Here is a 57,671-nt window from a genome sequence, read left to right as displayed (position 1 = left end):
GTCAGCGGTGATGAGCCCGCCGATGTTGCACCCACACCCGCGGAACAGGATCCGAAAAAAGCGGCCATAGCTGCAGCCTTGGCCCGAGCCAAGGCCAAGAAGGCGGCGCAAACCGCCCCTGACGAAGCAACGGCTGACACATCGGCCGCTGCGGCGGCACCTGTGACGGAAGCGGCGCCCAGCGCCGAGGCCGATCCCAAAAAGGCGGCCATTGCCGCCGCCATCGCCCGTGCCAAGGCCAAAAAGGCGGCGAACGCGGCGGATGACAGGGTCGCCGAGCCCGAAACTACCGCAGTCGAAGCAGAGCCAGCCATCGGATCCGCCCCGGCTGCCGCCGAAGTCGACCCCAAAAAGGCAGCCATTGCCGCCGCCATCGCCCGTGCCAAGGCCAAAAAGGCGGCGCACGCGGCGGATGACAAGGTCGCCGAGCCCGAGACTACCGCTGTCGAAGCCGAGCCGGTCGTCGGATCCGCCCCGGCAGCCGCCGAGGTCGACCCCAAAAAGGCAGCCATTGCCGCCGCCATTGCCCGTGCCAAAGCCAAAAAGGCAGCGCAAGCAACAGCGGATGGAAACATCGCAGAACCTGACGCCGGTGTCGTCGCTGACGCGGATACCCGGCAGAGCACAGAACCGGTACAAGTCGTTGCCGACGCCGACCCCAAGAAAGCAGCCATTGCCGCCGCCGTGGCCCGCGCCAAGGCCCGGAAACTGGCGGCCGAGGCGGCTGCCCAGGCTTCCCCTTCTCCATCGACTGACAAGAGCCACTGATCCATGTTCAATATCGCGAGTGCGCCGTTTGCCCATAACCGCAAACAGACCCAGACCCTGATGTTGCTGGTGATCCTGGCATGTCTGCCCGGTTTTCTGGCGCAGACCTGGTTCTTCGGCTGGGGCACCCTGATCCAGGTGCTGCTGGCGCTGGTGACGGCGCTGGGTGCAGAGGCCTTGGTACTCAAGTTGCGCCACCGTCCCATCAAACCCGCCCTGATGGATGGCAGCGCGGCGCTGACCGCCGTGCTGATCGGCCTCTCCCTGCCTCCCCTGCTGCCCTGGTGGATGCTGGTACTCGGCACCGCCTTTGCCATCATCATCGCCAAGCACCTCTACGGCGGGCTGGGTCAGAATCTGTTCAACCCGGCCATGGTGGCCTATGTGCTGCTGCTGGTCTCCTTCCCGGTACAGATGACCAGCTGGCTGCCGCCCTCCAGCATAGCCGCCTATGACATCGGCTTTGGCGATGCGGCGTCCGTCATCTTCACCGGCTTCAGCCTGGACGGCTACAGCATGGCGCAGCTCAAGCAGGGGGTGGATGGCCTCACCATGGCCACACCGCTCGATACCCTGAAAACAGGGCTGACCCAGGGGCTCACCGCCGGCGAGGTGATGACCCACGCCGTGTTCGAGGGCTGGGGTGGCATAGGCTGGAGCTGGGTCAACCTCGGTTACCTGCTCGGCGGCCTGTTCCTGCTGCAACAGAAGGTGATCAACTGGCGCATTCCGGGAGCCATCCTGGGCGCCTTGCTGCTGGCAGCCACCCTGGGTTATCTGATGACGCCGGATGCCACCGCCACCCCCATGTTCCACCTGTTCAGCGGCGCCACCATGCTGGGGGCCTTCTTCATCGCCACCGATCCGGTGAGTGCCAGCACCACACCCCGTGGCCGTCTGGTCTATGGCGTGCTGATCGGCGTGCTGGTCTACCTCATCCGCCGCTTTGGCGGCTACCCGGATGCCTTCGCCTTCGCCGTGCTGCTGGCCAACTTGTGTGTACCGCTGATCGACAGCCTGACACGTCCCAAGGTCTATGGAGCACGCCGCAAATGACCCCGGCGCACACCTCACTCTCAGGAAAGATTCAATGTTAAAGAGCATGCGCAAGAACGGTGTCACCCTGGCGCTGTTTGCCCTGGCCTGCACCGCCGTCGTGGTGCTGACCAATGAGCTGACCCGCGACAGGATCGCCCATCAGCAGCAGCTGGAGAAGCTGCGCACCCTCTCGGCCCTGTTGCCGGAAGGGAGCTATGACAATGATCTGGTGGCCAGCTGCAAGCGGGTGCAGAGCAAGACCTATCTGGGCAGCGATCAGGCCATGCCGCTCTACACAGCGACCCTGCAGGGCGAGACCACAGGCTATGCGCTGGAAACCGTGGCCCCCGACGGCTACAGTGGGGCCATCCGCCTCATCGTCGGCACAGATGCCAAGGGCAACGTCAGTGCGGTGCGGGTGCTGGCCCACAATGAGACGCCGGGCCTGGGTGACAAGATAGAGTTGAAGAAATCGAGCTGGATCAACAGTTTTGTCGGCAAGTTCCTCAACCGCGACAACGAGGCCAACTGGGCGGTGAAGAAGGACGGTGGTGAATTCGATGCCTTCACCGGCGCCACCATCACACCCCGTGCCGTGGTCAAGGCGGTGAAGAACCTGCTGCTGTTGCAGCAGGAACACCCTGAATTGCTGCGGGATGCCCCCTCCTGTGACGCCACCCCATAACGCCGGAGCACAAGCCATGGAACAAGTTGATGTGATTGACGGCCAGAGCCTCGCCAACGAAGGCAATGGCCGCCGCGAAGAGCTCAAGGAGCTGATGCTACAGGGGCTGTGGAAGAACAACCCCTCCCTGGTACAGGTGCTGGGGCTCTGCCCCACCCTGGCTGTCTCCTCCACCTTCACCAATGCGCTGGGGCTGGGATTGGCCACCATGGTGGTGCTGGTCAGCTCCAACCTCGCCATCTCCCTGGTGCGCAACCTGGTGCCCAAGGATATCCGCATCCCGGTCTACGTGATGATCATCGCCGCCCTGGTGACCAGCGTGCAGCTGTTGATGAACGCCTACACCTATGGCCTCTATCAGGCGCTCGGCATCTTCATCGCCCTGATCGTCACCAACTGCGTCATCATAGGCCGGGCCGAGGCCTATGCCTCCAAGAACCCGCCTCTGCTGGCGGCCCTCGACGGCTTCATGATGGGGCTGGGCTTCACCCTGGTGCTGCTGGTGCTGGGGGGGCTGCGGGAGATCATCGGCATGGGCACCCTGTTCGACGGCGCCGACCTGCTGCTGGGGGACTGGGCCAAGTCCTTGCGCATCGAGCTGTTCCACGCCGACGCCAGCCTGCTGCTGGCGATCCTGCCTCCCGGCGGCTTCATCGGTCTGGGCCTGATGATCGCCGGCAAGAACGCCATCAACGACCGGCTGGGCCGCAAGCAGGCCGCCGAGAAGGCCCACTGCGCCGTGCCGGCGGCGGGTGCCCGCGCGACCCAGCTCTGAGACAAGAGGGAGCCATGAACAACCAGAAACGCAGGCAGATCCTGGAGCGGCTGCGGGACGACAATCCCCACCCGACCACAGAGCTCAACTTCAAGACACCGTTCGAGCTGCTGATCGCCGTGCTGTTGTCGGCCCAGGCCACAGACGTGAGCGTCAACAAGGCCACCGACAAGCTCTATCCGGTGGCCAACACGCCCCAGGCCATGCTGGATCTGGGGGTAGACGGGGTGAAGCAATACATCAAGACCATAGGCCTGTTCAACACCAAGGCCGAGAACGTCATCAAGACCTGCGCCATCCTGCTGGAGCGCCACGGCGGCGAGGTGCCGGAGAACCGCGAGGCGCTGGAAGCCCTGCCCGGCGTCGGTCGCAAGACCGCCAACGTGGTGCTCAACACCGCCTTCGGCTGGCCCACCATAGCCGTCGATACCCACATCTTTCGGGTGTCGAATCGCACCGGTTTCGCGGTGGGCAAGAACGTGGATCAGGTGGAAGAGAAACTGCTGAAAGTGGTGCCCGCCGAGTTCAAGCTGGACGTGCACCACTGGTTGATCCTGCACGGCCGTTACACCTGTCTGGCTCGCAAACCCCGCTGTGGTTCCTGTATCATCGAGGACCTTTGCGAGTACAAAGAGAAGATCTACCCGGAGAGCTAGGCAACCATTGCCTCCTCCTGCCTGATTACAGAATCGTGAATACCAAGGGGAGAATTAAGCCATGAGAATTCTGCACACCATGCTGCGCGTCGGCGATCTGCAACGCTCCATCGACTTCTACACCCGGGTGCTGGGGATGAAGCTGCTGCGCAAGAGCGAGAACAGCGAATACAAGTACACCCTGGCCTTCGTCGGTTACGGCGACGAGAAGGATGAGGCCGTCATCGAGCTCACCTACAACTGGGGTGTGAGCGAGTATGAGCTGGGATCGGCCTACGGCCACATCGCGCTGGAAGCGGACGACATCTATGGCACCTGCGATGCGCTGCGTGCCGCCGGCGCCAAGATCACCCGCGAGCCGGGCCCGGTCAAGGGTGGCAAGACGGTCATCGCCTTCGTGGAAGATCCGGATGGTTACAAGATTGAACTGATCGCCAAGAAAGATGCAGGCACAGGCCTGGGTGACAGCTTCTAAGACATGGTCAGGACAAGATCCCCATAAAAAAAGAGCGCCAAGGCGCTCTTTTTCATTGAATGATATCCGCCCATCAGATGGTGCCATTGCGGCCCATGTTGATCACCACACGCCGGTTCCTGGCGCGGCCATCTTCGGTTTCGTTGGAGGCGACGTGCTGCTTCTCGCCATGCCCCTCGACCGAGACCTTGCCGGGTTCGATACCCAGATCCACGAACACCTTCTTGATGGCATCGGCCCGTTTCTCGGAGAGTTTCTGGTTCGGCCAGCGACCACCATAACTGTCGCTGTAGGCGTCGATCACCACCACGTCTATGCTCTTGTCGACCTTCACATACTCGCCGATCATCGCCAGCCGCCGTTTGGAGGCGAGCGACAGCTGGTCGCTGTTCTTGTCATAGGTGAGCACGCTGAAGGCGATGTCGTTGAAGCTGTATGGCAGCAGGCCGTTCAGGCAATCCACGAAAGCCTGATACTTGACCCGGAAGTTGACCGAGGAGAGCGACACCCGCACCGGCCGGTTCTGCCGATACCAGTCGCGGTACTGGAAGGTCGGCATGCGCCCCCCCTCCAGCTCGTCCAGCATGGTCCAGGCGGTCTGCCCCTCCACTAGGCCATCGAACTGCTGGTAGAAACGCAGCTGGCTCACTTCCCGTCCGGCGATGCCAGGGCGCCAGACTGGCGGCATGATCCCCAGACTGACCGTCTGGGTCTGGGCCTGCTGGCGCAGCCCCTTGAGTTCAAAATCCAGATTGATCTTGCGGCCGGCCCGGCTGACGAAGGCACCCGTACCCCAGTTGGGAATAGGGTGTTCGAGGCGACACTCCACTTGCGTGTCCGAGGTCAGGCGCCAGACGGATTGATCCAGGCCGGCACCAAACTCGGTGACGCCCGCCTGTAACTGCATACTCACGGATATGCTGACCAACCCTAACATCCAAGCGTTCAACTGCCTGCCCTCCACACGATCTCACGTTAGGTATCGGCAAGGGCAGGACAAGCTTTAGGGCAAACCACTCAGTGGGGTGCAGGACGCTCCATCAGCTTGAAACTGGCGATGCGGCCCGCCAGCTCGCGAGCCAGCAGATCCAGCTCGGCGCTGTTCTGCTGCAAGGTTTCCGAGTGCAGGCGATGGGCCTCGTACACCTCGCGTATGGTCATCACGTTGTGCTGTATGTCGTCGGTGACGTAGCGCTGCTCCTCGGTGGCCGTCGCCACCTGGGCCGTCATGTCGCTCACCTTGCGCACCTCGTTGACTATGTCGGTCAGCTCGCTGCCCGCCCGCTTGGCCTCGGTCACGCTCAGGCCCGCCTGCTCTGTGCCCAGGTGCATGGCGGTGACCGCCTGATTGGCGCCCTGGCGCAAACGGACCAGCATACGCGCTATGTCGTCGGCGGCCTGCTGGGTACGGGAGGCGAGCGCCCTCACCTCTTCGGCCACCACCGCAAAACCGCGGCCTGACTCACCGGCACGGGCCGCTTCGATGGCGGCGTTGAGGGCCAGCAAATTGGTGCGATCCGAGATCTGCTTGATGAGGTTGAGCGCCTCGCCGACCGACTCTGTATCCTGATGCAGGCTGTCCACCAGTTGCTGGGTATCGATCAGGGTGCCCGCCACCTGCTGGATGGCGTCTATGGTCTGATCCACCTCTTTATCACCCTGACGGGCACGGCCTATGGCCTGCTGAGTCGCCAGCGAGGTCTGGGTCGCGTTGCGCGCAATCTCGGCCACGGTGGAAGCCATCTCGGTGGCGGCGGTCGCCACCAGATCCACCTGACCAAAGCCCCTGACCACGCCGGCGTTGACCTCGGCGATCACGTCTGCCGACGCGGCGGCGCTGCGGGCCAGCACCTCGCAGGAGCGGCGCACCGCCAGCAGCAGCCCCTCGAGATGCGCGAGGAAATGGTTCAGATCCCGTGCCAGCGCGCCCAGCTCGTCACCGGATTGCCAGTTGACCCGCACCGTCAGGTCATTCTCCTGCACCAGCCGTTTGAAGGTCTGGTGCAGGGCCATGAAGCCCAGATGCAGATCCCGCACCACCCGCCAACAGACGAAGGTGGTCAGCGCCACGCACAGCAAGACACCTATGGCGGCCCACCAGAAGTCGCTGGCACTTTGGGCCCGCATCTGGCCGACCCGCTCGGACAGCTGCTGGTAGAGGCGATCCTCACTCTCCTTGAGCAGGCCAATCTTGTCTGTGCTCAAGGCAAACCAGGCCTCGGCATCGACCCCGAAGCCCCCGGTGGCCGCCTTGTCCAGCGCCAGTTTTTCCATGGCGGCCACCTTGGCCACCACGGGAGAGGCCAGGCTGTCGGCCAGCAGCTGACGCTGTGACGGGCTCGCCACCGCCTGGAAGCGTTCGAGATAGGTATTCTGGGCCGCCAGCAGGGAGATGAATTGCTGCAACAGCGCGGGGGTGAAGCCGTCACGACCGAACACATTGCTCAGGGTCGCCCGCTCCAGCCCCATGCGCTCCTTGCTCTGCAAGAAGGCGGCATAGGCATTGGTCTGCAGCGCTATGTCGGCATCCTGGCTGTTGAGGCTGACCTGATCCACCACGGCCAGCAGCTGACTGATGAGACGGCTGTAGAAGCTGACCTGCTCCGCCACCTCGACCCCCAGCGCACTGACCCGCTCGCGCATGGCGACAAGCCCGGTCAGTGCCTGTTGCACCTCTCCCAGCGCCAGCAGGGCGGGCTCCTCGTGGAAACGTGCCAGCAGGGTATCGACCAGCTTGCGCTGGGCGGGCAGAGCGTCGCGGAACTTGTTGCCGCCGGAGCCCAAAAAGCCCGCCGACATGCCGCGCTCCTTTTGCAGCTCGTGGGCCAGTTGCGCAGCCTCCCGCACCACCTCGAGCGCGACCTGCGCCTGCGCCATCTCCTGCTCGACCCGATAACGCTCATACACGTATCGGCCGGAGAAAAACAGCAAGGCCAGCAGCGGCAGGCAGACCACCAGCAACATCTTGTGCGCCAATCCCAGCTTATTCATCGTCGCTCCCCATTCCATTGTTGAAGTGGTCAATTATAAGCCCGAGTGTCGATAATAGAATCAGACACCTGTCTCATGGCTGCGGATGAGGGACAAGGGCCGGCTTTTTTGCCATAATGCCGCCTCATTTCACGCCGACCGAGATACCATGACCGACGCTGTTCACACCCTCAAGGGCCGTTTTCGTGGCTTTTACCCCGTCGTCATCGATGTTGAAACCGCCGGGTTCAATGCCAGAACCGACGCCTTGCTGGAAATCGCCGCCTATACCCTCAAGATGGATGAGGATGGCTGGCTTCTGCCCGACCAGATCTTTCATTTTCACGTCGAGCCATTCGAAGGCGCCAACCTGGAGAAGGCGGCGCTGGAGTTCACCGGCATAGATCCCTTCAATCCGCTGCGCGGTGCCGTCAGCGAGAGAGAAGCGCTGACCGAGATCTTCAAGGGCATTCGCAAGGGGATGAAGGAGCACGACTGCGGCCGCGCCATCATAGTGGCCCACAACGCCACCTTCGATCACGGCTTCGTGATGGCCGCCGCTGAGCGCGCCGGCCTCAAGCGCAATCCGTTCCATCCGTTTGCCACCTTCGATACCGCCGCCCTCTCCGGCCTAGCACTGGGACAAACCGTACTGGCCAAGGCGTGTCAGAGCGCCCGCATCCCGTTTGACAATAAAGAGGCGCACTCCGCCCTGTATGACACAGAACGCACTACCGAGCTGTTCTGTCATATCGTCAACCGCTGGAAGAGCCTGGGTGGCTGGCCACCGGCCCATCCGGACGAGGCCACCGCCGACGATGCAAGCGAATAACCGGTTTGAGCAATGAGCAAGAAGGCTGCCCTGGCAGCCTTCTTCTATTGGGTTGGCAGTATCAAGCTGGTTTGACCAGAATGGCGAAAACAGGCCCATACAAGGCCGTTTTTCATCCCCACGCCCACCTTGTCACCCCAGGCCAGCCGAGAATGCTGCCAACTGGCGTTTTCCCTGATTTTTTACTCGACATTTGTCACGTTTTTCGCAAACTAACGGCCTTTCACATGACAGACAGCAACACAATCTATAAGGAAATCAAATGAATCCTGTTGTTATCGCAGTTGCGCTGATGCTGGTGCTCAGCCTGCTGCGGATCAATGTGGTGGTCTCCCTCTCCATCGGCGCCATCGTCGGCGGCCTGATCGGCGGACTCTCACTGCAGGAGACCCTCAGCACCTTTACCGGTGGTCTGGGTGGCGGCGCCGAAATCGCCCTCTCCTATGCCATGCTGGGGGCCTTTGCGGTCGCCATCTCCCGCTCCGGGATCACCGACCTGCTGGCCCGCAAGGTGATCAGCCAGCTCGGCAAGGATGCCAGCAGCTCTCGCATCCTCTGGGTCAAGAGCCTGCTGCTCACCTCGGTACTGGCGGTGTCCATCTCCTCCCAGAACCTGATCCCGGTGCACATCGCCTTCATTCCCATTCTGATCCCGCCGCTGCTGCACGTCATGGCCCAGATGCAGATCGACCGCCGTCAGGTGGCCTGCGTCATCACCTTCGGCCTGACCGCAACCTATATGCTGTTGCCGGTCGGTTTTGGCGGCATCTTCCTCAACAACATCCTGGCCAAGAACCTGATCGACAACGGCGTGCCGGTCGAGCACGGCCAGCTGCCGCTGGCGATGGCTATTCCTGTGCTGGGCATGTTCGTCGGTCTCTTGATCGCTGTCTTCATCAGCTACCGCAAGCCGCGCCAATATGATCTGGAAAAGATCCTGGCCGCCGAGCCGGAAACGGTGGAGCTCAACCTCAACCACATCTGGGTGGCCCTGCTGGCCATAGGCGTGGCACTGGGGCTGCAGTTGATGACCAACAGCATAGTGCTGGGGGCGCTGGCCGGTTTCGTCATCTTCACCTGCGGCGGCGTCATCAAGTTTCGCGAAAGCCAGGACGCCTTCACCCAGGGCGTGCGCATGATGTCCCTCATCGGTTTCATCATGATTTCGGCCGCCGGCTTCGCCGCCGTGATGAAGGCCACCCACGGGGTGGAGAGCCTGGTGCAGTCCGTCTCTGCGGTGATCGGGGATCAGAAGGGCCTCGCCGCCTTCCTGATGCTGCTGGTTGGCCTCCTGATCACCATGGGGATAGGCTCCTCCTTCTCCACAGTGCCCATCATAGCCACCATCTATGTGCCGCTGTGCATCCACCTCGGCTTCTCACCCATGGCCACCATAGCCCTGGTGGGCGCTGCCGGTGCGCTGGGGGATGCGGGTTCCCCCGCCTCCGACTCGACGCTCGGCCCCACCTCCGGCCTCAACGCCGACGGCCAGCACGACCACATCTGGGACAGCGTGGTGCCCACCTTCATCCACTACAACATACCGCTCATCATCTTCGGCTGGATTGCCGCCATGGTGCTCTGAGCCCCCGGACAAGATAGATGCAGACACGAAAAGGCGACCTCAGGGTCGCCTTTTCGTTGTCCGTCATGTGCAACCCGTCCTCCAGCCAGCCTGAACTTGACACGGGAGCCCTGCTGGCAGGCACTCGCTTGGCTCGGGATAAGCACCATATGCTCCGGCCTAGATGTCACAGCTGTCTGCTGGCTTGTCCCAACACTGGTGTTACAGACTGGAGGACAGAGGCAGGCGACAGGGCAAAGGTCAAGGCAGAGGCAGAGGCAGAGGCAGAGGCAGAGGCAGAGGCAGAGGCAGAGGCAGAGGCAGAGGCAGAGGCAGAGGCAGAGGCAGAGGCAGAGGCAGAGGCAGAGGCAGAGGCAGAGGCAGAGGCAGAGGCAGTATGCTGGCGCTCCCTGACTAACACAATCCCGGCCTCTTGAGCGGAGCCAGGCCCCAGACCAGCCAAATGACAGGCAACAAAAAGGCCGCTCGATGAGCGGCCTTTTTATCAAGACTATCGGGACTTAGCTGTCGCGGCGCTTGTTGCCACCGAACTTGCGATCCTTGTTGAAGCCACCTTCACGGCGCTCCCCGCTCTTGTTGAACGGACGGTCACCGCTGGGGCGGCGATCCTTGTTGAAGGGACGATCGCTGCGCGGCGGACGGGGGGCAGTGTTGCTGCCGGCCGGCACTTCGGTGTAGCGGGTGATCATCAGCGGACGCTGACAAACACGGGCTTTCTTGATCACTTCCAGTACATCGGCGGTCATGCCCTTGGGCAGATCGACGGTGGAGAAGTCATCGGCGATGTCGATGTTGCCGATGAAACGGCTCTCGATGTTCGCTTCGTTGGCGATGGCGCCCACGATCTGGCCCGGCTTGACGCCGTGATGGGCACCCACGTCTACGCGGTAACGCTCCATCTCTACATCAGGATTGTCTTTCAGCGGACGCGGTTCGAGAGACGGCATGCGACGGGCAGGACGATCACCACGGTCGGCGAAGTCACGACCACCGTCACGGCGTTCGAAGTCACGGCCACCACGATCGTTGCTCGGGTTGAACTGCGGCTCTGGGATGGACTCATCCAGCAGCAGCGGTTGGTCACCCTGCACCAGCTTGGCCAGTGCGGCAGCCAGCTCCAGCGGATCGGCAGAATCTTCTTCGATCAGCTCGTTCACCAGGTTGTGGTAGATCTCAAGCTCTTCGCCCATCATGGTTTCCCGGATGCGCTCTTTGAACTTGGTCATACGGTGCTGGTTGATGTCCTCGGTGCTCGGCATCTTCATCGGCTCGATGGCCTGACGAGTGGCGTGCTCGATGGCGCGCAGCATGCGGCGCTCACGGGGAGCAACAAACAGGATGGCCTCACCCTTGCGACCAGCACGGCCGGTACGGCCGATACGGTGTACGTAGGATTCGGTATCGTACGGAATGTCGTAGTTCACCACGTGAGTGATGCGCTCAACGTCCAGACCACGGGCGACAACGTCGGTGGCGATCAGGATGTCCAGCTGGCCTTGACGCAGCTTGTCGACGGTACGCTCACGCAGCTTCTGCGGGATGTCACCGTGCAGCGCTTCACAGGCGTGACCACGGGCGGCCAGTTTGCCAGCCAGCTCTTCGGCCGCGTTCTTGGTGCGCACGAAGACCAGTACGGCTTCGTACGGCTCGACTTCCAGCAGACGGGTCATGGCGTCCAGCTTGTGCAGACCGGTTACCTGCCAGTAGCGCTGGCGGATGGTCGGTGCAGTGGACGTCTTGGTGATGATCTTGATCTCTTTCGGCTGCTTCAGGTGCTTCTGGGCAACACGACGGATCTGGTCCGGCATGGTGGCAGAGAAGAGTGCGACCTGACGAGTGCTCGGGCACTGTTCCATGATCCAGTCCACGTCGTCGATGAAGCCCATACGCAGCATTTCATCGGCTTCGTCCAGAACCAGGGCTTTCAGGCCGGAGAGGTCCAGGTTCTTGCGACGGATCAGGTCCATCACACGGCCAGGGGTACCCACGACAACCTGAGCACCACGACGCAGGGCGCGGGTCTGGGTTTCGTAAGAGGAACCACCGTAGATGGGCAGAACATGGAAGTCCGGCATGTGCTTGGCGTAACGTTGGCACGCCTCGGCAACTTGCAGCGCCAGTTCACGGGTCGGTGCCAGCACCAAAACCTGGGTATTGCGGTTACCAGCTTCCAGACGAGACAACAGAGGCAAGGCAAAAGCAGCGGTCTTCCCTGTACCGGTTTGCGCCTGCCCCAGCAGATCGTGTCCCGCCATCAGGTGGGGAATTGCTGCGGCCTGGATCGGTGACGGGCGCTCATAGCCCACGTCCTGCAGCGCTTTCAATACAGGCGCGGCCAGTCCAAGCTCACTAAAAAGGGGCAGTTGTTCGGTATCAGACATAGATTCTTCCAGATTAAGGCAGGCGGCTAAGCACCGCGGAATAGCAAAAAGGCGGCGATTATAGCGCCACTTTGTTCTGCTGTCTTGAAAAATGTGATAAGCCTCTCAAGACGTTGGCAATTATAGAGGGATCTTGCGACTATGGCTTGCTTATTTTGCACTCATGGTGCGTTATTGCAGATCACTCCTCGCTGGAGTCCTTGCCCCGCTTGTGTTTGAGCACCGCCATGGTCAATCGACTGGTGCACAATAAACGCTCACGTTCGTCCCGAATTTCAATCTGCCACACCTGGGTCGTTGCCCCCAGATGCAGTGGCGAGCAACGCCCCGTCACCACCCCTTCCCGCTTGGCCCGCAGGTGGTTGGCATTCACTTCCAGTCCCACGCAGTAGCTGTCCGCGCCCACCGCCATGTTGGCGGCCAGGGATCCCAGCGTCTCTGCCAGCACCACGGACGCACCGCCGTGCAGCATGCCAAGGGGCTGATGGGTGCGGTGATCCACCGGCATGGTGGCCGCCAGCCAGTCAGGGCCAAAAGCGGTGTAAACGATGTCCAGGTGGGCCATCAGAGTGTTGCGGGAACTGGCATTGAGCCCCTCCAGGCTCATGGGCTTGCGCCAGATGGCGCTATTCTCTTGACTCATGGCGAGCAGACTCCTTGTGTGATCAACAGGTTATACATGAGCAGTGTCGGCGAAAAAGGGCTGGAAAAGAAGATGCCCCTATCAGGGGGCATCTTGCCAAGCCAGCTCCTGATGCCGGGACCTCACCAGGGATAGGTCACGCCGGGCCACTCGGCCCAGGGCTGCTCCCGCCCCGGCAGGCAGGGTTCTGGCCAGTGCCATACCTTGCCCAGCCAGAGCCGCAGCTCGGCTTCCAGCTCGGCATCGGTGAGGGGGGCCTCGGCCAGCTTCCAGAAGAACAATTCCACCGCCACCTCCGGCAGCACCGAGGGGTAGAGATAGACCCCGCCCCAAAATTGCGGCTCACGCTCCGGGCTCCAGAGACCATAGGCGAACGAGCGCTTGGCCAGAAACTCGGAACGCTGCCACTCCAGATCCCCCTCGTGCTGGCCCAGACTGAACTGGGCTGAGGGCCAGACGTCATCCGGGCGAAACAACTGGTGCAGTTGCTCGCGCTCACGCTGCATGGCCACAAACTCCACCACAGCCTGACTCTGGGCGACAGGCAACAGCAGGAAGTGCGGGTGCCGAAAGGCTTGCGGCACCCGAAACCGCTTGGGCAGCGTCAGCATCAGAGCAGTTCCAGCAGGGCCTGCAGCGGATGCTTGAGTTTCTCCCCCTCCATCCGCTTGACCTGGCTGCGGCACGAGTAACCTGTGGCCAGACAGCGCTCTTTGGGCAGGCGGGAGAGCGGCTCTGCCCAGCTAAGCCCGTAGATCCCCTTGGAATTTTCCACCTGTTTGGCGTCGTGGCCATAGGTGCCGGCCATGCCGCAGCAGCCCACAGACACAGGCTGCAAGCGGGCCCCAAAACGCTGGAACAAGGTGCCCCAGTCACCGTGGGTCGAGGGCTTGGAGGTCTTCTCGGTGCAGTGGGCAAACAGATACCAGGGCTCGGCCTGTTCACCCTCGCTCACCCTGCTCTCGGGAGCGGGTAAAGATAGCAGCCACTCCTGGGGCAGCAGCACCTGGAAGTCGCCACGGGCCGAACCAAGGGCCTTGGCATACTCGTCCCGATAGCAAAGCACCAGTGAAGGATCGACCCCCACCATGGGAATGCCGAGCGCCGCTATCTTGTTGAGGAACTGGGCACTGTTGGCTGCGGTGCGGGCAAAGGCACGCAGGAACCCCTTCACGTGCTGGGGCTTGCCGTTGGGCTTGAATGGCAGCAGATAGGGTTGCAGCCCAAGCTTGCTGGCAAGCTTCACCAAGTCCCGCACCACGGGGGCGTCGTAATAACTGGTGAAGGGATCCTGCACTATGAGCACCACTTTGGCACGCTGCTCCGGGCTCATGGCCTCGAGGCCCGGCAGGTCGAAATAGCGCGCCTTGTTGTCGTGCAGGGATTCGGCCAGGGTCGGCACCGAGAGCAGGGGCACATCCACCATGCCGATGCTCTTCTCGGTCGCCTTCTGGGCCCACTCTTTTTCCAGGAAGAAGTTGACCAGTTTCGGCGCTCTGGCCAGCAGGGGGGCATAGCTTTCGACGGTGCCGACGAAGTAATCCTTGGGGCCCCGCAGGTAGCGGCTGTGATAAAGCTGCATGAAACGGGCGCGGAAGGTGGGCACATCCACCTTGATGGGGCACTGGCTGGTGCAGGCCTTGCACGCCAGGCACCCTTCCATTGCCTCCATCACCTCGTGGGAAAAATCATACTGGCCGCGAGCGCGGGCCAGGGTGTTGCGAAACTTGTCGACAATCTGCTTGAAGCGCAGACCACCACTTTGCAGCGCCACCTCCTCGGCCAGGGGATCGAAGCCCTGCTGTGCCAGCTGGCGCAGCCATTCGCGCATCAGCCCGGCCCGCCCTTTCGGCGAGTGGCGGCGATCGCGGCTGATCTTGACCGAGGGGCACATGGGGGAGTCGGTCTCGAAGGTGAAACAGAGGCCGTTGCCGTTGCAATCCATGGCCCGGGTATAGCTTTCCCGCACCGCAATCGGGATCTGGCGGTCGAACTTGCCGCGCTTGGGCCCATCCACCGACACCAGTTCGGCCCCGCTGCCATAAGGCATGCAGATCTTGCCCGGGTTGATGCGGTTGGCCGGGTCGAAGGCGCCCTTGACCCGTTGCAGCTCTTCCCACAACTCGCCGAAGAAGGCGGGGCTGTATTCGGAGCGAAAACCCTTGCCGTGCTCGCCCCACATCAGGCCGCCATATTTGGCGGTGAGCGCCACCACCTGATCCGAGATGCGTCGCAGCAGCACCTCCTGCTCGGGATCGCACAAATCCAGCGCCGGGCGCACGTGCAGCACGCCCGCATCGACGTGACCGAACATGCCGTAGTCGAGGCCGTGACCATCGAGCAGGGCGCGAAATTCCATGATGAAATCGGCCAGGGATTCCGGCGGCACGGCAGTATCTTCGGTGAAGGCCACCGGCTTCTTGCGTCCCTCGGCGTTGCCAAGCAGCCCTACCGACTTCTTGCGCATGGCGTAGATGGTCTCGATGCTGGCCAGGTGGTTGCACACCTGATAGCCGATGATGCCCGCCTCGCCACGCGCCAACAGATCGTCGATACGGCGGCACAGCTCGACCACCTTGGCTTGATGCTCGCCCTCGTCTGTGTCGGCAAACTCGACGATGTTGAGCCCCTGCAGATCCTTGCCGGGCACGTCCTCAATGAAGGCCTTGACCGAATGCCAGATGATGTCGGCGCGAGCCAGCCCCAGCACCCGTGAGTCCACCGTCTCCACCGACAGCGCCTGGGCCTCCACCATAAAGGGGGCATTGCGCAGAGCCGACGGGAAGCTGTCGTACTTGACGTTGACCAGGGTGCGATAGCGCGGGATGGGGGTGATGTTGAGCCTGGCTTCTGTGATAAAACCCAGGGATCCTTCCGAGCCGCATAGCACCCGACTGACATCCAGGGTGTCGGTATCGGGCTGATAGAGATGCTTGAGGTCGTAACCGGTCAGAAAGCGGTTGAGCTTGGGGAAGGTCGCCTCTATGTCAGCGCGCCGTTCCTTGCCGATGCGATAGAGGGTGCGATAGATCTCCCCCTCCCGGCTTTCAAGGGCCAGCTTGTCGGCGAGACGCGCGCCATTGACCGGCTCGGTCGCCATGATGTCGCCGTTTTCCAGCACTGCTTTCAGGCCAAGCACGTGATCCGAGGTCTTGCCGTAGACCAGCGACCCCTGACCGGACGCATCTGTGTTGACCATGCCCCCCAGGGTGGCGCGGTTGGAGGTGGAGAGATCCGGCGAGAAGAAGTAACCGTGGGGTTTGAGATAGGCGTTGAGCTGGTCTTTCACCACCCCGGCCTGGGCCCGCACCCAGCCCTCTTCCAGATTAATTTCCATGATCTGGTTCATATGGCGCGAGAGATCGACGATAATGCCGCCGCCCAAGGATTGACCATTGGTGCCGGTACCGCCGCCGCGAGGGAAGAAACTCAAGGTTGCGTACTCGGGCCCCTGGGCCAGCTTGAGCATCACCGCAATATCGTCTGCACTGCGCGGATAGAGAACCGCCTGAGGTACAACCTGATAGACGCTGTTATCCGTCGCCATCGCCAACCGGCTTGCATAAGACTTTTCGATATCACCACGAAATGCGCTGCGCTCTAGCAACTCAAGAAACTGCAGGGTTGCGGGTGACAAACTGTCCTGGTAATCGAGTCTCGGGATCATGAATCCTTGTTCCCATCCTTTGCTTGATGCCGGTACTCCGGCGACAACGACCGTTCGGGCCAGCCTCTTCGCGGGCCCCCGAACCAGTCCGCTCACATGTGAGCGGGCAGTATATCAGCTAGAAAACCGCTTGCGCGCGCAATCTTCACCATTTGAAAGGAGGACTTTTATGGCTCATTACAGCCATGTTATCAGTACGCTGATCCGCACCGAAAAACAGGCGCTGACCCTGTCGCTGTTCGGTTGCATCACCTTTGCCATCTTCGGCATCGGCTATGGCCTGTTCGTCGGCTCCAACGCCATCATGCTCGATGGCATCTTCACCCTGTTCAGCATGGGCATGACGGGGCTCGGGCTCATCACCGCCTATCTCGTTACCCGTCCCTCCGATGATCGCTTCCAGTACGGCTACGCCCACTTCGAGCCCATCACCAACGTCATCAACGGCGCCATCATTCTGCTGCTCTGCCTCGGCGCCTTCTACAGCGGTATCACCTCCCTGCTGGCAGGAGGCCGGGAGATCGATCTCGGCCACGCCCTCGTCTACGCCGCCGTCTGCACCTTCTTCTGCGCCATCATCTATCGCATCGAAGCCCGGGTCGCCGAGCAGATTGACTCCGAGCTGGTGCGGGTCGACTCCAAGGAGTGGCTGGTGGATACCCTGCTCAGCGCCACCCTGCTGATCGGTTTCGTGGTGGCCATCGGGCTCGATGTTCTCGGCTACGGCCACTACAACCGCTACATAGATCCCGTGCTGGTCACCCTGCTGGCCCTCTGCGCCACCCTGATCCCCATCAAGGTGCTGGGTCGCAACCTGCGGGAGGTGCTGAAGATTGCCCCCAAGGGGGATGTGCCCCGGCAAGTTGAGCAGGAGATCGAGGCCCTGCGCCTGCGCCATGGCATCGAGTGCTACAGCCATCTGGCGAAAAGCGGCCGCCGCTTCGATCTGGAATTGAACATTCTGGTGGCGCCGGGGCAGGAGTGGCCCATAGAGCGCCAGGATGCCCTGCGCCAGGAGCTCTGGTCCCGCCTCGGCGATACCCTGGGGGATGCCTGGCTCTCGGTCTGCTTCACCCGCGAGAAGCGCTGGTTGTAAAGACCGGTCGGGGGAGTGCGACCCGGTCGCCTCCCCCTGCGCCCTCACATCTTGAGCGCCCTGCGCTTGTCAAATTAATCGCCATGCGCTTGCCAACGCGCCGATTCCCGCTATCATCAGGGCTCATTTTTAACCCGAGGTTTTATTGCCCATCATGGACAATCCCCGAAGTTGCCCTTCGTTTCTCCCTGTCAAAATGTATCTGTTATTGCTCCACCAGCGCCTCTGAAAACACCCAAGTTTCGTGCTCCCACGGCCATTTTTCGCCGTCACTGACACCCGCTCTGTCTGTTTTTTATTGAGGTCATTACATGGAATTGCTGCTGGATCCCCACATCTGGGTGGGTCTGTTTACCCTGATCATTCTGGAAATCGTGCTGGGGATCGACAACCTGGTCTTCATCGCCATCCTGGTGAAAAAACTGCCCCCCGCCCAGCGGGACAAGGCCCGCATCATAGGCCTGTCGCTGGCCCTGCTGATGCGTCTGGGCCTGCTGGCGGTGATGTCGTGGCTGGTGACCCTGACCGCCCCCATTCTTCAGCTCGGCGAGCTCGTCTTCTCCGGTCGGGATCTCATCCTGATGGGCGGCGGCCTGTTCCTGCTGTTCAAGGCCACCACAGAGCTGCACGAGCGGCTTGAGGCCAACCCCGAGTCCGGCGGCCACAGCGGCGTCTACGCCAGTTTCGGTGTTGTGGTGGCGCAGATCCTGGTGCTGGATGCCGTCTTCTCGCTGGACTCCATCATCACTGCGGTGGGCATGGTGGAACACCTGGGCGTCATGATGGCGGCCGTGACCATCGCCATGCTGGTGATGGTGCTCGCCTCCAAGCCCCTGACCCAGTTCGTCAACGCCCACCCGACCGTGGTGGTGCTCTGCCTGAGCTTCCTGTTGATGATCGGCTTCAGCCTGGTGGCGGAAGGGTTTGGCTTCCATATTCCGAAGGGCTACCTCTACGCGGCCATCGGCTTCTCGGTGCTGATCGAGTTCTTCAACCAGCTCTCCCAGCGCAGTGCCGAGCGCCACGAGGCCAAGCAGCCCCTGCGCGAGCGCACCACGGCCGCCATCTTCAAGCTGATGGGCAGCAAGGCATATCAGGACAGACCGGACGATGATCTGGATGCGCCGGCGCCTGCGCCGCTGAGCTTTGGCGAGGAGGAGCGTTACATGGTGACCGGGGTCTTGTCGCTGGCCGAGCGCTCCATCCGCACCATAATGACGCCGCGCTCCGACATGGCCTGGATCGATGTCAACGACTCGCCCGAGGAGATCCGCGCCCTGCTGCAACAGGAGCCTCACAGCCTGTTCCCGGTCTGTGACGGCGATCTGGACGAGATCATAGGCGTGGTCAAGGCGCGGGATCTGCTGTTTGCCCTCAACGAGGGGCAACCGTTGAGCGAGCTGGCCAAGCAGAACGACCCCATCATAGTGCCGCAGACCATCAACGTGATCCGGCTGCTGGCGGAGCTGCGCCAGGCCAAGGGCAGTCTGATCCTGGTCTCCGACGAGTTTGGCGTCATCCAGGGGCTGGTCACCACCCACGATCTGCTGGAGGCCATCGTCGGCGAACTGCCGGACGAGGACGAAACCCCGGACATGGTGCGCGACGGAGAAGGCTGGCTCATCAACGGCAGCACCAACATCCACCATGTGGAACAGGTGCTGGAACACGAGGGGCTGGTGAGCGAGAGCGACGAATACGTGACCCTGGCGGGCATGCTGCTCTCCCACTTCGGCTCCTTGCCCACCCCGGGCCAGCAGTTGCAACTGCAGCAGCTCTGCTTCGAGGTGGTCGAGGTGAGCGAGCGCCGCATCGAACGGGTACGGGTCATGCCGCTGGGGACCTGAGCCCAGGTCACATGAACAAGGAGGGCCGAGCAGGCCCTCTTTTTATGGCGCTGTTTGTTGCACTTTTTATTGCACGACACCGCAGCCAGCGCTCCCCTCCCAGTCCCTCAGCTGCCCGCTGGCGAGCCAGCGAGCGCCATCCAGACCCTGTGCCGATGGATTGATGCCATCACTGCAATTCTTTTCTGCAATTACCCCCCTTTTTCACAACAAGCCGCAGGGCTAGAGTGGCCTCACTCCCACCATGAGGAACTCAAGATGAGCCACGATCACCTGTTCTGCCCGCTGCGTCTGGGCCAGTTGCACCTTAACAACCGTATCGTCATGCCCCCCATGACCCGCTCCCGCGCTAGCCAACCCGGTGATGTGGCCAATGCCATGATGGCCACCTATTACGCCCAGCGCGCCGAGGCGGGCCTCATCATCAGCGAAGGTACCCAGGTAGACCCCATGGGCAAGGGCTATGCCTGGACGCCGGGGATCCACAGCGCCGAGCAAGTGGCCGGCTGGAAGGGGGTGACCGATGCCGTCCATGCCAAGGGGGGCACCATCTTCGCCCAGCTCTGGCACGTGGGCCGGGTCACCCACCCTGACAACCTGGGCGGCGCCCAGCCCATCTCGTCGTCGGCCATCAAGGCCGTGGGCGTCAAGGTGTTCGTCGATAACGGCAGCGATGCACCCGGCTTCGTGGAAACGGTCACCCCGCGCGCCATGACCCAGCAAGAGATAGATGCAGTGGTGGGCCAGTTCCGCCAGGCGGCCCGCAACGCCATGCTGGCCGGCTTCGACGGCATAGAGCTGCACGCCGCCAACGGCTACCTCATCAATCAGTTCCTCGACTCAGAGTCCAACACCCGCACCGACAACTACGGCGGCTCGCTGGAAAATCGCCTGCGTTTCCTGAAAGAGGTGACAGAGGCGGTCAGTGCCGAAATCGGAGCCGACCGCGTCGGGGTGCGCCTCGCGCCGCTCACCACCCTCAACGGCACAGTCGATGCCAACCCGCAGCAGACCTATCTGGCCGCCGCCCGCTTGCTGGGGGAGCTTGATGTCGTCTACCTGCACATCGCAGAGGCGGACTGGGACGATGCCCCCCTGATGCCGGAAAACTTCAAGCAGGGGCTGCGGGACGCCTTCCCCAACACCCTCATCTATGCGGGCAAATACGATGGCGAGCGAGCACGGGCCGCCCTCCAGGCCGGTTGGGCCGACATGATTGGCTTTGGTCGCCCCTTCGTGGCCAACCCGGATCTGCCAAACCGGCTGCGCCACGGCTACCCGTTCGCCCCCCACGATCCGGCCACCCTGTTTGGTGGTGGCGAACAGGGGCTGACCGACTACCCGACCTATCAAGAGGCCACCGAGCCACAATCGGCCTGATACCGGCCAGCGGCCCCTGTCGGCACGCCAGCCTGTCGAAACGCAGCAGGCCCGCCATCACTGGCGGGCCTGCTGTTTTGTGTCGCCGAGGCAGTTGGCCGCACGAGACTAGTAGAGGGCGACCCCGTAACAGGCGGCATAGCTCCTGATCTCCCGGGTGAGCCGTGCCTTGTCCGCCAGGCTGAGCCAGCTCGCCTCGACGGCATTGAGCGACAAGCGGCAGAGCTGATTCATGCTGGCGCCAAGGTCATGGGCCAGGGCGTGGAAGTTCGCCGCCATGTAGCCGCCGAAGTAGGCGGGATCGTCGGAGTTGATGGTGACGCAGAGCCCCTGCTCCAGCAGGGTGAGCACATTGTGATGGGCCATGCGGTCAAACACCTTGAGCCGGGTGTTGGAGAGGGGGCAGACGGTGAGCGGCAGCCGGGTATCGGCCAGATAGCGCAGCAGTTCGGGATCCTCTGCCGAGCGCACCCCGTGATCGATGCGCCGCACCTGCAACTCATTGATGGCCTGCCAGATGTACTCGGCAGGCCCCTCTTCACCCGCATGAGCCACCACCGGCAGCCCCAGCTCGCGGCAGCGGGCAAACACCCGGGCAAACTTGCTGGGCGGATTGCCCTTCTCCCCCGAGTCGAGGCCGATACCGTGAATGCGGGCGAGGAACGGCATCGCCTCAGCCAGGGTGGCGAAGGCGGCCTCCTCGCTCAGGTGACGCAGAAAGCTCATGATAAGGCGCCAGCTGATGCCCAACTCCCGCTCCCCCGCCTGCAGCGCGCGCTCTATTCCCCCCAGCACGATGGCAAGGGGCACGCCGCGGGCGGTATGCGTCTGGGGGTCGAAGAAGATCTCCACGTGCACCACCTTGTCGGCGGCGCAGCGTTCCAGATAGGCCCAGGTGAGGTCGAAGAAATCCTGCTCGGTGACGAGCACGCTGGCGCCCAGGTAGTAGAGATCGAGGAAGGTTTGCAGACAGTCAAAATCATAGGCGGCACGCACGCTCTCCACATCGGGCCAGGGCAGGGCCACCCCGTTGCGTTTGGCCAGGGCAAACATCAGCTCAGGCTCGAGCGTTCCTTCGATATGCAGGTGCAACTCCAGCTTGGGCAAACCGGCAATAAAGTTATCCATGATGACGGCTCCATCAACACACAGACCGCGGGATCTGCCACTCGCAGAGCGGATCCCTCCCCTCTTCTGCTCATTGTGCACCTATCTCTGATTGTGGGGGAGACTTGTCATCAAACAGACTTATAATGGCGTCACAAAAACAACATAACTGATTGAAGATATTAAGAGTTGGCGCAACTTTCCGCCGCCTCTTGCGCCTACACAAGGAGTCCCCATGAAGAAAAGTGTCATCTGTGACATCGACGGCGTCATACTGCACAACAACGATCTGGTGCCCGGTGCCGACCGCTTCGTCCATCGCCTGCTGGAGCAGGGCAGCAAGCTGTTGTTCCTCACCAACTACCCGGCCCAGACCCAGAAAGATCTGCAGAACCGCTTCCGCTCCGCCGGGATCGAGGTGCCGGAAGAGTGCTTCTACACCTCAGCCATGGGCACCGCCGATTTTCTCAAACGCCAGGATGGTAAAAAGGCCTATGTGATTGGCGAGGGTGCCCTGACCCACGAGCTCTACAAGGCCGGCTTCACCATCACCGACATAGACCCCGACTTCGTGGTGGTGGGCGAGACCCGCAACTACAACTGGACCATGATGCAGCTGGGCGCCAAGTTCGTCGATCAGGGGGCCCGCTTCATCGCCACCAACCCGGATACCCACGGCCCCATGATGCACCCGGCCTGCGGCGCCCTCTGCGCCCCCATAGAACGGATGACCGGCAAGAAGCCCTTCTATGTGGGCAAGCCGAGCGCCTGGATCATACGGGCGGCGCTCAACCGGATGGAGGCCCACTCCGATGACACCGTCATCATAGGCGACAACCTGCGCACCGATATTCTGGCAGGCTTCCAGGCCGGTCTCGAAACCGTGCTGGTGCTCTCCGGGGTGAGCAAGGTGGCGGATATCGATCGCATGCCGTTTCGCCCGAACCACATCTTCGACTCAGTCGTGGACATAGACATCGTCTGATCGCCGGCCCGGGCATGGCGCCGCCATGCCCGTCATCAGGCCGTCACCAGCATCTAGCCGGGGCTGACCCGCAGCCCCCGAAGGACGCGAAATGGAACCAATGATGATCGCCGTGGCCTTCGGGTGCGGCATGCTGGTCAACCTCATAGGGTTGCCACCCCTGCTGGGCTTTCTGGCCGCCGGCTTCCTCCTCAACGGCATGGGCTATCACAACACCCTGGCACTGAACGAGGTTGCCGATCTCGGGGTCACCCTGCTGCTGTTCACCATAGGTCTCAAGCTCAACGTCAAGACCCTGATGCGGCGCGATGTGTGGGGCACCACCAGCGTCCATCTGCTCTGCTCAACCCTGCTGTTTACCGTGGTTCTGCTGGTGTGCAAGGGGCTGGGGCTCGCGCTGGCCCTGTCGCTGGACTGGAAGCTGGCGCTGCTGCTCGGCTTTGCCCTCTCCTTCTCCAGCACCGTCTTTGCGGTCAAGGTGCTGGAGGATCGCAGCGACATGAATGCCCTCTACGCCCGGCTCGCCATCGGGGTGCTGGTCATGCAGGATGTGTTCGCGGTGGCCTTTCTGGCATTTTCCAGCGGCCAGTGGCCCAGCATCTGGGCACTCTGGGTGCTCGGCTTGCCGCTGCTGCGCCCCTTGCTGTTCAAGCTCCTGGAGCGGGCCGGCCACGGCGAGCTGCAGGTGCTGTTCGGGATCTTCCTGGCGCTGGTGGTGGGCGCCGCCGGTTTTGAGGTGGTGGGGCTCAAGCCCGATCTGGGGGCGCTCATCATCGGCATGATGCTGGCCTCCCACCCGGCCGCCGCCGGCTTGGCCAAGGCGCTGTTCAACCTCAAAGACCTCTTCCTCGTCTGCTTCTTCCTGACCATAGGTCTCAACGGCCTGCCGACCCACGATACCATGCTGCTGGCGCTGGCACTGGTGCTGGCGCTGCCGCTCAAGAGCGCGCTCTACTACCTGGTCTACAGCGGAGCCCACCTGCGGGTGCGTACCGCCCTGCTCTCCACCCTGGCGCTCACCAACTTCTCGGAGTTTGGCCTGATCGTGGCCGCCATCGCCGCCAAGGCGGGGTGGATCTCCCACGAGTGGCTGGTCGCCCTTTCACTGGCGCTGGCGGCAAGCTTCATGATCTCGGCACCGCTCAACAGCCAGAGCGAGCGGATCTACCACAGACTCGGCAGCTGGCTGCGCGGGATCCAGGCCAACACCCTGCACCCGGAGGACAGGCCCATCGAACTCGGCGATGCCGAGGTGATCATCCTCGGCATGGGCCGCATCGGCCAGGGCGCCTACTTCGAGCTGGAGAACAAGTACGGCACAGTGATCCTCGGGGTGGAGAACGACAGCGAGAAGCTGCCCACCCTGCGCGCCCAGGGGATGAACGTCATCGAGGGAGACGCCACAGATACCGACTTCTGGGACAAGGTACTGCTCTCCAACCAGGTCAACCTTGTGCTGCTGGCCATGCCCCACCACTCGGGCAATCTCTACGCCATCGAGAAGCTGCGCAGCCACGGCTTTGGCGGCAAGATAGCGGCCATAGTCCGCTTCGAGGATGACATAGCCTCCCTGCGCGAACAGGGGGTGGATGCTGTGTTCAACGTCTACGACGAGGCGGGCAGCGGCTTCGCCCGCCATGTCATCAAGCGGTTGCAGCCACGCTGACGACGCTTGGCAAGGTGAGACGTATCGTTTACGTTATGCACAACTGTGTTTAATAAAACGAACAAACGCGGGACCAGTATGGTCCCGCTTTTATATCCTTGCCAAGGAGGCACCATGAAGACCCTCAACGACTGGATCCTGCTCAGCAGCCACCAGGCCGCCCCCGCCCCGCTGATACCCGCCCCCGAGCGCATTAAAGCGGGCAACCCGGCGCAAACTGTCTCGAACCACTACTCGGATCCGAGCCAGCAGTTTCACGTGGGCTTCTGGGCCTGCGAACCCGGCCGCTGGGCCATCCACTACACGGAGCACGAGTATTGCCAGCTGCTGGAAGGGGATGTGGTGATCCACGACAGTCAGGGCGGCCAGCTTGCCCTCAAACCGGGGGATCAGTTCATTATTCCGGCAGGCTTTGTCGGGCAGTGGGAGACACTCACCCCCTGTCGCAAGCTCTATGTGATCTTCGAGCCCGCCACCGCTTGACGCGCGCGTCAAGTCGCCCCTCGGAACCCGCCGCTTGATGCCCCCGTCGACTTGACGTTTGCGGCATGATTTTGTGCGGTTTTCCCGCTTGCAAAAGGCTTTTGCGCTAGGCATTGTGATTGGCGAGGAATGTAAATGGAATTTCGAGCCCGTTCGTGGGGGGCTCCTATAAAAATCAAGAGGATTACCGCCAATGTGTTCTATTTTCGGCATTCTGGACATCAAATCCGATGCAGCAGCCTTGCGCAAATCGGCCCTGGAGATGTCCAAGCGATTGCGTCACCGCGGTCCTGACTGGTCCGGCGTCTACAGCACAGACAAAGCCATACTGGTGCACGAGCGCCTGGCCATCGTCGATCCGGGCAATGGCGCCCAACCGCTCTACAACCCGGAGCGCACTCACGTATTGGCCGTCAACGGCGAGATCTACAACCACAAAGAACTCGAGAAGAACCTCAAGGTCGACTTCCAGTTCCAGACCCACTCCGATTGCGAGGTGCTGCTGGCCCTCTACAAGGAGAAGGGCCCCGCCTTTTTGGACGATCTCAACGGCATCTTCGCCTTCATCCTCTATGACGCCGAGCAGGATGCCTACCTGATTGGTCGTGACCACATGGGGATCATCCCCCTCTATACCGGTCGCGACGAGCACGGCAACTTCTATGTCGCCTCCGAGATGAAGGCCCTGGTGCCGGTATGCAAGAGCGTTGAAACCTTCCCGCCGGGACATTACCTGTGGAGCAAGGATGGCGAGCTCAAACAGTGGTACAAGCGTGACTGGATGGAGTACGCAGCGGTCGAGCACAAGGTCAGCGACCGGGCTGAACTGAAAGCCGCGCTGGAAGCGGCAGTCAAGCGCCAGCTGATGTGCGACGTGCCCTATGGCGTGTTGCTCTCCGGCGGTCTGGATTCCTCCGTCATCTCCGCCATCACCAAGATCTATGCCGCCCGCCGGGTGGAAGACGATGGCAAGAGCGAGGCCTGGTGGCCCCAGCTGCACTCCTTCGCAGTCGGCCTGGAAGGCTCGCCGGATCTCGCCGCCGCCCGCAAGGTGGCCGATCACCTCGGCACCATCCACCACCAGATCCACTTCACAGTGCAAGAGGGTCTGGATGCCCTGCGCGACGTCATCTATCACCTCGAGACCTATGACGTCACCACCATCCGCGCCTCTACCCCCATGTACCTGATGGCCCGTTACATCAAGGCGATGGGGATCAAGATGGTGCTGTCGGGCGAGGGTTCGGACGAGCTGTTTGGCGGTTACCTCTACTTCCACAAGGCGCCGAATGCCAAAGAGTTCCACGAGGAGAACGTGCGCAAGCTCGCCTCCCTGCATCTGTATGACTGCCTGCGGGCCAACAAGTCCATGGCCGCCTGGGGCGTGGAGGGTCGCGTGCCCTTCCTCGACAAGGAGTTCATGGACGTGGCGATGCGCCTCAACCCTGCCGACAAGATGTGCGGCAACGGCAAGATCGAGAAACACATACTGCGCGAAGCGTTCGAGGAGCTGTTGCCCCACGAAGTGGCCTGGCGCCAGAAGGAGCAGTTCTCCGACGGCGTGGGTTACTCCTGGATTGACAGCCTCAAGGCCATGGTCGAAATCGAAGTGACGGATCAGATGTTCGAGGCGGCGGCGTTCCGCTTCCCCGTCAACACCCCGCTCACCAAGGAGGCCTACTACTACCGCGCCATCTTCGACGAGCACTTCCCGCTGGAGTCCGCCGCCCGTACCGTGCCCTACGGCAAGTCGGTCGCCTGCTCTACCCCGACCGCCTTGGAGTGGGATGCCAAATTCAAGGAGATGGCAGACCCCTCCGGTCGCGCCGTGATGGACGTCCACCAGCAGAGTTACTGATCCGCTGACGGATATCCTGGCCAACCAGCCAACAACAAAGCCCCTCGCGAGGGGCTTTTATTTTTTGGCCATGGCGATGGCGCTCGTCAGCTCAGCTGGCCTATGTTGCCGCGTTGAGCGGCATCAATCCTTTTTCGCCTTGTTGGCAAAGAAGATATCGGCCTGAATATCCTGAGTGCGGACGGTGAAGACCTGGTTGGTCAGATCGTCGGTCAGTGCTTCCGCATCCTTCATCACCCGCAGATTGAAGTCGTTGAGCAGGCTGTTGGCGGCGGCCTTGTCTGTTTTGACCGTTTTCAGATAGCTGACTTCCATCTCTTTCTGCTCGTTGGCGATCTTCGCCTCCCAGCTCTGGTAAGCCTGCTTCACCATGGGTGCCAGCTTGGGGTAATCCGTCATCACCAGGGTCTGCAGTTTGCGATATTTCCAGTAGATGGAGTCGCTGTCCGCCTTGTCGCTACCCAGGGCATAGTGGGCCGGATAGGCTTCCAGACCGCTGTAGTAGGGAACGAAGGCGGTCAAGTCTGCCATGCCGAGGCCCACATAGGTCACCTCCCCCACCTCGCGCGGCATCCAGGGGCGCACTTGCATCACATGGGCCTCGTAGGTGCGAAACACGCTGATGGGGCGCCACGGCTCCTGGCCGTTCAACCCTTTGCCGTAAGGGTCGTGCTCGGTGCCGTCATAGTGATTGCGCAGCACCGCCTTGACCTCATCCAGGGTCATCTTCTTCTCGGGGATCAGGGTGACCGGGAATTGGCGACCGGCCTCCACCGCCTGCTTGAGTGAGGGGTTGAACATCTGCTGTATGGTCCAGACCCGGGGATCGTTATAGGTACGATCCCGCTCGTCGTCGCGGGTATAGGCCTGCGAGAAATTGAACTTCCCATCCTTTTGTGGCTGGTAGAGCCCCTTCTCGGTGGCAAACTCGACCAGATTTTTCGAGCCCATCATGTCGGCACTCTTGGGATCGTACTGCTGCAGGCGCCCCTGATTGCCAGAAGCAAAATACTGGTCCTTGGGCAGACGCTGCGCCATCCAGTGGTGACCGGTGGCTGTCTCCAGATACCAGAGCTCGTTGTCATCCACCACGGCGACGCCAAACCCCTCCCCCGCGCCTATGGTCTCTATGATGTCGCCCAGCAGGGCGACCGCCTCGCGGGCCGAGGTGGCGCGCGAAAGCAGCACATCGGGAATATCATCCTCGGTGATGCCCTTATCCTCGACATAGGGATCGAAGGCGAGTGCCTCGGGCGAGGCGAAAATGGACTCGGTGCCGCTCACCCCCACCCCTTTCTCGTTGAAACCTGTGGCGCCGTGCAGCTGGGTCTTCCAGTTCGGTACCGTGGTATAGCGCAGGGAGTTTTTCGGCAGGGGATAGCTGAAATCATTGGCGCCGTTGTGGGCCTTGGAACTGTGCACGCCGCTCTGGCCCTGTTTCGCCGGATGGATCACGAAATGCTGGGCTTTCAGGGCATCGCTGTCGGCACTGCGGGCCACCATCATGGAGCCATCGGCGCTGGCCTCGCTGCCAACCAGCAAGGTGGTGCAGGCGAACGCCGACGAGAAGAGAGCAAGGTTGATGGAGAGTGCGACGACGCACTTCTTGAAGGAATGCATGATATCTCCTTGTTGCAAAATTAACGTGAAATACCCCTTCCCATCTAGCGATGGATATAGCTGACAGGGTGACACGCTTGATAAACCTGAATGCCATGAGCCATGTCGACGGGTTATCAATACCGCTAACTGTTTATGCCCATGACAATTTTCAAAGGCAGGTTAATTCTCGATACGCAACCGGTTCGCATCTATTATGGGTGCGACGATGTTAGGTTTTATCGACTATCACAAACGTGATAACAGACTCAAAACACCAAAAATATATTAAATATCAATTTAAAGTATCGATATGAACAACCAACACAGCACAAGCATGACACTCCCCAGCGCTAGCCAAGGAGTGAGCTGAACCACAGCTGTATCACCAACACAGATGAAACCTCAGCAAAACAATATTTTATATATGGGTTCGGTCAAATATACAGAGATATGAAATCCACCTTTATCGCCAGCGTGACGGGTATTATGTTCCATGGCGCTGAATACCAGCAAGCACATGACGGCCGCTTATTATTCGCCATTTTCCCGCATCAATATCCCAAGGGACAGGCTCTGTATTCCACTCTCCTCATTTCATTCCCTGAAGTAGCCAGCAGCCAGCGGCCACACCGACAAAGGCACCTTTCTGACCCATCATTCCCATTTTTCGCATATGCCCTGCCACTCTTGCCGCTTGGCGAAGGGGTTCGCTCGTGTCACATTGTTGCGGCTTGGAAGCAACGAACAACAACACAAGGAGAAAAGGATGAAGCGACTGCTATTGCCGCTGCTGCTGGGCACGGCCCTGTTCCATGGCGAGGCGTACAGCGCCGGCCATCTCTGGACCAGCACACTGCCCGATTACAGTCAGGGGTATGACGAGCGGCGGGATCCGGCGCAGGATCTGGCCGCCGCAACCACCAAAGCCAGTGCCGAGGGCAAGAAGGTCCTGCTGCTGGTGGGCGGTGAGTGGTGCAGCTGGTGCCAGGAGATGAACCACTTCCTGGACCGGGAGCCAGCCCTTGCCAGCCAGTTCAACCAGACCTTCGTGGTGGTCAAGGTGAACGTCAGCAAGGCGAACAAGAACGAGCCCTTCCTAAAACGCTACCCCGAGTATCTTGGGGTGCCCCACTTCTACGTGCTGGATGCCAAAGGCAAGTTGCTGGAGTCTTTCAACACAGGGCTGCTGGAGAAGGGAAAGAGCTACGACGAGGCGAAATTCGGCAAGTTTATCGCCTTCTTCCAGCCCAAGACGGCCCGCAGCTGACCCGCCAATCGATGAAACCCTGTCATGGATAAGCCCAGACTCACCACACAAGGACGAAGAGATGATACGGATATTGGGCAAGGCCTCGTCAATCAATGTGCGCAAGGTGCTGTGGACCTGCGCCGAGACGGGTCTCCCTTTCGAGCTGGATGAGTGGGGAGCGGGCTTCAAGCCGACGGATACCCCTGAATTCCTGGCAATGAACCCGAACGCCATGGTGCCTGTCATTCAGGACGGCGACTTCACACTGTGGGAATCAAATACCATCATCCGCTACCTGGCGGCGCGCTATGGTGAAGCCACTCTCTATCCAGTCGAGGCACGCGCGAGGGCCATGGTCGATCAATGGATCGATTGGCAAGCATCGGATTTGAACGCCGCCTGGCGCTACACATTCCTGTCGCTGGTCAGGCATTCGCCCTTGCATCAGGACAGCCGGGCACTCAGCGCGGGATGTGCGGATTGGTCCAGATACATGCAGATCCTGGATCGGCATCTCCAGGCAACCGGTGCTTATGTGGCTGGGAGCCGCTTCTCGCTCGCGGATATTCCCATCGGCCTGTCGGTCAACCGCTGGCTGGAAACGCCGTTTGACCGGCCACCACTGCTGGCCGTGAATGACTACTACCAGCGATTGAGTGAACGGCCCGGCTTTCGCCTGTATGGATGCAACGGGACGCCATGAGGTGAATCGAGCGGGAGGGGGACAACAGCGTTGAGCAGTGCGGGTTGGGCCGGTGTCATGCAGCCCAACCCGCATGCACCATATCAGACCTGCGCATCCGGCTGCTGCTCTGGCGCGGCCTTGATAAAGGCCTGCAGCTGCTCGCAGTTGGCGACGATGCGGGCGATGGTGGGGTACTCATCCAGGGTCATGTCGTAGCGGCGGGCGTTGTAGACCTGGGGCACCAGCATGCAGTCGGCCAGAGTCACCTCGTTGCCGACGCAATAGACACCGGCCGTGGTCATCAACAAGGGTTCGAGTACCCTGAAGGTCTCGTCAATCCAGTGGCGATACCAGGCATCACGCTGCGCCTTGCCCAGCCCCAGCTCCTGCTCCAGATAATTGAGCACCCGCAGGTTGTCGAGCGGGTGCGTGTCGCAGGCAATCATGTTGACTATCTGGCGCACCCTGGCTCGCGCCTGGGCGGCCGAGGGCATCAGCGGATAGGCGGGATAGGTCTCGTCGAGGTACTCCATGATGGCAACCGACTGACCGAACTGCACATCCCCGTCGATGAGGAAGGGCACCAGCCCCTGGGGGTTGATGCGATGATAGGCCTTCTCGCGCTGCTCGCCCTGCCGCAGGTTGACTGGGTGATGCTCGTAATCGAGCCCCTTGAGCTGCATCACGATCCGCACCCGATAGCTTGCCGATGAACGCCAATATCCAAACAACTGCAACATAATCTGTCCCTGTGTTGGCAGGTGCAAGGGCACCTGCCGTTCACCAGTCGGCCCTGTGCCCGCACTGGCTCCTTCACGTCATCTGGCTGACATCTTGTTGCGTGACTTTTTGCAAAATGGTGCCAAACAGACTCATCCCGTTGCGATCCTGCATCGCGATGGACACTGTATCACCAAAGCGCAGAAAGGGTGTAGTGGCTTGACCTGACTCGATAATTTCCAACATGCGCAGCTCGGCGAGGCAGGAGGATCCGGCACTGCGGTCATAGTTGGAGACGGTCCCCGAGCCTATGATGCAGCCCGCCCCGAGCGGCCGGGTTTTGGCGGCGTGGGCGACCAGCTCATGGAAGTTGAAGGTCATGTCCACCCCGGCATTGGGGGCACCGAACAGGGCGCCGTTGAGATAAGTTTCCAGCGGCAGATGCACCTTGCCCTCCTGCCAGTCGCTCCCCAGCTCGTCCGGGGTGATGGCCACCGGCGAGAAGGCGCTCGACGGTTTGGACTGGAAGAAGCCAAAGCCCTTGGCAAGCTCGCCCGGGATCAGGTTGCGCAGGCTCACGTCGTTCACCAGCATCAGCAGCTTGACGTGGGCGGCGGCGGCCTGCGGGCTCGTCCCCATAGGTACGTCGTCGGTGATGATGGCCACCTCCGACTCGAAATCGATACCCCACTCCTCGGAACCCATCACTATGGGGCCGCGGGGCGCCAGGAAGCAATCCGAGCCGCCCTGGTAGATCAGGGGATCGTGCCAGAAGCTTTCCGGCATCTCGGCGCCGCGGGCCTTGCGCACCAGCTCCACATGGTTGACGTAGGCGCTGCCGTCGGCCCACTGGTAGGCACGGGGCAAGGGCGAGAGGCATTCACTCTCATCAAACGGGAAGGCATCGGCACAGGTGCCATCGTTGAGGGTCTGATAGACGGCGGCCAGCTTGGGCTCGGTCTCGGCCCACTCATCGAGGGCCGCCTGCAGGGTGGGGGCGATGGACGCCACCCGCACCGCACGGCTCAAATCCCGACTGACCACTACCAGGGCGCCATCGCGCTTGCCGTTGTTCAAGGTTGCAAGTTTCATAAAAATCCTTATTTGCCGTTGGCAGTCATGAGGTCCGGGCGCTGCCAGCTGCTGACGTAGCGCGGGTTCTCCACCCCTTCGCACAGGCCGCCAACATTGAGCGCATCGCGGGTATCCAGCATCACGGCCACCTCGTCGGTGAACTTCTTGGCATAGGCCTGCCCCGCCGCAAACGCCTTGGGATGGGGGCCGTGGGTGAAACCTGCGGGGTGGAAGGTGACCATGCCCCGCTCGATGTTGTCCCGGCTGAAGAAGTCCCCGGCGTGGTAGAAGAGCACCTCGTCGTAGTCGTCATTGCTGTGATAGAAGGGCACCTTGAGGGCGCCGGGGTCGCTCTCTATGGGACGCGGCACGAAGGTGCAGACGACGAACCGGCTCGCCACGAAGGTGGAGTGGGCCGAGGGTGGCAAGTGGTAGCGGTGGCTCATCAGCGGGCGAATGTCGCGCCAGTTGAGGCGCACCACGCACAGGTCCCCGTGCCAGCCCAGCGCATCCAGCGGGTTGAAGGGCCAGGTGATGACGGAGACCTGGTTGTGGCGCTTGACCTGCAGCGACCAGGGATTTTCATCCTGCTGGGCCAAAAAGGCCGGGTCTATGGCGGGTACATCCAGCGCCGCCGGATCGAAGATGGCGTGATTGCCCACCAGCCCCTTGTCCGGCAGCTGATAGCTGTCGTTGGTCGCCTCTATCATCAGGATGAACAGGGGCGCAGTGGGTTCGATACGCCACATGGTGCCACGGGGGATCACCACATAGTCGCCGTCCCGCAAGGTCAGGTGGCCGTAGTCGCAGTAGAACTCTCCGCTCCCCTCGTGGATGAACAGCAGCTCGTCGCCGTCGGCGTTGCGCACCAGAAACGGCATCGCCTCCTGCAGGCGCCACATCCGGTAGCGGCAGTGGACATTGTGCAGAATATCCGGCATCACCCAGGGGGAGAGGGAGCTCACCTCCTCCTGCAAACCGTTCAAGTCAAACGCCCTCGGCCGCAGCGGCCCCTCCCAGTTGGTCCAGTCGGTGGGGGCGTGCTTGTGGTGCATGTGGGTGGCGGGGCCGAAGAAACCGGCCCGCCCCAGTTCACGCTCATAGATGGCCTGCTCGGGCAGATCGGCATGAGCCTGGCGGGAGTGGGTCCCCTCCCGATGGGGAAAGCTTATCCAGTTACGCATCGCCAAATACCTCGCATGAGTGGAGCACGGTTCGATGAAGTCGGATCCCGTTACGCATCGCTGGGCTCTCCGCTCAAGACGCCACGGCGGATCTGGTCCAGTTCAATGGATTCGAACAGTGCCTGGAAGTTGCCCTCGCCGAACCCCTCGTTGCCCTTGCGCTGGATGATCTCGAAGAACACCGGGCCTATGACGGTGTCGGTGAAGATCTGCAACAGGATGCCATCTTTCGTCGGCGAGCCGTCGATCAGGATCCGCAGCGCTTTGAGCGCCTCCAGATCCTCCTGATGGCCCTCGACCCGGCTGTTGACCTTCTCGTAGTAGGTGTCCGGCGTCGGCATAAAACCGGTGCCGCGGCCACGCAGGGTGCGTATGGTCTGGTAGATGTCGCTGGAGGCCAGGGCTATGTGCTGGATCCCCTCCCCCTTGTACTGACGCAGGTACTCCTCGATCTGGGACTTGTCGTCGGAGGATTCGTTGATGGGGATCCGAATTTTGCCGCAGGGGGCCGTCATGGCACGGGAATGCAGGCCGGTCAGCTTGCCTTCGATGTCGAAGTAGCGAATTTCGCGAAAGTTGCCGATCCGCTCATAGAAGTTCGACCAGACATCCATGTTGCCGCGCTGGACGTTGTGGGTCAGGTGATCTATCTCGTAAAGCCCGGCATCCACCTCGGCCATGCGTGCCTGCCAGTCCGGGTAGAAGACGAAATCCACGTCATAGATGGAGCCCTTGTCACCGTAGCGGTCGACAAACGACAGCGTGCTCTCGCCTATGCCGTAGATGGCGGGGATGTTGAGCTCCATGGGCCCTATCTTGCCGACGAAGGGCTTGGCGCCCTTGGTGATGGCAAACTGCTGGGCCTTGCCCGCATCCGCCACCCGAAACGCCATGCCGCAGACGCTAGGTCCGTGCAGGCTGGCGAACTGCTCCGCCTGGGAGTGAGGCTCGGCGTTGACCACGAAGTTGATGTCGCCCTGACGGTAGAGCCAACACTGTTTGTGCTTGTGTTGTGCCACCTCGGCGAACCCCAGCGAGACAAACAACGCCTTGAGGGCGGCTATGCCTTTGGCATCCGGCGCCGTGTACTCGACGAATTCGAAACCATCGGTGCCGAGGGGATTGATGGTATGGGAACGGGAAGAGGAAGTGGTCGTCATGATGCGCTCCTTGCAATGTGCTGATGACTGAAAGTGGTTAAAGCGGGTTGACGCAGCGGTGCACTGTCAGGCCGGCCACTGCGTCAATCGGTCCATTGTTAACAACTTGTTTCATTAGAAGCAGGTGCGCGGCAGAAGAGAAGAGGCGGGTTTCAGATAGTTTCCCCGCCCCCTCGCCAAAAGATGTAAATAGATTGTGACATTGAGGCCGCAGCCTTGCGGATCGCCCCACGGCGACCCGGCAGGCTGTCAGCTTTCCCTTACAGCCGCCACTGTTTGGGCACTATGCGGGGCAAGCGCGCCTGCGCTTTTTGCAGGCGACTCGGGGTGGGGTTGATGAGCCAGGCCTGTGCCCCCAGCGCCAGCAGCGGCAGATCGTGCAGGCTGTCGCTCAAGCTGAGTACCGCGGCGAGGGCGCGGATCTCGGGCAGGATCTTGTGCTGGCCGTGGCAGTAAAAACGCGGCATCAGACCGCCGCAGCGGTAGTGCATCCGCGAGCCCAGGGTGCGATGGGGCAGCGTGCCGGGCAGTTGTTGATAGAGCTGACCACGCACCAGGGCGCGGGGGCTGGCGGAGATCACCCAGCAGCGCTCGTGCACGTCCGCCAGCAAGGCGCGCGCCTCGCGAAACAGCCCAGGTCGGGTACGGCAATAGGCCCGCACCAGCTTGCGCCAGCCCAGGGGCGAGAGCCCCAGGGTGATGGCCCACCAGATCAGCGAAATCCCCCGCCTGCGCTGGCTGGGTACAAGGTACACCAGGCCACCCAGCGCGATCACCGGCAGCAGCAACAGCGGCCAGAGACGGCGCCGCAATATGTAACGCAGCAGGCCGGCATGGCTGTCGCCCGGGGCCAGGGTGTCGTCAAAATCCGCCAGGATCCAGCCGCTGGCGGGCACCGGGTTCTCCGGCAGCGCCTGAGCGCCGCTCATTCGCTCAACCCCACGATGGCGGCATCGAGCTCGGGGGCGAGAAACATCTCACCCTCATCGGGAGGGCAGAGAAAATCGAATGCTTCGTCTGCCAGGGTGAAACTCAGGCGCCAGGCGTGCAGGTAGCCGCGATCGGCCACCGTGCCGCCGTAGCGCTCATCCCCCAGAATGGGCGCCCCTATGCTTTTCAAGGCAACCCTGATCTGGTGGGTCTTGCCGGTCTGGGGCTTGATGCGGTAGAGCCGCAAGCCCTCGCGCACCGGCACAGAGTCGAACCAGCTGATGGCGGGGTTGTCCTGGCTGCGCGCCAGCATCCAGCTGCCGCCACGCCCTTTTTGCATGTCCCCCTTGACCCAGCCCTGCTTCTTCTTGGGCTTGCGATCGGAGAGGGCCAGATACTGCTTGCTCACCTGCCGGTCCGCAAACGCCATGCTGAGCGCCCGGTTCGCCGTCGTGGTACGCGCCAGCAACACCAGCCCGGAGGTCATCTTGTCGAGCCGATGGACGGGATAGAGAACAAACCCGGTGTCGGCCTTGACCCGACTGACCAGGCCCGGATTGACCAGACCGGACTCGTCGGTCTCGTCGTGCATGCCAAGGCCGGGCCCCTTGTTGATCACCATGAAATCTTTGTGCTGCGCTAGTATCCGGTACATCAATAACCCTTTAGAATCTGTTTCATTACAAGAATATGACCCTCTCAAGGGGTCGCCCCCCATGAACACTCAGAACAAGACTCGCACGGATGAAGAGATGCTTGCTTTGGTTGCTGCTGATTGGCGTCAGTCACGCCATGCCCCTGCGGGCCAGCGAATCCCCGCTTGAAGCGCCAGAACATGTGGTGCTCCAGCTGCGCTGGCTGCACCAGCCCCAGTTCGTTGGCTATCACATGGCCAAGGCCAAGGGCTTCTATGCCATGGCCGGACTGGACGTGGAGATAAGGCCGGGTGGCAAGGGCATAAGCCCGGTGGAGGAGGTGCAAAGCGGTCGCGCCGACTTTGGCGTGGGCAACACAGAGGTGCTGACCGCCTATGCCAAGGGCACGCCCTTGCTGGCGCTCGCCTGCGTCTTTCAGCACTCCCCGTCCATCTTCCTGGCCCGTCGTGACAGCGGCATTCTCACCGTTGATGGCATGCGTGGCAAACGGATCATGATGTTTTCCGCCCATCAGGACGCCGAGTTGCTGGCCACCCTTTACTATCAGGGCCTCAATGAACACCAGCTCACCCCGATCCAGACCTCGGTCAATATCGAGGATCTCATCGAGGGCCGGGTCGATATCTTCAACGCCTACCTCAGCAACGAGCCCTTCTATCTGGAAGAGCGCGGCATCCCCGTCTCCGTCATCAACCCCCGCAATTACGGCATCGACTTCTACAGCGACATACTGTTCACCACTCAGGCGCAGGAGCAGGCCCACCCGGACCGGGTGGCGCGTTTTCGCGCCGCCAGTCTCGAGGGGTGGCGCTATGCCCTCGCCCACCCCCAGGAGGCCATCGCCCTGCTGCGCAAAGAGTATGGCGTCAACCGCAGTCAGGCCCACATGGAGTACGAGCTGCAGGTGAGCAAGGAGATGATCCAGCCGCTCTATGTGGAGATCGGGTATATGAACCCGGATCGCGTCACCCACATCATGCAGCAGCTGGCCGAGATCGGCCTCATTCCCAAGCCGGTGCCGCTGACCGGTTTTCTCTATCAGGCTCCCTCCGAGCAATGGGTCTTCTGGCGCCCCTGGTTTTTGCTGAGTCTGACGGCTTGCGCGCTGATCCTGCTGCTGGCTGTCTACCTGCTGGTGTGCAACAAGCGCCTCAATCGCGAGATCGCCCTGCGCCAGCAGCGGGAAGAGGAGATATTGCAGCTGGCACGGCGAGATCCCCTCACCGGCCTGCCCAACCGCCTGAGCCTGATGGAGCGGCTGGAGGCGCAGATCATGAGCCCCAGCCCAGGTTGTCTGCTGTTTTGCGATCTCAACAACTTCAAGCAGGTCAACGACGGCTTTGGCCACAGCCACGGGGATGCCATCCTCTGCCAGCTGGCGGATCGGATCACCCGCAGCCTCAACCACCAGCGCTTCTTCGCCAGGCTGGCCGGTGACGAGTTCGTGCTCTTGCTGCCCGATCAGGATCTGGGCGAAGCCGAGACCATAGCCGAGGTGATCCGGATGGCCATGGCCCAGCCTTTTCAGGTCAACGAGCATCTGCTGGCGGTAGGCATCAGCGTCGGCATCAGTCAATACCAGCCGGGGTGGCGCGCCGAGCAGTGGCTGATCCACGCCGATCGCGCCATGTACAACGACAAGGGGATCGAGCTGGCCCCCGCCAATGCCGGCCAGGGGGCGAGCTCAGCCTGACTGACGGCGTCAGACCGGCTCCAACGCCACAAGGCCACCCCGCGGGGTGGCCTTGTGGTTATCAACACCAAGGGCGCAGGCAGGCTTAGCCGAAGGTCTGCCCCAGAGATTTGAGCTGTCTGGCCTTGGTCAGCAGGATCTCACTCGACTCGTCCACATCCTGCATCTTGTTGCTGTTGGCGTGGGAGTGCTGGGAGATGAGGTTGACGTTCTGGCTGATGTCCTCGACCACCGCCTGTTGCTGCTCCGCCGCCGCCGAGATCTGGGCCGAGAAGTCCATCACCAGCTCGATTTCGGCCAGCACCTGATGCAGGCTGCCGGAGCCCTGCCGGGTCATCTCCACGCAGGCCTGGGTCTGTTGCAGGTTGTTCTGCATCATGCCCTTCCAGCCATTCAGGGTGCGCTGGATCTGGCTGATGCTGCTCTGGATCTGCTCGGTCGCCTTGTGGGTACGGGTCGACAGGGTGCGCACCTCGTCCGCCACCACAGCAAAACCGCGCCCCTGCTCACCCGCCCTGGCCGCTTCGATGGCGGCATTGAGCGCCAGCAGGTTGGTCTGATCGGCTATGCCCTGGATCTCACCCATCAGTACCCCGATGCGATCCGATTCGCTGGCCAGCGCCACCGCCGAGGCAAAGGCGTGCTCCGCCTCCGTCGCCAGCTCGGTGATCTTGCGTTCCGTGTCGATGAGTTGGCGATCCGTGTGCTGGCAATGGGTCTTGGCCTGGGCTATCTGGCTGTTGGTGTCCTGGATGTTGCGGGCTATCTCCTGCGCCGTGCTCGCCATCTGCGTGATGGCCGCCGCCATCTGCTGGGTCTGGGCATCCTGCTCGGCAATGTCCGAGCTGGCCTCGCTGGAGGCGCTCTTCAGGTGCACCGCCAGATCCTGCAGGGCGTGGGTGGCATCATCCACCCGCCCCAGCACGGTCCGGATGCGGGCCTGCAGCAGCTTGATGTGAAAATCGGCGATGGCGCTCGGCTCCTGCCCCGAATAGATGAGCCGGGTCAGGCTGTCATACTCACCGGCCAACTGCTGCAGATAACGGGGGGTGGTGATGAGCTCGTGGCGATAGATCAGGCCCAGCAAGATCAGCGGCAACGCCATATAGAGCGGCGCCCAGGAGCCAAGCTGCACGGCCCCCAGCCAGGCCAGCGCCAGCAGCCCAGCCCCGGCGACCCCGTGGCGCAGCCGTGACAGGGAAAGACGGGGCTGGCGACCCCCTTGTTCGGCGGCGCGCAAGCGGGCATAGGTGCGGGCGGCAATGGCCTTCATCTGCGGATCGGCGCGGCAGCGCACCGACTGGTAACCGTTGACCTTGCCCTGCTCGAAGATGGGGGTGACATAGGCATCCACCCAGTAATAGCGACCATCCTGGCAGCGGTTCTTCACCATGCCGCGCCATGGCTGGCCCTGCTTGAGCTTGCCCCACAGATCGGCAAATGCCGCCTTGGGCATGTCGGGGTGGCGCACCATGTTGTGGTGCTGGCCCACCAGTTCGGCGCGGCTGTAACCGGCCACCCGGCAGAAATGATCGTTGGCGTAGGTGATCACGCCCTGCAGATCCGTGGTGGAGACCAGCTGTTCATCGGCAGGGAAATCCACTTCCTGATCAACAAGATGGGTCTTTTGTTCACGCATGTCGCACTCCCTTCTGAGCCATTGCTCAACAAAGTGTTGGGAAGTGGTCAGACCCTGTAAAGGGCGGCATGAGCAGAGTGTGACAAGGGATACCTAAACAACATTTAGCAGGAAGAGTGGCCAAACATGAGCTAGCGCACCCGTCAGGTCAGACCATTACTGCCAGGAGAGGTGACTGGTGATGGCCTTGAACAGCACCGGATAATCGTCCTCGAAATGGTGTGAACCGGGCAGGGTCACAGTGGTCACGTTGGGCTGCTGCAACCGGGGGCAGAGCCGTACGGAGGAGTCGTCATCTGCCCCCTGCATGCAGAGCATGGGCAGAGAGTGGATGGCATTGACCTCGGGTTGGGTGGGGTAACTGCCTGCCTTGTCGTGGGTCACCATGTCGCTGACATGGATCTCGAAATCGGAGGCGGTAGAGGGGGAGAGCATCACGGCCCCCACCAGGCTCTTGCGATAGGGCTCGGGCAGCCGGTTGATGACGAAGGGCACTATCTCGGCCCCGAAGGAGAAGCCCACCAGCAGCCAGCGCTGGCGCCCCCAGCGGGACTGGTAATCCGCCAGCACGCGCACCAGATCGGCGGTAACCTGCTGCGGATCCTTCTTCTTCCAGTAGTAGGTGAGCGAGCTCCAGCCCACCACCGGCATGCCGTGCTGCTGAAACTGGGCACTCAGCCCCTTGTCGAGCGCCGCCCAGCCACCATCCCCGCTGAGAAACACCACCATGGGCGCCGCCGAGGCTTGCGCCACCGGCAGCTCCACCAGACCCAGATCCTCTTTCACCGATGCGGCAAAGAGCGGAAATGCACAGCACGCCAACAGCAATAACAGGGCTCTCATGGCCGACTCCTATTTCTTTATCAGCCCGAACGGGCCTCGGCTTATCAGGGAAATCAGGTTGGTCAGGGTTCTGGGCAGCACCAGCTTGCCGGTGCAGAGCAGATAACGGGGCTCCCAGCGCGGGGAGAACTTCTCCTTGTAGCGTCTGAGCCCCTGGAAATTGTAGAAACGGCTGCCACGGGTAAAGATGGTGTTGCCAAGCCGGGTCCAGTAACCGCTCAAGGGATGGTCGTTGAAGCCGGACATGGGCGCCATGCCGAGGTTGAAGCTGGCATAGCCCTCGGCCTTGCCCCACAGCAGCAGCTCGACGAACAGAAAGTCCATGATGGGCGCCGTGCCCGTGTCCAGGCTGTAGCGCATCAGATCGATGGAGAGGCTCTCCTTGTTGTCGCTGACCCAGAGGTTGGCAAAACCGACTATCTGCCCGCTGTGCCGCACCAGCGCTGCCGGGCTCAGGCTGAGGTAGTCGGGTTCGAAACTGCCGACCGAGAAGCCCTTCTCCTTGCCCTGCTTGCTCTGCAGCCAGGTATCGGAGACCTCCTTCAACCTGGGCAGCAGCGCCGGTAGCTGATCTGCCGCCACCACCTCGAACGACAGCCCCTCCCGCTTGCCCTTGGCATGGCTCTGGCGCAGGTTGCGCAGCCGGCTGCCGGCCAGATCGAAGGCCGGCAGATCGACGATGGCCTCCTCCCCCAGCTTGAACGGGATCAACCCCAGTTCGAGATAGAACGGCAGGTAGCGGGCCGACACCTGGTAGAACACCGGGCTGGCATCGTGCTGATCGCACAGCTCGCGAAACTGCCACAGCAGCTCCTCGATAAGCTCGGGCTGGCCGATGGGATCCCCCATCACGATCCAGCCATTGCCCTCGACGCCATACATGAGAAACGCCTCGCCACCGGGGTGAAACAGCAGCGACTTGTCACCAAGCTGGGCCAGGTAGCCATGACAGCCCCCTTCGCGCACCACCAGCGCCTGGGCGCGGGCCAGCTCCTCCGGCTCCGGCTTGCGACCCGAGACCCGCAGCGGCGCCAGCAGTTGCGCCACCCCGACCACGGCCAGCACGGCCACCACGCTGCCCATGGCCCGCAGGCCGCGGGAGGCGGCGCCATGGGGCGAAAAGTGGAACCAGAGGGCGTGGTCATACTCCACCTGGCGGTAGGAGAAGAGCAGCAGCCAGAGCGCCCCCAGCAGCACGGCCCCCACCGAGATGAGCCAGCCCGGGGTGAACTGGGCGTGGAGCAGGGAGCCCTTGCGATAGAACAGGGCGCGACAGGGGGTGATGATGAGCAAAAACAGCCCGAGCAGCAGGGCCGATTCCCAGTCAAACCCCTTGAGCAGGGAGAAGATCATCCCCAGCGCCAGCAGCAGCTGGGTGATGCGAAACGCGGCATCGTGGCGCCGGTAGAGGCTGCGCGCCAGCAGGATCAACAGCGCGCCGCTGACGCTGCCGAGCACGTGGGAGAGCTCCAGCAGGTGCAGCGGCAATACCTGCAAGAGGATCTCGATGCGCCCGCGCATGGTGGGGATCATGCCCGAACAGAGCAGCAGGCTGCCCGCCGCAAAGGCGCCCAGGCTGATCAGCGCCGGCAGGAACTCGCGCACCGCCGCCATTATGCCCTGCAGACGGCTCCAGCGGGCCCGCTGTTGCAACAGCTCCTGGCTGGTAAACAGCAGCAGGGCACAGAGGAAGGGCAGCACGTAATAGATGCAGCGATAGAGCAGCAGGGAGGCCAGCAGCTTGTCCACCGGCAGATACTTGGCGAGCAGCAGGCTCATGCTCGCCTCGAACACTCCGATCCCGCCGGGCACATGGGCCAGCACCCCGAGAAAACTGGCCAGCACGAAGGCGCTGAGCAGCACGGGATAGGGGACGCTGTCCGTCGGCAGCAGCACATAGAGCACGGCGGCGGCCGCCATCCAGTCCAGCAGCGCCACCAGCAGTTGCAGCAGCCGCGTCCTGAACACAGGCAGCACCAGTTGGTGGCCACGCCAGGTCAGCGCCGGTTTTGGCCAGAACAGGTAGGCCAGCACGGCCAGCAGCGCCATCCCCCCCGCCAGATTGAGCAGCCGATCGGCCCACAGCGGCCAGCTCGGCAACAGGGTGGAGGCCTGCCCCACCAGCAGGGCGCTGCCACCCCAGGCCAGCAGGCCGAGGAAGAAGGTGACTGAGCAGAAGACGATGACCCGGGCCACCTCCCCGGTGCCGAGCCCGAGCGAGGAGTAGATGCGATAGCGCACCGACGAGCCGGTCAGCAGGGCAAACCCCAGGGTATTGGAGAAGGTGTAGGCGATGAAGGAGGTGACCCCCACCTGCTGCCAGGGCAGGCGCTTGCCGAGGGCATGCACCGCCAGCATGTCATAGCAGCAGAGACAGGCATAGCTGAGCAGCGTCAGCAACAGGGCCCCACCCAGCAGCGGTATCGGCAAGGACCAGATGGCCAGCCGGATATCGTGCCAGTGCCAGAGATGAGTCAGACGATAGAGGACGGCCAGTGCCGTCCCCAACAACAACAAGCTACATAACGGGCCTAACCAGGTGAACAGATGACGCCGCATTGCCAATTCCTACCGACGCGGATCATGGCTGCCCGCATCATGTTGCTGAAAACTGCCACCAGCGACGGGGAATGCCCCGTGCCTTGACCTTTGATTGACCATGTTGCGAGCCCGCGACCGGCATATGGCACATGCAATATGTGCCCTGCCCCATCACCCGAACCCAGCTTGTCATGGCATCCCACTTTATATCGACTTTTTTGGAAAAGACGAGCCTTGGCAGAAGAATAAATTACTCAGTCGCAGGCAGATTAATTCGCCTGCAATAAGGTGGCTTGCTCCCCGTGAATCACACCGCCTTCACTGGCGAATAAATAGCCAGCAGGCTCATCATACACGCGGTCCAACAAACGACCAGCAGGAACACACATCAGCCAGACAACAGCCATGGCCCGGCAATCCCCAAATAAAACGGGGAGCCAGGCTCCCCTTTTTATCATTGGCTCATTATTGAACCGTTCGACACTGGCTGAACATATCCAGCTGCTTGTCATATACCGCCGTATCGACATCCCATATGCCCAGCACGGACGAGAATAAGTTGTCATGAGAGTAGCGAGTGCTGGCCGCATGTTGCTGCAGGCAATCGAGATTGACCCCCTTGTCCCGGGAGAAACCGGGCGACATCCACACCTGCATGGGCACCCGGGTCTGATCGTCCGGAGCAAATTTGTAGGGCGTGCCGTGCAGATAGAGACCCAGGGCCCCCAATGATTCCCCATGGTCCGAAATATAGACCAGCACAGTATTGTACTTGTCTTCGTATTTCTTCAGCTTGTCGATCATGCTGGCGACCACGTAATCGGTATAACGTATGGTGTTGTCGTAAGTATTTTCCAGCTCCTGATCGCTGCAATTCTCGATATCGCTGCGCTGGCAGTCCGGCAGGAAATGGCGATGGGAACCCGGATAGCGTTTGTAATAGGTAGGCCCATGGCTGCCAATCAGATGGAAACCCACCAGCTTGTCCCCTTTCATGGCGGCCAGTTCATCGTCCAGCCCCTCCAGCACCACTTCGTCATAGCAGGTGTTCTTGTCACAGAATTTGGGGTGATCCTGCGGCTTCACCACCATGTTGGGCACCCGATCACAGACCCCCTTGCAACCGCCGTCGTTTTCTTTCCAGAAGATGGAGATGCCGCTCTTTTGCAGCACATCCAGCAAGCCTTCGCTGTTGCGCGCCACATTGCCATCAAACTCGTTGCGCCCCATGTTGGAGAACATGCAGGGCACAGAGACAGCCGTCGCCGTGCCGCAGGAGCGCACATCCTTGAAGGAGATGATCCCCGCCTGCTTGCTGGTGAAGGGATTGGTCTCCTTGTGATAGCCGTTCATGGAGAAGTTCTTGCCGCGGGCCGTCTCCCCCACCACCAGGAACATCATGGTCGGCTTGTCGACCTTGCTCACCCGTTTGGCATCATCCCCCATGCGCTTGAAGGGGATGGGTTCGGCCAGATAGCGCTTGTAGAGGTATTTGGTGGTGCTGTACATGTAGTTGGCCGGGACTATCTCCCGATTCAGGGTCTGGTTGTTGCGACCGACCGAGGCGTAATCCTGATAATAAGCCGCGGCTATCAGCCCCAATACCAGCAGGGATACCAGCATGGAGAGTCCCCGTTGCAGCAGACCCTGATACCACTTCGCCGGATACTCAATCTTGATGAAAAACAGCAGCACGGCGGGCAAGACCCCGGCCAGCAGCACCCAGCTGACGAGAGGCATGCTCAGGTAGGAGTGAGCCTCGCTCTGGTTGGTTTCAAAGATGTTCTGGATCATGTCGCCATCAAACAGCACCCGATATTTCATCATGGTGTAGCTGGCGATGGCCCCCGTGATAAACAGGAAGGCAAAGAAAGGCTTGATGAAATAGCGTACGGAAAAGGGCATGAATACAAAGTTCAGGGCCGCAACCAATACGATGGGAATGGAAATGGCAAACCCGAGCTTGACGTGTTCAAGTTGGGTCAATATTTCATAGAAATGCAGCAAAACTGACCAGTTGAGCAGAAAGGCAAAGAGGAATGCCAACAGAAAAACAAATGGAACAATTCTTATTTTAAGAAAAGAAGGCATGTATATCTCCCTATTACACTTCTTTATTACACCGTTAAAATACTTATTCATGTTGGTGTTTAAATATTTGGCGCCGGATGGTAACAGAGCCATGAATACACTGGGCAAAATATTTTCAGACGCCCCTGATAATGTGAGTCATGTCAATAAACACCAAGAAAGATGCAGGCTAACCCACAATACTTAAGGAAAAATTAAGCAGCCCATGATAAATGACCGCTCAAAAAAAGAGCGGCCCACCGCCATGGAGATGCCAAAAGGCCCCCGGCCATCAGTGAGGGCTGCGCCGCGTGCAATAAAAATAGTGATGCGCTCCCTGCCTCTTAACACTTGCTTAAGACTTCTCGGCGACGCTGTGCCCTGACGAGTCCTCGTCGAACGGCATCAGCAAGCGAGGGTTAACATGCATAGCAACAGCAACGCAGCAATCAGCAAGGTGCCAGAGATCACCCTGGCATTCTGGGTCATCAAAATTCTGGCAACCACGCTGGGAGAAACCGGTGGCGACGCCGTCTCCATGTCGATGGATCTCGGTTATCTGGTGGGAACGGCGATCTTTGCCGTCATTTTCTTTGTATCGGTCAGCGCCCAAATCGCGGCGACCTCCTATAAACCCCTGCTTTACTGGACCACCATCATAGCCACCACCACGGTCGGCACCACGCTCGCAGACTTTGCCGATCGCTCGCTTGGGCTCGGTTATGCCGGCGGCTCCACCCTGCTGTTCCTGTTGCTGATGGGTTCCTTCTTCACCTGGTACAAGTTTCAGGGCAACATCTCCACCGGCAGCGCCACCACGCCCGGCACCGAGATGTTCTACTGGATCACCATCATGTTCTCCCAGACTCTGGGGACGGCACTGGGTGACTGGACCGCGGATGAAGCCGGCTTTGGCTATGCAGGCAGTGCCGTGCTGTTTGGCGGCATGCTGGTGGCCATAGTGGCAACCTACTACCTGACCCGGGTATCGCGTACCCTGCTGTTCTGGGCCGCGTTCATCCTGACTAGGCCGCTGGGCGCAGTAGTAGGCGACTTCCTGGACAAGCCGCTGAGCAAGGGGGGGCTGGAGCTGAGCCGTTATTCCGCCTCCTTTGCCCTGCTGGCCGCCATCGCCGTACTGGTGCTGATCTCGACCATCCAGCACAGACGCCTGGCCAATGCCGAGCTCGATATAGAGCAATAACCCCTGCCACCGGGACAGGCTGCTGCGCCAGCCTGTCCCATTTGCCTGCGCTCCTGATCAGACGGTGCAGCCCTCAACCTTCGGCGGGCAGCGCGGCTGACTATGCTCTGAGAGAGCCGCTTCCGTGCAAGGCAAATCACCATGACTCCGCACTCGTCCCGTCCCCCCCCCCTGAGCCAGATCCCGCGCGGTGTCTGGGTATTGGGCTTCGTCAGCATGCTGATGGATATCTCGTCCGAGATGATCCACAGCCTGTTGCCACTCTTCATGGTGACTGTGCTCGGCAGCAGCGCCCTCACAGTCGGCCTAATCGAAGGGGCGGCGGAAGCCACGGCGCTGATGGTCAAGGTCTTCTCCGGCACCCTGAGCGACTATCTGGGGCGACGCAAGGGGCTGGCCCTGCTGGGCTACGGGCTGGGGGCCCTCACCAAGCCGCTGTTTGCCATGGCATCCGGCAGCGGACTCGTGCTCGCGGCGCGACTGCTGGACCGAGTCGGCAAGGGCATTCGGGGCGCGCCCCGCGATGCGCTGGTGGCCGACCTAACCCCGGCGGCGCTGCGCGGCGCCGCCTTCGGCCTGCGCCAATCCCTCGACACGGTCGGCGCCTTGCTCGGCCCCCTGCTGGCGGTGGGATTGATGCTGCTCTGGCACGACGATTTTCGCGCCATCTTCTGGCTGGCCGTCATACCCGGGCTGGCTTCGGTCACCCTGCTCGCCATCGGGCTGCGCGAACCCGCACAGCCCGGGCCCGCCGTACGCAGCAATCCCTTGCGGCGCGACAATGTGCGCCGGCTGGGAGTGGGGTACGTGTGGGTTGTCGTCATCGGTGCCCTGTTCACCCTGGCCCGCTTCAGCGAAGCCTTTCTGGTGCTGCGAGCCCAGCAGACCGGCGTACCGCTGGCCCTGGTGCCGCTGGTCATGGTGGCGATGAACCTGGTCTATGCCCTGTCGGCCTACCCGTTCGGTCGCCTCTCGGATCGACTGCCTCACACCTGGCTGCTGATATGGGGAGTGCTGGTGTTGATCGCAGCCGACCTGACCCTGGCCGCGAGTACCCACTGGGCCGTCATGCTGGCGGGGGTGGCACTGTGGGGCGTGCACATGGGGATGACCCAGGGGCTGCTGGCCGCCATGGTGGCCGCCACGGCGCCCGCTGATCTGCGCGGCACCGCCTATGGTCTCTTCAATCTGGTCAGCGGCCTCGCCATGCTGCTGGCCAGCCTGGTGGCGGGCTGGATGTGGGATAGCCTGGGCGCGGCCTTTACCTTCTACACGGGCGCGGCCTTCTGTCTGCTCACCCTGCTGGTACTGCTCTGGCGAACAGGCTCAACCCCTGACAACGGATGAAAAGCCCAATCACAGGCAGCAAAAAGCCCCAGACAACGAGGTTGTCTGGGGCTTCTCTGAAGATGGCGGAGGAGGTGGGATTTGAACCCACGGATGGTCGCCCATCGCCGGTTTTCAAGACCGGTGCATTCAGCCGCTCTGCCACCCCTCCGAACGGCGTGCATACTACGTCAAGCCCTTGTTCATATGCAATACATATTTGTTCTGGGATAGTAGGGGGCAACAGGCTGGGGTAGCGCTTGAAATCAGCGCTCGTCATCCCCACATTCAGTGCATACAATGCGATAACGAAGCGGAATCTGCCGCCTCAACCGGAAATCAAGAGGACACCCAAGATGGATACCCGTTCTATCTACACCGGCACCCAGAGTGCCGCGCGCGACACCAACAAGGTGCTGCGCAACACCTATATGCTGCTCTCCCTCACTCTTGGCTTCTCTGCCGTTGTGGCCGGGGTCGCCACCGTGATGAACATGCCGCCCCTGCACTGGGCCGTGTTCCTTATCGGTGTGTACGGTCTGATGTTCCTGACCCAGAAGAACCGCGAAAATGGCATGGGGCTGGTGTTTACCTTCGCCCTGACCGGCCTGCTCGGCTACAGCCTGGGCCCCATCATCAACATGTACATGAACAATGGTGGTGGCGAGATAGTGATGACGGCCCTGGGCGGCACAGCGCTGACCTTCTTTGGTCTGTCTGCCTATGCCCTGACCACCAAGCGTGACCTCTCCTTCATCGGTGGCATGCTGTTCGTCGGTTTCTGGGTGCTGCTGGTAGCCATGGTCGCCAACATCTTCCTGCAAATGAGCGCCCTGAGCCTGGCCCTGTCCGCCATGTTCATGCTGTTCTCCTCCGGCGCCATACTGCTGACCACCCAGCAGATCATCCGGGGCGGTGAGACCAACTACATCTCCGCCACCGTGACCCTGTATGTCTCCATCTACAACATCTTCCTGAGTCTGCTGAGCCTGCTTGGCGGCAACCGCAACTGATGAACAACCCCGCTTCGGCGGGGTTTTTATTGATGCCTGTTTCTGTCAGGATAAGTTGTAAATCAAGGATATGAAGCCAAGTGGCCCTGATCCAAATCAGGGCCGCTTCGCGCTTGGCGGGTTAGTATTCCGTTCTCGTTTCGTTCAAGGGTTGCTCTTGTCTCATGCCGATGGATTTCTCTGGCCTGCTGCGCCGACTGCTGACTGACAGTCATATCTACTTCGCCCTCAAGGTATTGCTGGCCATGGTGGGGCTGCTGGCCTTCACCCTGGCGACGGGCGACATCCAGCTCACTGTGCTGCTCTCCCTCGGGGTGGTGGCCGGCGCCATCGCCGAAACCGACGACAGCCTGTGGGGCCGGGTCAAGAACCTCGGTATGACGCTGCTCTGCTTCCTGTTTGCCTCGCTCTGTGTGCAGTACCTCTTCCCGACGCCCTGGCTGTTTGCCCTCGGGCTGGCGGGGTCGACCTTCATCTTCGTGATGGTGGGGGCGCTGGGCCAGCGTTACGCCACCATCAGCTTTGGCTCCCTGCTCATCGCCATCTACACCATGCTGGGGGCCGCCAAGGCGCCGGATCTCTTCTACCAGCCGCTGGCGCTCGGCGCAGGCGCACTCTGGTACGGCCTGGTCTCCCTCATCTGGCTCTGGCTGCTGCCCTACAAGACGTTGCACGAACAGCTGGCCCAGAGCTACTTTGCCCTCGGTCGCTATCTGCTGGAGAAATCCCGCTTCTTTCCGGCAGACGAACACGGCGCCCAGGCCATTCGCCACAATCTGGCCCAGCTCAACATCAATCTGGTCAACGCGCTGACCCTCACCAAATCGGCACTCAACGCCCGCCTCAGCACCCGCCATCAGGCGGCGCCCGAGCTTGCCAGCCTGCTGCGCCTCTACCTGCTGGCGCTGGAGATCCACGAGCGGGCCACCTCCAGCCACTACCCCTACAGCAAGCTGGAAGAAGAACTCAAGCAGGGCATAGTGCTGGACGGCTTCCAGGAGGTGTTCCTGCAACTGTCGGAGGCGTGCCAGCGACTCGGTTACGCCATCCTGGTGCACAAGCCTTATGCCCACAACAAGCGCATCCACTGGACCCTGGAGGCCCTCGGCGATCAGCTGGAGTTCACCCACCTCAAGCAGCACTATCCCAAGACGCTGCTGACGCCGATGAAGTTCCTGCGCCGCAACCTGGCCAGCATCAACCAGCTGCTGGGCAGTGCCGAAGAGCTGCAAAACCCAACCCAGGCACAGGCAAGCCTGCCGGCCCTGGCACGCCCGCCCCGCCTGCCGCTGCTGACCCAGCTCAAGCAGCATCTGACCCCGAACTCCATGGTGTTTCGCCACGCACTGCGCCTGTCGCTCGGGTTGGTGGTGGGTTACGGCATACTGCAGGCCTTCAATCTGGACAAGGGTTACTGGATCCTGCTGACGGTGCTGTTCGTCTGCCAGCCGAGCTACAGCGCCACCCGTCGCCGGCTGGTGCAGCGCATGCTCGGCACCTTCGCCGGCCTGCTGGTGGGGATCCCCGTGCTCTGGCTGTTCCCCGAGCTGCATGTCCAGCTGGTGGTGATGGGGCTGGCGGCCTTCCTGTTCTTCACCCAGGTGCGCAGCAACTACAGCGCCGCCGTCTGCTTCATCACCCTCTATGTGCTGATGGCATTCAACCTGCTGGACGGCATAGGGTTTGCCATCCTGGGGCCGCGCATGCTCGATACCTTCCTCGGCTGCCTGCTCTCCTATGCCCTGGTGGCCTGGCTGTGGCCGGACTGGCAGTACAAGCGGCTGCCGACCCTGATCGCCAACTCACTGTCAGCCAACGCCCGCTACTTGGCGGCCGTGCTCGCCAGCCTGCAACAGCAAAGAGATGAGTCCATCGACTACCGGGTGGCCCGCAAGAGCGCCCATCTGGCCGACAGCGAACTGGCCATGGCCTGGCAGAGCATGCTGGTGGAGCCGCAGAAGCGTCGCCGCTTCCTCGATCTCTGCTTCACCCTCACCTGGCGCAATCACGCCCTGCTCTCCTACATCTCGGCGCTGGGCGCCCATCGCGACAAGCTGGAAGCCATCGGCGAGCTCGACGAGATCAGCCGCCACCTGAGCCATACCCTGGAGCGCGCCGCCGGTCACCTGGCGGGGGAGATGCCGGCGCAGATCGAGGGCCAGTGCCCTGTGATAACCCCGGACAGCAGCGAGGAGCAGCTGATGCTGACCCAGCAGCTCACCCTCATCAGCCAGCTGGCGGACGAATTGCTTACCCTGGCCAACGAGAGCCGGTTGCTCACCGGGGATCAAGGCGCTACCATGCCCGCCCAATCCTGATAGCCCCTTTGCGAGGAGCCCCTTATGTCTGAAAAACATCAGCTGGCATTCAACGGCCAGACCATCGACACCGATGCCAAGGGCTATCTGCTCAACAGCAGCGACTGGAGCGAGGAGCTGGCACAGGTGCTGGCCGAGCAGGAAGGGATAGTGCTGGAGGAGCCCCACTGGGAGGTGGTGCGTTTCGTGCGCGCCTTTTACCTGGAGTTCAACACCTCCCCCGCCATTCGCGCCCTGGTCAAGGCGATGGAGAAGCAGTATGGCCCCGAGAAGGGCAACAGCCGCTATCTCTACAAGCTGTTCCCGGAAGGACCCGCCAAGCAGGCAACCAAGATAGGTGGCCTGCCCAAGCCGGTGAAATGCATCTAAAAACCGGCCCGGCCTCCCGCTGAGAGACCATGAACAGGTTCTAAAAAAATACCGCGCCTTGGCGCGGTATTTTTTATTCGGTGTTCGTCAAACCCGCATCAGGGGTTGTAAGCCACCACTGAACCACTGAGCCCAGTCATCTGGCCGATGCGACCCTGCATGCCCTGCAGCTTGGCCTTGGAGACATCCGGCCCGATGAAGACGCGGTTGAGCTGACCCTGCACCGGCGTTCTCGGCAAGGTGTGGGCCGAGTAGCCCGCCGCCCGCAACTTGCCTACCAGGGCATTGACGCTGTCGACGTTCTTGAAGGCGCCGAGCTGCAGGATCCAGCTGCCCTGAGCCGGCGCGGCGGGTGCCGGGGTGGCTGCCTGCGGTGTCATCTTGCTCGCAATGAGATCATCCATCGACTTGATCTGACCCGCCTGCGGCTTGGTCTCCACCGGTTTTTTCACTTCCACCGGCTTGGGCGGTACCGGCTTTGGCTTGGGCGGCTCGACCGGCTTCTTGGCGATCACCTCAGGCTTGGGCTTGACGACCGGCTGCGTCACCGGCTTGGTGGCAGGCGGCTGGGTCTGCGTCGCCGGGGTCTTGTTGGCCGCGAGCGTGACCGGATCCGAGACCTCCTCGACCTGCCACTGCTCGGCAGCAGAGGCCTGCTGCTGGCTGGCCAGATGTTCCGCCGGCAAGGCGCTGGCGGCTGAGACCTGCAGCGCAGGTTTGGCAGGTTCCAGCTCGGGGCGCAGCGGGATCTTGGCAAACGCCTCTTCCTTCTGCTCCAGCTTGTGGCCGTCCATCAGATCCGGCAGAAAAATGACAACCAGGGCCACCAGGATGACGGTCCCCACTAATCTGTTCTGAAACTTCGAAGCCAAGTTAATTCCCACCCATGTTACTTAGAATTAATCGTAATTTTGCGGACAACAATGATGGACGGTCCCCTCAAGCCATGCTGTTTTGCAACCTCGAAGCCAAGTTAATTCCTACCCATGTTGCTTAGCCTATGACACGCAGACGAGGGACTGGCCCGGGAAAACAGACCCGACGCCGTGCCATTCAACCTGCCAGTGCCGATCAGGACGCAGTGCCCGCCAGAATGTCGGCGACAGTGTAAAACGAACCAAACACAATGACCATATCATCAGGACTCGATACGGCCAACGCGGTCTGATAGGCGACCCTGACGCTATCAAAGCGCTGAGCCAGTCCCTTGCCCTCCCCCAGCGCGGCAGCGAGCTGCTCGGCACTGGCGGCGCGCGGGCCGGTGAGACTGGCCAGATACCACTCACTGATGAGGCCGTCGAGCTCGGCGAGCGAGCCCGCCATGTCCTTGTCTTTGAGCATGCCGACCACGGCGCGCCGTTTCCCCTTGCAGGGAATGTGGCGCAGCTGACTGGCGAGATAGGCCGCCGAATGGGGATTGTGGGCCACATCGACGATGACCAGGGGCTCGCTTTGCAACCGCTGCATCCGGCCAGCCAGCCTGGCATTGGCCAGCCCGGCACGGATGGCAGACTCCGGCAGCGGCAAGCCGAGTGATTCCAGCGCCGCCAGCACTGTGACCGCATTCATCAGCGGCAGGGCCGGTTTGGGCAGATCCAGCCACTGGTTGAGGCCGCGGTAATCCCAGCCGGTCTCATGCTCTTTACCAGAGAAGTCGACCCCCACCTGACGCAGGCAGGTGCCGAGGCGCTGCGCCTCTGAGGCTATGGTCGCTGGCGGGTTGGGCTCGCCGCTGATGGCGGGTTTGCCGGCGCGATACACTCCCGCCTTCTCCACTGCCACCGCTTCGCGGGTATCTCCCAGCCAGTCGCAGTGATCGAGCGCGATGGAGGTGATCATGGCCACATCGGACTCCACCACATTGGTGGCATCGAGCCGACCGCCCAGCCCCACTTCCAGCAGCAGCACGTCCGGCGCGGCGCGGCAGAAGAGCCACAAGCCCGCCAGGGTGGCGAACTCGAAGAAGGTGAGCGCTATCTCGCCGCGGGCCGCTTCCACCTCGGCAAAGGCGGTACAGTGATCGCCGTCAGCCAGCTCGGCGCCGTCGATGCGCACCCGCTCGGTAAAGCGCAGCAGATGGGGAGAGGAGTAGACGCCGACCTTGTAGCCCGCGGCCATCAATATGCTGGCCGCCATGGCACAGCTGGAGCCCTTGCCGTTGGTGCCCGCCACCGTGATCACCTTGAACGGCAGTTGGGTAAGACCCATGCGCCGGGCGACGACACCGACCCGATCCAGCCCCATGTCGATGTTGACCGGGTGGATCTGCTCCAAATAAGAAAGCCAGTCGACCAGCGACCGGCTTTGGGATTGTTGCATGTTTGAACTCATCTTCACTCTTCGATGACGTGAGTATTCAGCATTTTGGCGAGCAGGCTGGCCAGACGGTTGCGCATCTCGCGGCGATCTATGATGAGATCGATGGCGCCCTTCTCCAGCAGGAACTCGGAGCGCTGGAAGCCTTCCGGCAGTTTCTCGCGCACCGTCTGCTCGATGACGCGCGGGCCGGCAAAACCGATCAGCGCCTTGGGCTCGCCCACGTTGATGTCACCCAGCATGGCCAGACTGGCGGAGACGCCCCCCATGGTGGGGTCGGTCAGCACAGAGATATAGGGCAGACCCGCCTTGGTAAGCCGGTCCAGCGCAGCACTGGTCTTGGCCATCTGCATCAGGGAGAAGAGCGCTTCCTGCATGCGGGCACCGCCGGAGGCGGAGAAGCAGACCAGACCGCGACCTTCCTTGATGCTCTCCTCGACGGCACGCACGAAACGGGCGCCCACTACGGAGGACATGGAGCCACCGATGAAGGAGAACTCGAATGAACAGGCGACGACCGGCACCCCCTTGAGGGTCCCCTTCATCACCACCAGCGCATCTTTTTCTCCCGTCTCTTTCTGAGCGGCAGACAAACGATCCTTGTAGCGCTTGGAATCCTTGAATTTCAAGACATCCTGCGGCTCCAGCTCGGCACCGATCTCGGTGCGGCCCTGCTCATCGAGAAAACTCTCGAGACGGGCACGAGCGCTGATGCGCATATGATGATCACACTTGGGGCAAACTTCGAGATTGCGCTCCAACTCTGCCCGGTAGAGCACCTGTTCACAAGCACTGCACTTGGTCCACACCCCTTCCGGAATGTTGTGACGACGAGGTGTAGTGATCTTGCTCTTGGGAAGGATCTTCTCAAGCCAGCTCATGGAATTCCTTAATGCTTTTGTGCCTGACAAAACGCATCGAGCCTAGATTGTTCAATGACTTAATAGCTCGATGGCAATAAATGACGGATCATTAAACCACAAATTTTCGGGGCCAGTTACTAAAAACTGGTCGTACCCGGTGCCGAGTCCGGCAGCCAGAGCGGGCCGAGCGGCAACTGCGGCAGGGCGAATTCAGCCGGGTAATCCACGTCCACCAGATAGAGGCCACCGGCCTTGGCGGTGGGCCCGGCCAGGTTGCGATCCTTGGCGGCCAGCACCTCGGCAATCCACTCCACAGGTTTGAGTCCCTGCCCCACCAGCAGCAGGGAGCCGGTGATGTTGCGCACCATATGGTGCAGGAAGGCGTTGGCCTTGATGTCGAGCACGATGTAGGGGCCGGAGCGGCTGACGCACAGGTGCGTCACATTGCGCCAGGGGGTGTTGGATTGGCAGGCAACCGCGCGGAAGGTGCTGAAGTCGTGCTCCCCCAGCAGGCTCTGGCCCGCCTGGTGCATCAGCTCGGCGTCTATGGTCTCGTGGTAGTGGCTGACGCCGCTGCCGAGGATCGCCGGACGGTAGTTGTGGTTGTAGATGACATAACGGTAGCGACGGGCGGTGGCGCTGAAGCGGGCGTGGAAGCTCTCGTCCACCTGCTTGACCCAGCGCACGGCGATGTCCGGCGGCAGGTTGGAGTTGAGACCCAGGGTCCAGGCCCCCTCGGCACGGTTCGCCTCGGTATCGAAGTGGATCACCTGACCTGTGGCATGCACGCCGGCATCGGTGCGACCGGCGCACTGGATGGAGACAGGGTGGTTGGCAATCCGGCTGAGGGCCTTCTCCAGCTCGGCCTGCACGCTGATCACTTCTCGCTGACGCTGCCAGCCGAAATACCGGCTGCCGTCATATTCAATACCTAGGGCAATTCGCATGGATAACACTTGTCTTATGGTGAAAGAAGGGCGGTAAACGAAACGGGGCGGATTATACGCGCTCAGGCTGAAAAGTCCCAAAAACCGCATCCAGCTCGATACAGGCCCCCAATAGAGAAGGGCAGCCTGCCGGCTGCCCTTCGTTACCTGATCACATCATGCAAGGGGTTATCCCAACCGCTTGAGCAACTTCTCGGCCTCGGCGCGCTGGTGATCCGTGCCCTGCTCCGCCGCCTCTTGCAGCAGCTCGCGGGCACTATCCTTGTCATCGATCTCGAGGTAGGCACGGGCCAGATCCAGCTTGGCCCCCACGCCGCCATCGTCGGCATCCACATCAAACCCGGTGGATTCCGGCAGCACCTCGGGGAAACCATCCAGCCCCACATCCAGCGAGAAGCCCTGATAAGGCTCCTGCTCAGTGGTGCTGGCATCGGCCTCGGCCAGCAGCTTGTCGATCTCGACGTAGCCGCTCTCCTGCGCCTGTTCCCGTGGCTTCACGTCTCCCTGATGGGATTCCACCTCGGCGAAGGCATCCTCAAAATCGGAGAGCGCCAGCTCGTTGGGATCCCACTCCAGATCCGGCTCGGCCGCCTTGCCCTTGGCCGGTGCCAGCCCCAGTTCCGCCAGCATCTCGTCGGCGCTGGTATCGGCGGCGCTCTGCTGCGCACTCTCCTTGCCAGCGGCAGGCTCGGCAAAGGCGCTTTCGAAGTCGCTCAGGTCAAAGGAGGCCAGCTCCTCGTCGCTGACCACGGGCTCGGCATCCGGCTGGCCGTCATCGTCGGCATCCAGATCCAGATCGGCGGTGAGATCGGCGTCCAGCTCGGCAAACAGCGCGGCCTGCAGCTCCTCTTCACTCATGACCTCATGACCGCCCTTGGGCGGGTTGAACTCGCTGGCGAGATCGAGATCCGGCCCGGCATCAAGCTCGATGGACTCGTCATGGGCGAGATCCAGCTCGGGCACCAGATCCGGGTCACGGATGGCAGCCTTGGCGGCCGGCGCAGGTTCCGGCTCGAAACTGGCCAGATCCATCTCGCCATCGTCGCTGAACACCAGATCGGCCGGCGCCTCTGGCTCGGCCACCGCCATATAACCATCAGGCGTGTTGAGATCCGGTCTCGGCCGCATCGGCTCCTCGTCCGCGATGCCGACCGTCATCAGCTCGTCAAATTCGCCGCTCTCCTGATCCATGACCATGGCGGTGGATTCGGACAGGCTCTTCTCCTGCTCTTCCAGCTCACGACGTGCCCGGGCACGCAGCCAGAGCGTGACCAGCGCCAGCACCAGCAACACGGGCAGCAGTATGATCATCGCCAGGTTGAGCGGCGAGGCGAGCAAGTCCATCAGCCAGTTCTGCTTGGGCTCGGGAGCCACCGCCACCGGCGGTACCGGCTTGGCTTTCAACTCGGCAATTTCTTTTTGCAGCGCAGTCTGATCCAGCAGCTGGGCCTTGAGGGTCTCCACCTCTTCGGTCAGGGATTGCAGGCGCAGCTTGAGCCTGTGGTTCATCTCAGTGACCTGGCCGAGCTGAGCATTGGCATCTTCCAGCGCCAGCGCCATCTCGGTGGAGGGCTTGCCGACCGGTTTGCCCACATCGGCCGGCAGCGGAGCCGGGGCGCTCGCACTGGCGGCGCTGGTTGTTGCGGCCTGGCTTGGTACGGGTTCGGCCGCCTTGGCAACCTCTTTGACCTCGGTGGCCGGTTGCGGCGTGGTCACCTTGGGTACGGGTGCCGGAATAGGGGCGGCCTTGGGCGCAGTCGCCTTGGCAGGCGCAGCGGCAACCTTGGTCTCCGCCGGCTTGGCCGGCTGGGCATGTTTGTTGGCCAGGTATTTCGGGCTCAGCCCTTTCCAGCTGGCGTTGTCGCTGTTGAAACGCTGACGAGCCTGCGCATCCGTGATGACGCTGGCCTCGGCGGCGCTTGGCAGCTGAATGCGGGATCCCACCAGTATGTGGTTGATGTTGCCATCGGCAAAGCTGCGGGGATTCTTCTCGTAGATCGCCACCATGGTCTGGTAGACGCTCACCTTGTTGGAGGGGCGGTACTTGCTCGCCAGACTCCAGAGGGTATCGGTGGGACGGATCGGGCCATAACTGCCGGCATTGCTGGTCGCAACCTGCCGCACTATGGGCTGGGCCCTGGCCTGGCTGGGTTGGGACGTGGCGCGGGGAGCGGCGACGGGTTGCGCCAGCGGCTGGGAATTGACGGCAGGCGGAGCCGGTTCGTCCGGGCCCTTGAGCTCAACAAAAAAAGGCTCCCGCGCCGAGTCTTCAGCCTGGGCGGTGCCCAGCAGACCCAATGCGAGTAGCGTTGCCAATGTTATGCGGGAATGTCCCATATTCGTTCCTTCGTATGACGGCCCTATCGCATTGA

Annotated in this window: 48 protein-coding genes and 1 tRNA gene (1 of these 49 cut by a window edge); 24 read left to right on the top strand and 25 right to left on the bottom strand. The window is 61.7% G+C overall.

Features of this window, described 5'->3' with window-relative positions; translation table 11 throughout:
• The 6 genes from rsxC to gloA all read left to right on the top strand — a co-directional run.
• A protein-coding gene (gene rsxC, locus IU367_RS08560) for an electron transport complex subunit RsxC (protein WP_274454032.1) crosses the window boundary here: on the top strand, positions 1 to 768 show its end. Its footprint begins 1,635 nt before the window's first position; only the last 768 of its 2,403 coding nucleotides appear in the window; its start codon lies off the left edge, out of view; its stop codon occupies positions 766 to 768.
• Between the two features lie 3 nt (positions 769 to 771).
• Positions 772 to 1,824, top strand: coding sequence for an electron transport complex subunit RsxD (gene rsxD, locus IU367_RS08555; protein ID WP_043141270.1), 1,053 nt, complete (start codon positions 772 to 774; stop codon positions 1,822 to 1,824).
• Positions 1,825 to 1,858: 34 nt separating this feature from the next.
• A complete protein-coding gene (gene rsxG, locus IU367_RS08550) occupies positions 1,859 to 2,491 on the top strand; it encodes an electron transport complex subunit RsxG (RefSeq protein WP_043556436.1) in 633 nt (210 codons plus the stop codon).
• 16 nt (positions 2,492 to 2,507) lie between these two features.
• Positions 2,508 to 3,266 (top strand): electron transport complex subunit E, encoded by a 759-nt coding sequence (locus tag IU367_RS08545; RefSeq protein WP_172955321.1) that lies wholly within the window; start codon positions 2,508 to 2,510, stop codon positions 3,264 to 3,266.
• Between the two features lie 14 nt (positions 3,267 to 3,280).
• Positions 3,281 to 3,922, top strand: a complete 642-nt coding sequence (gene nth, locus IU367_RS08540; protein WP_103470518.1) for an endonuclease III — start codon at positions 3,281 to 3,283, stop codon at positions 3,920 to 3,922.
• 61 nt (positions 3,923 to 3,983) lie between these two features.
• Positions 3,984 to 4,397: a lactoylglutathione lyase gene (gloA, locus tag IU367_RS08535; RefSeq protein WP_042869625.1), complete on the top strand. Its 414-nt coding sequence runs from the start codon at positions 3,984 to 3,986 to the stop codon at positions 4,395 to 4,397.
• A 73-nt stretch (positions 4,398 to 4,470) separates the two neighbouring features.
• On the opposite strand, the gene IU367_RS08530 is transcribed toward gloA, so the two are convergent.
• Together IU367_RS08530 and IU367_RS08525 are read right to left on the bottom strand one after the other, a co-directional pair.
• Positions 4,471 to 5,346, bottom strand: coding sequence for a flagellar protein MotY (locus IU367_RS08530; protein ID WP_172955320.1), 876 nt, complete (start codon positions 5,344 to 5,346; stop codon positions 4,471 to 4,473).
• Positions 5,347 to 5,414: 68 nt separating this feature from the next.
• Positions 5,415 to 7,388, bottom strand: coding sequence for a methyl-accepting chemotaxis protein (locus IU367_RS08525; protein ID WP_274454031.1), 1,974 nt, complete (start codon positions 7,386 to 7,388; stop codon positions 5,415 to 5,417).
• A gap of 148 nt (positions 7,389 to 7,536) precedes the next feature.
• Between IU367_RS08525 and rnt the strand changes: the two genes are divergently transcribed.
• From rnt to IU367_RS08510, 3 genes are all read left to right on the top strand, one after another.
• Complete coding sequence (gene rnt, locus IU367_RS08520) at positions 7,537 to 8,199, top strand: ribonuclease T (RefSeq protein WP_181003508.1); 663 nt, start codon at positions 7,537 to 7,539, stop codon at positions 8,197 to 8,199.
• Between the two features lie 262 nt (positions 8,200 to 8,461).
• A complete protein-coding gene (locus tag IU367_RS08515) occupies positions 8,462 to 9,784 on the top strand; it encodes a Na+/H+ antiporter family protein (protein ID WP_103470515.1) in 1,323 nt (440 codons plus the stop codon).
• 17 nt (positions 9,785 to 9,801) lie between these two features.
• A complete protein-coding gene (locus tag IU367_RS08510; protein ID WP_274454030.1) occupies positions 9,802 to 10,200 on the top strand; it encodes a hypothetical protein in 399 nt (132 codons plus the stop codon).
• Positions 10,201 to 10,284: 84 nt separating this feature from the next.
• Here IU367_RS08510 and IU367_RS08505 read toward each other — a convergent pair whose 3' ends face one another.
• The 4 genes from IU367_RS08505 to ydiJ form a co-directional block, all read right to left on the bottom strand.
• Entirely contained in the window at positions 10,285 to 12,165 is a 1,881-nt protein-coding gene (locus IU367_RS08505; protein WP_043139456.1) for a DEAD/DEAH box helicase, read from the bottom strand.
• A gap of 181 nt (positions 12,166 to 12,346) precedes the next feature.
• Positions 12,347 to 12,808, bottom strand: coding sequence for a hotdog fold thioesterase (locus IU367_RS08500; RefSeq protein ID WP_043556441.1), 462 nt, complete (start codon positions 12,806 to 12,808; stop codon positions 12,347 to 12,349).
• Between the two features lie 122 nt (positions 12,809 to 12,930).
• Positions 12,931 to 13,419 (bottom strand): hypothetical protein, encoded by a 489-nt coding sequence (locus IU367_RS08495; RefSeq protein ID WP_241326090.1) that lies wholly within the window; start codon positions 13,417 to 13,419, stop codon positions 12,931 to 12,933.
• A complete protein-coding gene (gene ydiJ, locus IU367_RS08490) occupies positions 13,419 to 16,475 on the bottom strand; it encodes a D-2-hydroxyglutarate dehydrogenase YdiJ (RefSeq protein ID WP_274454029.1) in 3,057 nt (1,018 codons plus the stop codon). The genes IU367_RS08495 and ydiJ overlap by 1 nt, the downstream gene beginning before the upstream one ends.
• A gap of 169 nt (positions 16,476 to 16,644) precedes the next feature.
• On the opposite strand from ydiJ, the gene IU367_RS08485 reads away from it, so the two are divergent.
• The 3 genes from IU367_RS08485 (at position 16,645) to IU367_RS08475 (ending at position 20,798) form a co-directional block, all read left to right on the top strand.
• Complete coding sequence (locus IU367_RS08485) at positions 16,645 to 17,571, top strand: cation diffusion facilitator family transporter (RefSeq protein WP_274454028.1); 927 nt, start codon at positions 16,645 to 16,647, stop codon at positions 17,569 to 17,571.
• 311 nt (positions 17,572 to 17,882) lie between these two features.
• Positions 17,883 to 19,418, top strand: a complete 1,536-nt coding sequence (locus IU367_RS08480) for a TerC family protein (protein WP_098983753.1) — start codon at positions 17,883 to 17,885, stop codon at positions 19,416 to 19,418.
• Between the two features lie 258 nt (positions 19,419 to 19,676).
• The gene (locus IU367_RS08475; RefSeq protein ID WP_274454027.1) at positions 19,677 to 20,798 is read left to right on the top strand and encodes an alkene reductase; all 1,122 of its coding nucleotides are present in this window, start codon (positions 19,677 to 19,679) and stop codon (positions 20,796 to 20,798) included.
• A 108-nt stretch (positions 20,799 to 20,906) separates the two neighbouring features.
• Here the strand turns inward: IU367_RS08475 and IU367_RS08470 are convergent, their stop codons facing one another.
• Positions 20,907 to 21,926, bottom strand: coding sequence for an adenosine deaminase (locus IU367_RS08470; RefSeq protein ID WP_103470508.1), 1,020 nt, complete (start codon positions 21,924 to 21,926; stop codon positions 20,907 to 20,909).
• Between the two features lie 214 nt (positions 21,927 to 22,140).
• On the opposite strand from IU367_RS08470, the gene IU367_RS08465 reads away from it, so the two are divergent.
• The 4 genes from IU367_RS08465 (at position 22,141) to asnB (ending at position 26,897) form a co-directional block, all read left to right on the top strand.
• Positions 22,141 to 22,890: an HAD-IIA family hydrolase gene (locus IU367_RS08465; protein ID WP_043139434.1), complete on the top strand. Its 750-nt coding sequence runs from the start codon at positions 22,141 to 22,143 to the stop codon at positions 22,888 to 22,890.
• A 91-nt stretch (positions 22,891 to 22,981) separates the two neighbouring features.
• Complete coding sequence (locus IU367_RS08460) at positions 22,982 to 24,556, top strand: cation:proton antiporter family protein (RefSeq protein ID WP_274454026.1); 1,575 nt, start codon at positions 22,982 to 22,984, stop codon at positions 24,554 to 24,556.
• A gap of 114 nt (positions 24,557 to 24,670) precedes the next feature.
• Positions 24,671 to 25,039, top strand: coding sequence for a cupin domain-containing protein (locus IU367_RS08455; RefSeq protein WP_274454025.1), 369 nt, complete (start codon positions 24,671 to 24,673; stop codon positions 25,037 to 25,039).
• Positions 25,040 to 25,232: 193 nt separating this feature from the next.
• A complete protein-coding gene (asnB, locus tag IU367_RS08450) occupies positions 25,233 to 26,897 on the top strand; it encodes an asparagine synthase B (RefSeq protein ID WP_274454024.1) in 1,665 nt (554 codons plus the stop codon).
• A 123-nt stretch (positions 26,898 to 27,020) separates the two neighbouring features.
• Here the strand turns inward: asnB and IU367_RS08445 are convergent, their stop codons facing one another.
• Positions 27,021 to 28,517: a C69 family dipeptidase gene (locus IU367_RS08445; RefSeq protein WP_274454023.1), complete on the bottom strand. Its 1,497-nt coding sequence runs from the start codon at positions 28,515 to 28,517 to the stop codon at positions 27,021 to 27,023.
• Between the two features lie 748 nt (positions 28,518 to 29,265).
• Between IU367_RS08445 and IU367_RS08440 the strand changes: the two genes are divergently transcribed.
• Both IU367_RS08440 and IU367_RS08435 read left to right on the top strand, forming a co-directional pair.
• Positions 29,266 to 29,766, top strand: a complete 501-nt coding sequence (locus IU367_RS08440) for a thioredoxin family protein (protein WP_241326082.1) — start codon at positions 29,266 to 29,268, stop codon at positions 29,764 to 29,766.
• 61 nt (positions 29,767 to 29,827) lie between these two features.
• Positions 29,828 to 30,451 (top strand): glutathione S-transferase family protein, encoded by a 624-nt coding sequence (locus IU367_RS08435; RefSeq protein ID WP_274454021.1) that lies wholly within the window; start codon positions 29,828 to 29,830, stop codon positions 30,449 to 30,451.
• A gap of 83 nt (positions 30,452 to 30,534) precedes the next feature.
• On the opposite strand, the gene maiA is transcribed toward IU367_RS08435, so the two are convergent.
• From maiA to IU367_RS08405, 6 genes are all read right to left on the bottom strand, one after another.
• The gene (gene maiA, locus IU367_RS08430) at positions 30,535 to 31,173 is read right to left on the bottom strand and encodes a maleylacetoacetate isomerase (protein ID WP_052159089.1); all 639 of its coding nucleotides are present in this window, start codon (positions 31,171 to 31,173) and stop codon (positions 30,535 to 30,537) included.
• Positions 31,174 to 31,246: 73 nt separating this feature from the next.
• Complete coding sequence (locus tag IU367_RS08425; RefSeq protein WP_274454019.1) at positions 31,247 to 32,245, bottom strand: fumarylacetoacetate hydrolase family protein; 999 nt, start codon at positions 32,243 to 32,245, stop codon at positions 31,247 to 31,249.
• Between the two features lie 8 nt (positions 32,246 to 32,253).
• The gene (locus tag IU367_RS08420; RefSeq protein ID WP_274454017.1) at positions 32,254 to 33,411 is read right to left on the bottom strand and encodes a homogentisate 1,2-dioxygenase; all 1,158 of its coding nucleotides are present in this window, start codon (positions 33,409 to 33,411) and stop codon (positions 32,254 to 32,256) included.
• Between the two features lie 50 nt (positions 33,412 to 33,461).
• Entirely contained in the window at positions 33,462 to 34,571 is a 1,110-nt protein-coding gene (gene hppD / locus IU367_RS08415; protein WP_241326078.1) for a 4-hydroxyphenylpyruvate dioxygenase, read from the bottom strand.
• Between the two features lie 260 nt (positions 34,572 to 34,831).
• Complete coding sequence (locus IU367_RS08410; protein WP_274454016.1) at positions 34,832 to 35,500, bottom strand: HAD family hydrolase; 669 nt, start codon at positions 35,498 to 35,500, stop codon at positions 34,832 to 34,834.
• Positions 35,497 to 36,156: a TIGR01621 family pseudouridine synthase gene (locus IU367_RS08405; RefSeq protein WP_274454015.1), complete on the bottom strand. Its 660-nt coding sequence runs from the start codon at positions 36,154 to 36,156 to the stop codon at positions 35,497 to 35,499. Before IU367_RS08405 ends, IU367_RS08410 begins: the two co-directional genes overlap by 4 nt.
• An 89-nt stretch (positions 36,157 to 36,245) precedes the next feature.
• Here IU367_RS08405 and IU367_RS08400 point away from each other — a divergent pair, with 89 nt between their 5' ends.
• Positions 36,246 to 37,850 (top strand): GGDEF domain-containing protein, encoded by a 1,605-nt coding sequence (locus tag IU367_RS08400; RefSeq protein WP_274454013.1) that lies wholly within the window; start codon positions 36,246 to 36,248, stop codon positions 37,848 to 37,850.
• Between the two features lie 85 nt (positions 37,851 to 37,935).
• Here the strand turns inward: IU367_RS08400 and IU367_RS08395 are convergent, their stop codons facing one another.
• The 5 genes from IU367_RS08395 to IU367_RS08375 form a co-directional block, all read right to left on the bottom strand.
• The gene (locus IU367_RS08395) at positions 37,936 to 39,489 is read right to left on the bottom strand and encodes a methyl-accepting chemotaxis protein (protein ID WP_274454011.1); all 1,554 of its coding nucleotides are present in this window, start codon (positions 39,487 to 39,489) and stop codon (positions 37,936 to 37,938) included.
• A 156-nt stretch (positions 39,490 to 39,645) separates the two neighbouring features.
• Positions 39,646 to 40,332, bottom strand: coding sequence for an AcvB/VirJ family lysyl-phosphatidylglycerol hydrolase (locus tag IU367_RS08390; protein WP_274454009.1), 687 nt, complete (start codon positions 40,330 to 40,332; stop codon positions 39,646 to 39,648).
• Between the two features lie 9 nt (positions 40,333 to 40,341).
• Positions 40,342 to 42,891, bottom strand: a complete 2,550-nt coding sequence (gene mprF / locus IU367_RS08385) for a bifunctional lysylphosphatidylglycerol flippase/synthetase MprF (protein ID WP_274454008.1) — start codon at positions 42,889 to 42,891, stop codon at positions 40,342 to 40,344.
• Between the two features lie 251 nt (positions 42,892 to 43,142).
• The gene (locus IU367_RS08380; protein ID WP_274454007.1) at positions 43,143 to 43,280 is read right to left on the bottom strand and encodes a hypothetical protein; all 138 of its coding nucleotides are present in this window, start codon (positions 43,278 to 43,280) and stop codon (positions 43,143 to 43,145) included.
• 58 nt (positions 43,281 to 43,338) lie between these two features.
• A complete protein-coding gene (locus IU367_RS08375) occupies positions 43,339 to 44,964 on the bottom strand; it encodes an MCR-3-related phosphoethanolamine--lipid A transferase (RefSeq protein WP_274454006.1) in 1,626 nt (541 codons plus the stop codon).
• Between the two features lie 403 nt (positions 44,965 to 45,367).
• Here IU367_RS08375 and IU367_RS08370 point away from each other — a divergent pair, with 403 nt between their 5' ends.
• Both IU367_RS08370 and IU367_RS08365 read left to right on the top strand, forming a co-directional pair.
• Complete coding sequence (locus IU367_RS08370) at positions 45,368 to 46,147, top strand: COG4705 family protein (protein ID WP_274454005.1); 780 nt, start codon at positions 45,368 to 45,370, stop codon at positions 46,145 to 46,147.
• Between the two features lie 141 nt (positions 46,148 to 46,288).
• Positions 46,289 to 47,494 carry an MFS transporter gene (locus IU367_RS08365; RefSeq protein WP_274454004.1) on the top strand — a complete coding sequence of 402 codons (1,206 nt, stop codon included), beginning with the start codon at positions 46,289 to 46,291 and terminating at the stop codon, positions 47,492 to 47,494.
• A 63-nt stretch (positions 47,495 to 47,557) separates the two neighbouring features.
• Here the strand turns inward: IU367_RS08365 and IU367_RS08360 are convergent.
• Positions 47,558 to 47,645: transfer RNA gene (locus IU367_RS08360), tRNA-Ser, on the bottom strand.
• Positions 47,646 to 47,829: 184 nt separating this feature from the next.
• Here IU367_RS08360 and IU367_RS08355 point away from each other — a divergent pair.
• The 3 genes from IU367_RS08355 (at position 47,830) to IU367_RS08345 (ending at position 51,173) form a co-directional block, all read left to right on the top strand.
• Positions 47,830 to 48,486 (top strand): Bax inhibitor-1/YccA family protein, encoded by a 657-nt coding sequence (locus IU367_RS08355; protein WP_042652487.1) that lies wholly within the window; start codon positions 47,830 to 47,832, stop codon positions 48,484 to 48,486.
• A gap of 164 nt (positions 48,487 to 48,650) precedes the next feature.
• Complete coding sequence (gene yccS, locus IU367_RS08350; protein ID WP_274454002.1) at positions 48,651 to 50,804, top strand: YccS family putative transporter; 2,154 nt, start codon at positions 48,651 to 48,653, stop codon at positions 50,802 to 50,804.
• A gap of 24 nt (positions 50,805 to 50,828) precedes the next feature.
• Positions 50,829 to 51,173 carry a TusE/DsrC/DsvC family sulfur relay protein gene (locus IU367_RS08345; RefSeq protein WP_043139376.1) on the top strand — a complete coding sequence of 115 codons (345 nt, stop codon included), beginning with the start codon at positions 50,829 to 50,831 and terminating at the stop codon, positions 51,171 to 51,173.
• Between the two features lie 98 nt (positions 51,174 to 51,271).
• Here the strand turns inward: IU367_RS08345 and dedD are convergent, their stop codons facing one another.
• The 5 genes from dedD to IU367_RS08320 all read right to left on the bottom strand — a co-directional run bounded on the left by dedD (position 51,272) and on the right by IU367_RS08320 (position 57,636).
• A complete protein-coding gene (gene dedD / locus IU367_RS08340; RefSeq protein WP_274454001.1) occupies positions 51,272 to 52,045 on the bottom strand; it encodes a cell division protein DedD in 774 nt (257 codons plus the stop codon).
• Positions 52,046 to 52,244: 199 nt separating this feature from the next.
• Complete coding sequence (gene folC / locus IU367_RS08335; protein ID WP_274454000.1) at positions 52,245 to 53,504, bottom strand: bifunctional tetrahydrofolate synthase/dihydrofolate synthase; 1,260 nt, start codon at positions 53,502 to 53,504, stop codon at positions 52,245 to 52,247.
• Positions 53,505 to 53,506: 2 nt separating this feature from the next.
• The gene (gene accD / locus IU367_RS08330) at positions 53,507 to 54,370 is read right to left on the bottom strand and encodes an acetyl-CoA carboxylase, carboxyltransferase subunit beta (protein WP_042866098.1); all 864 of its coding nucleotides are present in this window, start codon (positions 54,368 to 54,370) and stop codon (positions 53,507 to 53,509) included.
• Positions 54,371 to 54,489: 119 nt separating this feature from the next.
• Positions 54,490 to 55,299: a tRNA pseudouridine(38-40) synthase TruA gene (gene truA / locus IU367_RS08325; protein ID WP_274453999.1), complete on the bottom strand. Its 810-nt coding sequence runs from the start codon at positions 55,297 to 55,299 to the stop codon at positions 54,490 to 54,492.
• A gap of 168 nt (positions 55,300 to 55,467) precedes the next feature.
• The gene (locus IU367_RS08320; RefSeq protein WP_274453998.1) at positions 55,468 to 57,636 is read right to left on the bottom strand and encodes a FimV/HubP family polar landmark protein; all 2,169 of its coding nucleotides are present in this window, start codon (positions 57,634 to 57,636) and stop codon (positions 55,468 to 55,470) included.
• Positions 57,637 to 57,671 lie beyond the last annotated feature (35 nt).

The sequence above is a fragment of the Aeromonas bestiarum genome (assembly GCF_028751155.1).
Taxonomy (GTDB): domain Bacteria; phylum Pseudomonadota; class Gammaproteobacteria; order Enterobacterales; family Aeromonadaceae; genus Aeromonas; species Aeromonas bestiarum.
This window is presented reverse-complemented; position numbering and strand designations above follow the sequence as displayed.

Excerpts from the sequence above, each read along its gene's own strand:
- IU367_RS08505 (WP_043139456.1), bottom strand. The coding sequence starts at position 12,165 with ATGTCTGATACCGAACAACTGCCCCTTTTTAGTGAGCTTGGACTGGCC.
- gloA (WP_042869625.1), top strand. The coding sequence starts at position 3,984 with ATGAGAATTCTGCACACCATGCTGCGCGTCGGCGATCTGCAACGCTCC.
- IU367_RS08500 (WP_043556441.1), bottom strand. The coding sequence starts at position 12,808 with ATGAGTCAAGAGAATAGCGCCATCTGGCGCAAGCCCATGAGCCTGGAG.
- IU367_RS08375 (WP_274454006.1), bottom strand. The coding sequence starts at position 44,964 with ATGCCTTCTTTTCTTAAAATAAGAATTGTTCCATTTGTTTTTCTGTTG.
- nth (WP_103470518.1), top strand. The coding sequence starts at position 3,281 with ATGAACAACCAGAAACGCAGGCAGATCCTGGAGCGGCTGCGGGACGAC.
- IU367_RS08405 (WP_274454015.1), bottom strand. The coding sequence starts at position 36,156 with ATGTACCGGATACTAGCGCAGCACAAAGATTTCATGGTGATCAACAAG.
- IU367_RS08320 (WP_274453998.1), bottom strand. The coding sequence starts at position 57,636 with ATGGGACATTCCCGCATAACATTGGCAACGCTACTCGCATTGGGTCTG.
- hppD (WP_241326078.1), bottom strand. The coding sequence starts at position 34,571 with ATGACGACCACTTCCTCTTCCCGTTCCCATACCATCAATCCCCTCGGC.
- IU367_RS08525 (WP_274454031.1), bottom strand. The coding sequence starts at position 7,388 with ATGAATAAGCTGGGATTGGCGCACAAGATGTTGCTGGTGGTCTGCCTG.
- IU367_RS08380 (WP_274454007.1), bottom strand. The coding sequence starts at position 43,280 with ATGGCTGTTGTCTGGCTGATGTGTGTTCCTGCTGGTCGTTTGTTGGAC.
- IU367_RS08390 (WP_274454009.1), bottom strand. The coding sequence starts at position 40,332 with ATGAGAGCCCTGTTATTGCTGTTGGCGTGCTGTGCATTTCCGCTCTTT.
- IU367_RS08510 (WP_274454030.1), top strand. The coding sequence starts at position 9,802 with ATGCAGACACGAAAAGGCGACCTCAGGGTCGCCTTTTCGTTGTCCGTC.
- IU367_RS08425 (WP_274454019.1), bottom strand. The coding sequence starts at position 32,245 with ATGAAACTTGCAACCTTGAACAACGGCAAGCGCGATGGCGCCCTGGTA.
- IU367_RS08475 (WP_274454027.1), top strand. The coding sequence starts at position 19,677 with ATGAGCCACGATCACCTGTTCTGCCCGCTGCGTCTGGGCCAGTTGCAC.
- IU367_RS08495 (WP_241326090.1), bottom strand. The coding sequence starts at position 13,419 with ATGCTGACGCTGCCCAAGCGGTTTCGGGTGCCGCAAGCCTTTCGGCAC.
- IU367_RS08465 (WP_043139434.1), top strand. The coding sequence starts at position 22,141 with ATGAAGAAAAGTGTCATCTGTGACATCGACGGCGTCATACTGCACAAC.
- IU367_RS08370 (WP_274454005.1), top strand. The coding sequence starts at position 45,368 with ATGCATAGCAACAGCAACGCAGCAATCAGCAAGGTGCCAGAGATCACC.
- IU367_RS08400 (WP_274454013.1), top strand. The coding sequence starts at position 36,246 with ATGAAGAGATGCTTGCTTTGGTTGCTGCTGATTGGCGTCAGTCACGCC.
- truA (WP_274453999.1), bottom strand. The coding sequence starts at position 55,299 with ATGCGAATTGCCCTAGGTATTGAATATGACGGCAGCCGGTATTTCGGC.
- IU367_RS08480 (WP_098983753.1), top strand. The coding sequence starts at position 17,883 with ATGGAATTGCTGCTGGATCCCCACATCTGGGTGGGTCTGTTTACCCTG.
- IU367_RS08515 (WP_103470515.1), top strand. The coding sequence starts at position 8,462 with ATGAATCCTGTTGTTATCGCAGTTGCGCTGATGCTGGTGCTCAGCCTG.
- IU367_RS08355 (WP_042652487.1), top strand. The coding sequence starts at position 47,830 with ATGGATACCCGTTCTATCTACACCGGCACCCAGAGTGCCGCGCGCGAC.
- IU367_RS08365 (WP_274454004.1), top strand. The coding sequence starts at position 46,289 with ATGACTCCGCACTCGTCCCGTCCCCCCCCCCTGAGCCAGATCCCGCGC.
- IU367_RS08440 (WP_241326082.1), top strand. The coding sequence starts at position 29,266 with ATGAAGCGACTGCTATTGCCGCTGCTGCTGGGCACGGCCCTGTTCCAT.
- IU367_RS08545 (WP_172955321.1), top strand. The coding sequence starts at position 2,508 with ATGGAACAAGTTGATGTGATTGACGGCCAGAGCCTCGCCAACGAAGGC.
- accD (WP_042866098.1), bottom strand. The coding sequence starts at position 54,370 with ATGAGCTGGCTTGAGAAGATCCTTCCCAAGAGCAAGATCACTACACCT.
- rsxG (WP_043556436.1), top strand. The coding sequence starts at position 1,859 with ATGTTAAAGAGCATGCGCAAGAACGGTGTCACCCTGGCGCTGTTTGCC.
- ydiJ (WP_274454029.1), bottom strand. The coding sequence starts at position 16,475 with ATGATCCCGAGACTCGATTACCAGGACAGTTTGTCACCCGCAACCCTG.
- rnt (WP_181003508.1), top strand. The coding sequence starts at position 7,537 with ATGACCGACGCTGTTCACACCCTCAAGGGCCGTTTTCGTGGCTTTTAC.
- mprF (WP_274454008.1), bottom strand. The coding sequence starts at position 42,891 with ATGCGGCGTCATCTGTTCACCTGGTTAGGCCCGTTATGTAGCTTGTTG.
- rsxD (WP_043141270.1), top strand. The coding sequence starts at position 772 with ATGTTCAATATCGCGAGTGCGCCGTTTGCCCATAACCGCAAACAGACC.
- asnB (WP_274454024.1), top strand. The coding sequence starts at position 25,233 with ATGTGTTCTATTTTCGGCATTCTGGACATCAAATCCGATGCAGCAGCC.
- IU367_RS08410 (WP_274454016.1), bottom strand. The coding sequence starts at position 35,500 with ATGAGCGGCGCTCAGGCGCTGCCGGAGAACCCGGTGCCCGCCAGCGGC.
- IU367_RS08345 (WP_043139376.1), top strand. The coding sequence starts at position 50,829 with ATGTCTGAAAAACATCAGCTGGCATTCAACGGCCAGACCATCGACACC.
- IU367_RS08420 (WP_274454017.1), bottom strand. The coding sequence starts at position 33,411 with ATGCGTAACTGGATAAGCTTTCCCCATCGGGAGGGGACCCACTCCCGC.
- folC (WP_274454000.1), bottom strand. The coding sequence starts at position 53,504 with ATGAGTTCAAACATGCAACAATCCCAAAGCCGGTCGCTGGTCGACTGG.
- IU367_RS08395 (WP_274454011.1), bottom strand. The coding sequence starts at position 39,489 with ATGCGTGAACAAAAGACCCATCTTGTTGATCAGGAAGTGGATTTCCCT.
- IU367_RS08460 (WP_274454026.1), top strand. The coding sequence starts at position 22,982 with ATGGAACCAATGATGATCGCCGTGGCCTTCGGGTGCGGCATGCTGGTC.
- IU367_RS08485 (WP_274454028.1), top strand. The coding sequence starts at position 16,645 with ATGGCTCATTACAGCCATGTTATCAGTACGCTGATCCGCACCGAAAAA.
- IU367_RS08445 (WP_274454023.1), bottom strand. The coding sequence starts at position 28,517 with ATGCATTCCTTCAAGAAGTGCGTCGTCGCACTCTCCATCAACCTTGCT.
- yccS (WP_274454002.1), top strand. The coding sequence starts at position 48,651 with ATGCCGATGGATTTCTCTGGCCTGCTGCGCCGACTGCTGACTGACAGT.
- maiA (WP_052159089.1), bottom strand. The coding sequence starts at position 31,173 with ATGTTGCAGTTGTTTGGATATTGGCGTTCATCGGCAAGCTATCGGGTG.
- IU367_RS08455 (WP_274454025.1), top strand. The coding sequence starts at position 24,671 with ATGAAGACCCTCAACGACTGGATCCTGCTCAGCAGCCACCAGGCCGCC.
- IU367_RS08435 (WP_274454021.1), top strand. The coding sequence starts at position 29,828 with ATGATACGGATATTGGGCAAGGCCTCGTCAATCAATGTGCGCAAGGTG.
- IU367_RS08470 (WP_103470508.1), bottom strand. The coding sequence starts at position 21,926 with ATGGATAACTTTATTGCCGGTTTGCCCAAGCTGGAGTTGCACCTGCAT.